Below are 57,083 nucleotides of genomic sequence, written 5' to 3' on the forward strand. Positions count from 1 at the left end.
GAGCAGATCACCGATCCGGAGTACTCGACGCTTGCGTTCCTGAAGGGGTTGAAGCAGGTCGACGGCTGGCAGGACATGCCGCTGACCAAGGCCGCACAGACGGTGCAGGTGTCGGCCTACCCGGACGCGTACGCGCAGTGGGAGAAGCAGGCCACCGACCTCGTCAACCAGCACTGGACCAAGTAAGACCGAGCGTGAAGGCCGGCACCCCGCCGAGGGTGCCGGCCTTCGGTGTTTCCCCGCAACACGAGGCGCGCCGCCCTTTCCGCGCTACGTCACGCTGGGGACAATCGGATGATGGATCACCCCCGTGAGCTCACCGTCGAGGCGCCCCGGGTCTGGGACCGACCGGTCGTCTCCGTACCGGTGTTGATCTGCCTCTCCCTGGTCGGTGGCCAACTTCCGTCGTTCTCGACGGTGGCGAACCTCTACATTCTCGGCACCGGCGGGGGGTTGATCTGGGTCGGTCTGAGCAACCGGGTGCCCCGACGCCCGGCGCCGCGCCGGCTGCCGCCGGCCGCGCTGTGGTGGCTGCTGCCGGTCACCGTCTTCGGGGTCTTCGAGGGGGCGACGTTCGTGCTGTCCGTGGGCGACGACTTTCCCACCTTCTCCCGGCTGGCCGATCCGCTGCTCGAGGACCACCTCGCCCGCTCGGCGGCCTGGTTCGCCTGGCTGGCCGCGTTCTGGGGACTGGTCCGCCGATGATGCGCGCGTTGGCCATCGGCGGCTTCCTGACCGCCGTGCTGCTGTTCGCGGTCGTCGAGTGGGCGGCCCGCCGGGAGGGCTCCCGGGTCCCGTCCCTGGCCGACGTCTGCGCCTTCGTCATGCGGTACGAGGTCGGGCCGGTGCCGGTGGGCCGGATCGGTCTGTTCGGCTTCTGGTGGTGGCTGGGCTGGCACTTTCTGGCCCGCTGAGACATTGCCGGAAACGGGGTTGCCTGTCCGCATCGCGGGAACAGTGGGCACTATCTGGAAAGTGAACGTTAATTTGGGTGCGGAACCAGCGCTTCGCGGCGCTGGTCACGGGGGGCGGTGCCGCACCCGGCGCTACCTCCCTCCAGGGTCAGACCGACCCGGGCTCACGCTGCCAGGCGAGCCGCTCCGGTGATCCCGGACCGCTGCCCGGCGCGCAGCAGGCCGACGACTCCGGTCGCGGCGCGACGGTCGTCGCGTCGTCGACGACGGGGCGTCGGGCGCCCGCAGGGCCGCCGTGCCTCGGTGGTCCGCACCCTGGAAGGACATGCCATGCCGAGCAAGCGCAAGCCGCAGACCGAGACCACCAACGACGAGGCGCGCGAGCAGATGCGTCGCGCGTTGCAGACCTCGATGGACACCCGTCAGTGACGCAGGCCGCCCGGCGGTGACGCCGGCCGGCTGGGGCCCCGCGACGCCGTGACCGGCCCCACCGCCAGCGTCACCGCCGCACCGGTCGCCGCACACCCGCAGCGCCGGTCCGCAGCTCACGCCTACCGGTCCGCCGGGTCCGGCAAGCACCGGTCCGGAGCCCGCGCCCACCGGTCGCCGCGCCCGGTAGCCACCGGAGCCCGCGCTCACCGGCCGTCGCGCCCGGTAACCACCGGAGCCCGCGCTCTCCGGTCGCCGTCGCGCGTGGGGGCGTCGCGCGGGGGGCGACGACGTCTACCGTCACCCGGTGCGCCGCATCCTCGTCGTCGGCAGCTCGGGCGCCGGCAAGAGCACCGTCGCCGGTGAACTGGCCCGGCGACTCGACCTCCCGCTGATCCACCTCGACCGCCACTACTGGCGGCCCGGCTGGGTCGCCTCGACGGCGACCGGTTCCGCGCCGAGGTGGCCGCGCTCGCCGCCCGCCCGGCCTGGGTGATGGACGGCAACTACGCCAGCACCCTCGACCTCCGACTGCCCCGCGCCGACCTGCTGGTGCTCTGCGACCCGCACCGGCTGCGGTGCCTCGCCCGGGTGGCGCGTCGCCGCTGGGCCCACCGCGCTGAGCCCCGACCCGACCTGCCCGAGGGCTGCCCGGAGCGCGTCGACCTCGACCTCCTGCGCTACGTCTGGCGCTACCCGCGTCGTTCCCGCCCCCGGGTGTTCGCGGCCGTCGCCGCGTACGCCCCGAACCTGCCGGTGCGTCGGCTGCGCGGCCGGCGGGACGTGGCCCGCTTCCTGGCCGGGATGAGTAAGCGGTCCTAGCGGGTTGCGTACCTTACCGACCGCGTGCCAGGATCGGCGGCGATGAGCACGACCGCCGCCCCCGCCACCGCCGCCACGCCCCGGCGGATCGCCGCGCTCGCCCTGCCCGCGCTGGTGGTGCTGGCCGCCGAGCCGCTCTACGTGCTCGTCGACACCGCGGTGGTCGGCCATCTCGGGCGGGTGCCGCTCGCCGCGCTCGCCGTCGGCGGCACGGTCATGACGCTCACCGCCTGGATCGGCACCGTCGTCGCGTACGGCACCACGGGGCGGTCGGCCCGCCGCTTCGGTGCGGGGGACCGGGCCGCCGCGGTGGCCGAGGGCGTCCAGGCGTCCTGGCTCGCGCTGACCGCCGGCGTGCTGGTGGCGGTCGCCATCGGCATCGGCGGGGGCGCGCTGGCGCGTACCCTCGTGGGCGGTCCCGGCGAGGTGGCCGACGCCGCCGCCGGCTGGCTGCGGGTCGCGGCGCTCGGCGCTCCCGGCCTGCTGCTCGCCGCCGCCGGCAACGGCTGGCTGCGCGGCATCCAGGACACCCGCCGGCCGCTGCTGTTCGTGCTCGCCCCCAACCTGCTCTCCGCGCTGCTCTGCCCGCTGCTGGTCTACCCGGCCGGGCTCGGCCTGGTCGGCTCCGCGGTGGCGAACGCGGTGGCGCAGACGCTCTCCGGCGCGCTCTTCGCGGCGGCGCTGGTGCGCGAGCGGGTCTCCCTGCGGCCCCGGCCCCGCACCATCGGGCAGCAGTTGGTGCTCAGCCGCGACCTGCTGGTCCGGGGCGTCGCCTTCCAGGCGAGTTTCCTGTCGGCGACCGCGGTCGCGGCCCGCTTCGGCGCCGCCGCGGTCGGCGCGCACCAGATCGCCGTACAACTGTGGTTCTTCACCGCCCTGGTGCTGGACGCCCTGGCGATCGCCGCGCAGGCCCTGGTCGGCGCCGCGCTCGGGGCCGGCGACGCGGCCGGCGCGCGGTTCCTCGCCCGCCGCGTCGCCCTGCTCGGCGGCGTGTGCGGCGTGGCGTTCGCGGTGCTCATCGCCGCCGGCGCCGGCGGCGTGCCGTCGTTGTTCAGCTCCGATCCGCAGGTACGCGAGCAGGCCATGGTGGCCTGGCCGTGGCTGGTCGCGCTCCAGCCGATCGGTGGCGTGGTGTTCGCGCTCGACGGGGTGCTGATCGGCGCCGGCGACGTGCGCTACCTGCGCAACCTCACCATCGTGGCCGCGCTGGGCGGGTTCCTGCCGGCGATCTGGCTGGCCTACGGCCTCGACCTCGGGCTGGGCGGGATCTGGGCCGGCCTGACGCTGTTCGTGGTGCTCCGGCTGATCGCGCTGCTGTTGCGACTGCGTTCCGGCGCCTGGGCGGTGGTCGGCGCGGTCCGCTGACCGCCGCGAGGCGGGCGGGCGCCGGCCGGGCCGACATCAGCAGGTGTCCGGGAGGTCGAGGGTCTTGTCCGGGTCGAAGACCGCGTCCGGATCCGGGTCGACGGGACCGCCGAACGAGGGCTTGCCGAGCGCGAGCAGGCCCTTGTCCCAGGCCGCGCAGTCGATGTTGGAGGCGTACGAGTCGGACTTCTCGATCCAGAGCCCGAGCGAGCCGCGGCGCACGTCGTCCGGGTGGGGCACGCTCCACACCACGGTGTCGTGCACCACCACGACCCCGTCGCCCGGCTCGGTGCTCGCGGTGGGGAACGCGTACGCCCAGACGAAGTTCGTGGTGACCGCCAAAATCCGGATGCCGTGCGGATCCTTGGTGGCCCGGTAGCTGATCCGGCCCTTGACCCGGGGTTGGTCGGCGGTGAGCCGGGCCCCGGGGGTCAGCCGGGTGGCGTAGCTGCCCACCTCGCCGGAGGGCACGTCGCGGCGCAGGTCGGCCCGGGCGTCCGGCGCGAACTGGCGGACCAGCCGCTCCGGGTCCTTCGCGGTGAAGAACGCGCGGTCCAGCCGGGCGGTCACCAGCGCCCTGCGCACCTTGGCCAGCGTGTCGGCCACCTGCTTCTCGGTGAACGGGCCGGTCCGCTTGGCCCGGGGCAGCGTGATCCCGGCCGCGCCCTGCGGGAAGCCGGCGGCCGGGGTGCCGTCGAACGGCCCGGCGGCCGGTGGCGGCGACGCCGAGGTGACGGCCTGCTCGCCGCCGGGCGGGCTGATCGTCGGATGGGCCACCGGGGCCGCCTGCCAGCGTCGGTAGCCCTGGTAACCGACCGTGGTGACCACCCCGGCGCAGGCCAGCAGCAGCACCGCGACCGCGCCGCCGAGCAGCTTGCCCGAGTGCCGGGCCAGGCCGATGCGCCAGCGGGCGAGGCGGGTGGGCTCGGCCTCCGGGGCGGCCTGGCGGAGCCACTCGGGAACCCGCCCCAGGGCATCCGCGGACAACGGGTCGGCGGCATGGGGCTCGGGGGTGGCGCGGTGATCGGTCATCGGACTTCCGGCGGCGATGGGGACGAGGGCGCATGATCTTGGCATCCCGCTGACCGGGGCGGTATCCCCCGCGGGGCCGGTCGCCGCCGTCTGGCAGGCTTGGCGGGCGTGAGCACAGACGGTCTGATCGTGGTCGACAAGCCCGGCGGCATGACGTCGCACGACGTGGTGGCCCGCATCCGGCGGCTGGCCCGGACCCGCCGGGTCGGGCACGGCGGCACGCTGGACCCGATGGCCACCGGGGTGCTCGTGATCGGGGTGGGGCGGGCCACCCGGCTGCTCACCTACGTGATCGGCGCGGGCAAGAGCTACGCCGCGACGATCCGGCTCGGTCAGGCCACGGTCACCGACGACGCCGAGGGGGACGTGATCGCCACCACCGCCACGGCGGGGGTGACCGACGACGCGGTCCGGGCCGCGCTGGCGGCGCTGACCGGCGAGATCGACCAGGTGCCGAGCGCGGTGAGCGCCATCAAGATCAACGGTGAGCGGGCGTACAAGCGGGTCCGCGACGGGGAGAGCGTGGACCTGCCCGCCCGCCGGGTCACCGTCTCCCGCCTCGACGTGCTGGCCATCCGCCGGGACACCCCGGACGTGGTGGACGTGGACGTGGACGTGACCTGCTCGTCCGGGACGTACATCCGGGCCGTCGCCCGGGACGCGGGCCTGGCGCTCGGGGTCGGCGGCCACCTCACCGCGCTGCGTCGGACCGCGGTCGGCGGCTTCGCGCTGGCCGAGGCGGCCACCCTGGCGCAGCTCGAACAGCGCGCGCCGGAGGTGGTGAACCTGCCGCTGGACGCCGCCGCCGCGCGGTTCTTCCCGCGCCGGGACGCCACCGCCGAGGAGACCCGCACGCTGTCCCACGGCGGGCCGCTGGCCGCGGCCGGGATCGCCGGTCCGTACGCGGTCTTCGATCCGACGGGCGGGCTGATCGCTATCGTCAGCGAACGGGACGGGCGGGCCCGCGCGGAGATCGTGCTGGCCCCGGCCTGACGGCGCGCGGGCGGACAGGGGAGGAACGGCATGCAGCGGTGGCGTGGGTACGAGGCGGCACCCGGCGGCTGGGGGCGCTCGGTGGTCACCATCGGCGTCTTCGACGGGGTGCACCAGGGGCACCAGGCCACCATCGGCCACGCCGTGGCGCGCGCCCGGGAACTGGGTGTCAAGTCGGTGGTGGTGACGTTCGACCCGCACCCGGCCGAGGTGGTCCGCCCCGGGTCGCACCCGGCGGTGCTCACCGAGCCGGCCCGCAAGGCGGAGCTGATCGAGGCGCTCGGCGTGGACGTGCTCTGCGTGGTGCCGTTCACCGCCGAGTTCTCCCGGCTGCCGGCCGAGGCGTTCGTGCACGACATCCTCACCGAGCACCTGCACGCCGCGCTGGTCGTGGTCGGCGACAACTTCCGGTTCGGGCACCGGGCGGCCGGTGACGTGGCGTTGCTGGGGCGGCTGGGCCGCACGTTCGGCTTCGGCGTGGAGGGCGCCCCGCTGGTCGCCGAGGCGGGCACCGTCTTCTCGTCCACGTACATCCGCTCCTGCGTCGACGCCGGTGACGTGCGCGCGGCGGCGGCGGCGCTGGGCCGCCCGCACCGGATCGAGGGCGTGGTGGTCCGCGGCGACCAGCGCGGACGTGAGCTGGGTTACCCCACCGCCAACCTGCTGACCCACCGGTACGCGGCGGTGCCCGCCGACGGGGTGTACGCGGCCCGGCTGGTGCGTCGCGGCGGCGACCCGCTCGTGGCGGCGGTGTCGATCGGCACGAACCCGACGTTCTCCGGCCGGGAGCGCCGGGTGGAGGCGTACGCCCTGGACTTCTCCGGTGACCTGTACGGCGAGCGGCTGGCGCTGGACTTCGTGGCGCACCTGCGCGAGCAACGGACGTACGACGCGATCGAGCCCCTTGTCGCGCAGATCGCCGAGGACGTGGAGCGCACCCGACGGACGGTGTCCTGACCCGCGGGGGGAGACCTTGACCGGCCGGGCCGGTCCGGGGCTGGTAGGCTGACGGAGACGTCGGCTGACCGACGGGAGCCTCGCGTGCCTGCACGACGCCGCGGGCGCGAGGAATCCGGTCCGTCGCACCGGTCGCCACGACCGCTCCGACAGACCTCATCGAACCACCCACGAAACAGGGAGAACATGGCGCTCGACCAGGAAGCCAAGGCCAAGATCCGCCAGGAGTACGCGACCGCCGAGGGCGACACCGGTTCGCCGGAGGTGCAGGTCGCGGTCCTGACCAAGCGGATCGCGGAGCTGACCGAGCACCTGAAGGTGCACAAGCACGACCACCACAGCCGCCGTGGGCTGCTGCTGCTGGTCGGCCGGCGCCGTCGGCTGCTCAACTACGTCCAGAAGAAGGACATCAACCGCTACCGGTCGCTCATCGAGCGGCTCGGCCTGCGCCGATGACGTGACGGGGGAGTGGCCACTCGGCCGCTCCCCCGCTCCGGTACCACCAGAAAGAACCCCGGCCGCGCGACGACCCGAGAGGGAGCCGGTCAGCACCGGTCTCCGGTAGTGGCCCCCGGGAATCCCGGCATCATGCCGGCCCACCCGGGCGCTTCGATCGAAGACCGGCCGCCTGAGCAGTTCCCGTGTCGTCGGCCGACGACGCGAAGGAGCACCACAGCACATGACCGAGACCAACCTCGGCACCGAATCCCGCACCGCCGTGATCGACAACGGGTCCTTCGGCACCCGTGAGATCACCTTCTCCACCGGCCGGCTGGCCCGGCAGGCCGCCGGCTCCGTCGTCGCCCAGCTCGGCGAGACGGTCGTCCTCTCCGCCACCACCGCCGGCAAGCAGCCACGCGAGTCGTTCGACTTCTTCCCGCTGACCGTCGACGTCGAGGAGCGGATGTACGCCGCGGGCCGCATCCCCGGCTCGTTCTTCCGCCGCGAGGGCCGGCCCAGCGAGGACGCCATCCTCACCTGCCGGCTGATCGACCGGCCGCTGCGCCCCTCGTTCGTCAAGGGCCTGCGCAACGAGGTCCAGGTCGTCGAGACCGTGCTGGCGCTCGACCCGCAGCACCCGTACGACGTGGTGGCCATCAACGCCGCCTCGATGTCGACCAAGCTCTCCGGCCTGCCGTTCTCCGGCCCGATCGGGGCGACCCGGGTCGCGCACGTGGACGGCCAGTGGGTCGCCTTCCCGACCCTGGAGGAGCTGGCCCGGGCCACCTTCGACATGGTCGTGGCCGGTCGCACCCTGGCCGACGGCGAGGTCGCGATCATGATGGTCGAGGCCGAGGCCACCCCGAACGCGGTGGCCCTGATCTCCGACGGCGCCACCGCGCCGACCGAGGAGATCGTGGCCAGCGGCCTGGAGGCCGCCAAGCCGGCCATCCGCGAGCTGTGCCGGGCGCAGAGCGAGCTGGCCGAGGTGGCCGCCAAGCCGGTCAGCGAGTTCCCGGTGTTCCTGGACTACCAGGACGACGCGTACGACGCGGTGGCCGACGTGGCCCGCGCCGACGTCACCGAGGCGCTCAAGATCGCCGGCAAGGCCGACCGCGAGGAGGCCCTGGACCGCATCAAGGCCAAGGTCGCCGAGGAGCTGTCCGGCCGCTTCGAGGGCCGCGAGAAGGAGCTGTCCGCCGCGTTCCGCTCGCTGACCAAGTCCGAGGTCCGCAACCGGGTGCTGCGCGAGCAGGTCCGCATCGACGGCCGCGGCCCGCGCGACATCCGGCCGCTGAGCGCCGAGGTCGGCGTGCTGCCGCGGGTGCACGGCTCGGCGCTGTTCGAGCGCGGCGAGACCCAGATCCTGGGCGTCACCACGCTGAACATGCTCCGCATGGAGCAGATGGTGGACACGCTGTCCCCGGAGAACCGCAAGCGCTACATGCACAACTACAACTTCCCGCCGTACTCCACCGGGGAGACCGGCCGGGTCGGCTCGCCGAAGCGGCGCGAGATCGGCCACGGCGCGCTGGCCGAGCGGGCGCTGATCCCGGTGCTGCCGTCGCGCGAGGAGTTCCCGTACGCCATCCGGCAGGTCTCCGAGGCGCTCGGCTCCAACGGCTCCACCTCGATGGGTTCGGTCTGCGCCTCGACGCTGGGCCTGCTCTCGGCCGGTGTGCCGCTGAAGGCCCCGGTCGCCGGCATCGCCATGGGCCTCATCTCCGACGAGGTCGACGGCAAGACCCAGTACGTGACGCTGACCGACATCCTCGGCGCCGAGGACGCGTTCGGCGACATGGACTTCAAGGTCGCCGGCACGCGTGACTTCGTCACCGCGCTCCAGCTCGACACCAAGCTCGACGGCATCCCGTCGGACGTGCTGGCCGCCGCGCTCCAGCAGGCGCACGAGGCCCGGCAGACCATTCTCGACGTGATGCAGCGGGCCATCGAGACGCCGGCCGAGATGTCCGACTACGCGCCGCGGGTCACCACCGTCAAGATCCCGGTCGACAAGATCGGCATGGTGATCGGCCCGAAGGGCCAGACCATCAACGCGATCCAGGACGAGACCGGCGCCGAGATCTCCATCGAGGACGACGGCACGATCTACGTCGGCGCGACCAACGGCCCGTCGGCCCAGGCCGCGGTGGACCGGATCAACGGCATCGCCAACCCGACCCTGCCGAAGGTGGGGGAGCGGTTCCTCGGCACCGTGGTGAAGACGGCCGCGTTCGGCGCGTTCATCTCGCTCCTGCCGGGCCGCGACGGCCTGCTGCACATCTCCAAGGTGGGCGACGGCAAGCGCGTCGACAAGGTGGAGGACTTCCTCAACGTCGGCGACAAGGTCGAGGTCGAGATCGCCGACATCGACGCCCGCGGCAAGATCTACCTGGACAAGATCCGTCCGGAGGGCGCGGAGGCGCCGGCCGCCGGCGAGGCCGCCGGTGGCGAGCGTCCGGCCGGCCGGGACCGCGGTGGCGACCGTGGCCCGCGCGACCGCGGCGACCGGGGCGGCGACCGCGGTGGCGAGCGTCGCTCGGAGGGTGGCGGTGAGGGCGGCGACCGCCCGCGTCGCCGCACCCGGCACAGCTGATCGACCGACCGGCCCGGGTGACGTCCACGTCGCCCGGGCCGGCCCACGGCTCCAGGTCGCACGGCGGGCTGGAGCCGTCGTTCGTCCCACCCCCACCCCTCGTGGCACGGAGAGCAGGTCTGTCGTGAGTTCGTCCACCCCGGCGGCACGGGCGGTCACCCGCACCCTCAGCGACGACCCGCTCGGCGGCACCGTCCGGCGCACCGTGCTCCCCAGCGGCCTGCGGGTGCTCACCGAGGCGATCCCGGCGATGCGCAGCGTCTCGTTCGGCATCTGGGTGGCGGTCGGCTCCCGGGACGAGACCGGGTCGCAGGCCGGCGCCGCGCACTTCCTGGAACACCTGCTCTTCAAGGGCACCAAGAAGCGCAGCGCGTTGGAGATCTCGTCCGAGATCGAGGCGGTGGGCGGCGAGACCAACGCGTTCACCACGAAGGAATACACCTGCTACTACGCGCGGGTGCTGGACGAGGACCTGCCGCTGGCCATCGACGTGATGTGCGACGCGGTCGCCGACTCGGTGCTGGCCGCCGCCGACGTGGAGACCGAACGCGGCGTCATCCTCGAAGAGATCGCCATGCACGACGACGAGCCCGGCGACGAGGTGCACGACCTGTTCGCCCGCGCCGTCTACGGCGACCACCCGCTCGGCCGGCTCATCTCCGGCACCGAGGAGACGGTCACGCCGATGACCCGGCGGCAGATCCAGAACTTCTACCGCAGCCGGTACACCGCGCCGCAGATCGTCATCGCCGCCGCCGGCAACCTCGACCACGCCGCCGTGGTCAAGCTGGTCCGGCAGGCGCTGCGGGGCACCCCGCTGGACACCGACCCGGCCGCGCCGGCGCCGCACCGCGCGACCACCCCGGCGGTACGCGTGAAGCCGGCCACCACCCTCGTCGAGCCGAAGGAGACCGAGCAGGCGCACGTGCTGCTCGGCTGCCCCGCCATCGACCGCACCGACGAGCGGCGCTTCGCGCTGGGCGTGCTCAACAACGTGCTCGGCGGCGGCATGTCCAGCCGGCTGTTCCAGGAGATCCGGGAGCAGCGCGGCCTCGCGTACTCGGTCTACTCCTACGCCAGCCAGTACGCCGACAGCGGCGTGTTCGCCGTCTACGCCGGCTGCGCGCCCGGCAAGGTGGACGAGGTGCTGGCCCTGACCCGCGCCGAGCTGGCCCGGGTGGCCGCCGAGGGGGTCACCGAGGCCGAGCTGGTCCGGGGCAAGGGGATGAGCAAGGGCTCGTTCGTGCTCGGACTGGAGGACACCGGCTCCCGGATGAGCCGTCTGGCCAAGGGCGAGCTGCTCTACGGCAACCTGATGCCGGTGGACGAACTGTTGGCCCGGGTGGACGCGGTGACGCTGGCGGACGTGAACGACCTCGCCGCCGAGCTGCTCGGCCGGCCGATGTCGCTGGCCGTGGTGGGCCCGTTCGACTCCGGCGCGTTCCCGGTCGACAGCTGACCGGTCCGGCGGGTGGGGCGCGTCCCGATTGGGATAGGTTGTGCCCCGTGACTGACGTGCGGGAGAAGGGCCCGGCCGAGGCGGCGCGGGTCGGTGTGCTGGGTGCCCGGGGCCGGATGGGCCTGGAGGTCTGCAAGGCGGTCGACGCCGCCGCCGACCTGGAGCTGGTGGCCGCCGTCGACCAGGGCGACGACCTCGCCGCGGTGGCCGACGCCGGGGCCGGCGTCGTCGTCGACTTCACCACCCCCGACGCGGTCATGGAGAACCTCCGCTGGTGCGTCGAACGCGGCGTCCACGCGGTGGTGGGCACCACCGGCTTCACCGGGCAGCGACTCGCCCAGGTGCGGGAGTGGCTGGCCGACCGGCCCTCGGTGGGCGTGGTGATCGCGCCCAACTTCGGCATCGGCGCGGTGCTGATGATGCAGTTCGCGGCGCGCGCCGCCCGGCACTTCGAGTCGGTCGAGATCGTGGAGCAGCACCACCCGCGCAAACTGGACGCGCCGAGCGGCACCGCCACCCACACCGCGCGGCTGATCGCGGCGGCCCGGGCCGAGGCCGGTCTCGGTCCCGCGCCGGACGCCACCCGCGACGAGGTGGCCGGCGCCCGGGGCGCCGACATCGACGGGGTACGCGTGCACGCGGTGCGCGCCACCGGCCTGGTCGCCCACCAGGAGGTGCTGTTCGGCACCACCGGTGAGACGCTCACCATCCGGCACGACTCGTACGACCGGGCCTCGTTCATGCCCGGCGTGCTGCTGGCGGTGCGCGAGGTGGGTCGCCGGCCGGGCCTGACCGTCGGCCTGGACGCCCTGCTCGACTGATTCCTCGTCGCGCCGGCCGGTCCCGTCGGCTGCCCCACCGTCCGAAGGCGTGCCGGTGTGCGGCCCCTGCGGTGTGCGGTTGTGCGGCCTACGACGTGCGCGCGTGCAGTCCGACGTGCGGCTGTGCCGGTGTGCCCTGCGGCGTGCCGGTGTGCCGGTGTGCGGCTGCGCAACGGCGATCAAGCGGCGCGGTCGTCGGCGGGTGCAGGCTGGGCGCATGACCTCGACGGACGGACTCACCGGCCTCCTCGACGTGCTCCAGGTCGCGCTCGACGATCCGGAGGTCGCCCCCGTCGACCTGGCCGCGCGGGCCCACCTGTCCCGGTTCCACTTCGACCGGCTGGTCACCGCGGCCACCGGCGAACCGCCGGGCGTGCTGCGCCGGCGACTGCTCCTGGAACGGGCGGCCCACCGGCTCGTCACCAGCGACCGGACCGTCCTCGACATCGCGGTCGAGGCCGGGTACGGGTCGCACGAGGCGTTCACCCGCGCCTTCCGTCGGTCGTACGGCTTCGCCCCGACCGCGGTCCGGCGGCGCCGGCCGCTGACCTTCCGCGAGCTGGAGCTGCCCTGCCCCAGCGGCGTCCACTTCCAACCGCCCGGTGGCCTGCGGCTGCCGGCCGCACGTCAGGAGACCCCGATGAACGTGCTCCAACATCTGGTCGACCACCACGTCCAGACGCTCACCGCGATCATCGACCGCGCCGCCGGTCTCGACGACCAGGTCCTCGACCGGCCCGTCACCGTGTCCGTGGAGACCATCGACGAGCAGCCGACGCTCCGCTCGCTGGTCAACGCCATGGTCACGCAGGAGGAGCACTGGCTCTCGGCGCTGCGCGGCGGGGAGTGGCCCGACGAGAGCGACCGGTCGATGACCGGCCTGGCCGCCCGGCACGCGGTCGCCGGCCGCGACTGGCGGGCCTTCGTGGCCCGGACGCTTGCCGACGGCACCCTGGCGGACACGTTCGTCGACACCACCTGTACGCCCCCGACCACGCACACGTTGGGCGGCACCATCGGCCACGTGATCACCTTCGCCGCCGTGCGTCGGACCCTGGCGATCGGCGCCCTGCACAGCGCCGGGGTCACCGACCTCGGCGCCGGCGACCCGCGTCCGTACCTCGACCGCGTCGCCCGCGCCGCCGCCGACTGACGTGAAGGAGGGGCCCCCGGTTAACGCATTCCGCATAACAGGGGGCCCCTCCTAACGCCTTCCGAGGCGGTGGGGTGCCGGCGGACCGACCGGACCGCCGTGACCTCGGCGAAATCGATGGTCGGTGGGCGGAGCCGAGCCCTAGGCTGGCCACCATGATCGACTCTGGAGAGCGTGACCGCCTCGACCGCCGGGTGACCCTGCGGCCGGTGGACGACGACAACTGGCGGCCGGTGGCCGACGTGGCCCCGCGCGACGACCAGCGTGCCTTCGTCGCCGCGCTGGCCGCCCGCTACCTGCTGCTCTCCACGCACTCGGACGTCTGGAACTCGCTCGCCGTCTACGCCGACGACACAGTGGTGGGGCACGTGATGTGGGGCGTGGACGACGACGGCTCCCGCTGGATCGGCGGCATGGTCATCGACGCCGCCGAGCAGGGCCGGGGGCTGGGCCGCGCCACCGTACGCACGCTGGCCGGTTGGCTGGCCGAGGCGGGCCGGCCGATCCGACTGAGCTACCACCCGGACAACACCGTGGCCGCCGCCCTCTACACCTCCCTGGGCTTCCACCCCACCGGCGCCGTGGAGGACGACGAACTGGTGGCCGAACTCCACCCCGCCTGATCCTTTCCACCCGCCCAACGCGCCGTCCTGCTCACCGAGTTCCTGCCGAACCCGTCGTTGATCAAGGAGTTTGCGTCGTGGGCCGACGCCCAGCCCGACGCAAACTCCTTGATCAACGACGAAGTAGGCGGCGGTCTGGATCGAGAATGCCGCCAACTACATGATCAACGCCTGGGGGCGGCGGGGGAGAGGGTGGGGGACGGGGTGCGGGGGGTGGGGATGTGGGCGGGGTGCAGGGTGGGGGGCAGGTTTGTCAGGGTGGGGTGGCCGGTGTGGGTGACGGTGGCCGTCACCGGGGTGCCGGCGATGCGCAGGTTGGTCGCGGTGAGCGCGCCCAGCTCCGGGCCGGCCAGCGGGCGCAGGTCGACCCGGCCGTTCGGCACGTCGGGGTAGACGCCGAGACCGGCCTGGAGCAGCAGCACGGCCGACGCCGCCGACCAGGCCTGCGGGCGGCACGCCGCCGGGTAGGGCACGGGCCGGCCGAGCGCCGCCCGGTCGTCGCCGCCGTACAGCTCGGGCAGGCGGTAGTCGAACGCCTCGGCGGCGGCGAGCAGGCCGTCGGCCAGGCGTAGCGCCGCGTCCCGGTGCCCGTCGCGGGCCAGCCCCGCGAGCACGATCGCGGTGTCGTGCGCCCAGATCGAACCGCAGTGGTACGACAGTGGGCTGAACCCGGCGTCGTCGGTGGACATGGTGCGCAGCCCGAAGCCGCCGGCCATCGCCTCGGTGGAGAGCAGCGCCGCCACCTGGGCCGATTCGGCGTCCGACAGCAGCCCGGTGCCGAGCAGGTGGCCGATGTTGCTGGTCAGCGCGTCAACCGGGCGCTTGTCCCGGTCCAGGGCCAGCGCGGGTTGCGGGCCGTGGCGGCCGTCCACCCAGAACGTGGACCGGAACCGGCCGGCGAGCCGGTCGGCGTAGCCGCGCCAGCGGTCGGCGTCCGGACGACCGAACGCGTCCAGCAGGTCCGCCCCGTCGGTGGCCGCCCGGTACGCGTACCCCTGCACCTCGGCCAGCACGATCGGCGGCGCGGCCAGCCGGCCGTCGCGGAAGCGCACCGCGTCGCCGGAGTCCTTCCAGCCCTGGTTGGCCAGGCCGTGACCGGTGGTGTCGATGTACTCGACGAAGCCGTCGCCGTCGGCGTCGGCGTGCACGCCGAGCCAGCGCAGCGCCGCCTCCAGGTGCGGCAGCAGCGGCTCGATCTGGTCGGCGGGCAGGCCCCAGCGCCAGGCGTCGTGCAGCAGGCTGACCCAGAGCATGGTCGCGTCGACGGTGCCGTAGTACGCGGGCGGCAGCCGCAGCCCCTCGTTCGGGGCGAACTCGTGCCGGCGCAGCTCGTGCAGGATCTTGCCGGGCTGCTCGCCGGTGGCCGGGTCGACCCGGGTGCCCTGCCGACGGGCCAGCACCCGCAGCGTGCCGGCGGCCAGCTCGGTGCCGAGCGGCAGCATCATCCGGGCGGCCCAGAGGCTGTCCCGGCCGAACAGGGTGAGGAACCAGGGCACGCCGGCGCCGAGGAAGACGTCCTCCGGGTGGGCCGGCTCGGCCAGGCGCAGCGCGTGCAGGTCGGCCAGGGACCGGTCGAGCAGCCGGAGCAGTCGGCGGTCGTCGGCGGCGACCCGGGGTTCGGCCCAGCCGGGGCCGGCCGGCGCGGCGGTCACCACGGCCCGCGGGTCGGTGACGGCGAGCCGCCAGCGCAGCGTGACCGAGTCACCCGGGTCGACGGCGACCGCCCAGCTCAGGCGCGGTGCGACGGCGCGCTCGCCGGTGGCGTCCACGGTGGCGCCCGCGCCGGTCACGGTCACGGTGAGGCCGTCGGCGGCCCACCGCACCCGGCCCGACTCGCCGGCACTGGCCGCCAGCGGCTGGCCGGTGTGGCCGGTCTTGACCTGCTCGATCGGGGCGAGATCGCAGGCCAGGTCCACGGTGACGGTGGTGCGGACCGGCTCGGCGGCGGTGGACGACACCACGATCTCCTCGGTGAGCCCGGCCGGGCCGGCCCGTCGGGTGCGCTCGACCCGGACGGTCGGGTCGGGGGTGGGGTCGCCGAGCCAGCGGGCCAGGGCGACGAAGCGGGCGCCGTGCGGGCCGGCGGAGCCGTTCGCGATCGGCTCCGGCGCCCGGTCGTCGAGGCGCAGCTCGGCGCGGGAGAGCACCCGGGAGTCGGCGTGGAAGACGCCCTGGACGCCGTGCGGCCGGAGCTGACCGGCCGCGTCGCCGAGCGCGCTCGTGGGGGCGTGCACCACCCCGACCAGGTCGTGCAGCAGTGGTTGGAGGTGGCGTTCGGTCACGGGGTAACTCCTGGTGCTGATCGGTGGCGCGGATGTCTTGACAACTGGCTGCGGCCGGGTGCAGAGTGCGAAACATTCCAGAAACTTTGAACGATCTAATCCTGCCGCATCGGCATTGGATCGTTCAAGGCGGCGAGAGGGATTTCGTGGGAGAAAAGGTAACCATCGCGACCGTGGCCCGGCATGCCCAGGTCAGCCGGCAGACCGTCTCCAACGTGCTCAACGCCCCGCACATCGTCCGTGAGGACACCCGTCGCCGGGTGCGGGAGGCCATCGCCGCGCTCGGCTACCGGGCCAACCAGGCCGCCCGCCAGATGCGGACCGGGCGGTCCCGGCTCATCGCCGTCCGCATCGAGCCCACCCGGGACGGCATCAACGGCTCCGTGCTCGACCGCTTCCTGCACGGCCTCACCGAGACCGCCGACGCCACCGGCTACCGGGTCATGCTCTACACCGCCCGCCACGATGACGACGAGATCGCCACCTACGACGACCTGCTCGGCGCGTACGAACTGGACGCGTTCGTGCTCACCGGCACCAAGCACCGCGACCCGCGTACCGCGTGGCTGGCCGAGCGGAAGGTGCCGTTCGTGACGTTCGGCCGGCCCTGGGACACGCCGGAGGCGCACCCCTGGGTCGACGTGGACGGCGCCGCCGGCACCGCCCAGGCCACCCGGCACCTGCTCGCCGCCGGCCACCGTCGGATCGCGTTCCTCGGCTGGCCCGCCGGCTCCGGCGTCGGCGACGACAGGCGCGCCGGCTGGCGTACCACGATGGCGGAGGTCGGCCTCGACGGCGCCGCACCGGACCGCGCCACCGAGGACGGCATCGCCGAGGGGGAGCGCGAGGCCCGCGCGCTGCTCGCCCTCGACGCGCCGCCGACGGCGCTGGTCTGCGCCAGCGACTCGCTGGCCCTCGGCGCGTGGCAGGCCACCCGCGACGCCGGGACCGACGTGGCGGTCGTCGGCTTCGACGACACCCCGGTGGCCGCCGCGGTCGGGCTGAGCAGCGTCAGTCAGCCGCTCGGCGAGGCCGCCGCCCGCTGTGTCGAGCTGCTCACCGGGCTGCTCGACGGGCAACAACGCGACCCCCAACTGCTGCTCGACCCCTCGCTGGTGCTCCGGCACTCGGCGTGATCCCATCCCCCACCAGGAGAAACAGATGACACCACGGATGCTCACCCGGGCCGCGGTGGCCGGCGTCGCCGCCGTCGCCCTGCTCGGCTCCGCCGCCTGCGGCAGCGGCTTCGACGACTCGGCCACCGACACCAAGCAGTCCAGCGGCCCGGCCAGCCTGCAGATCCTGATCGGCTCCTCCGGCGACGCCGAGACCAAGGCCGTGAAGGACGCCGCCGCCGCGTGGGCCGGCTCCTCCGGCAACTCCGCCACCGTCACCCCGGCGCAGGACCTCACCCAGCAGCTCGGCCAGGCGCTTGCCGGCGGCACCCCGCCGGACGTCTTCTACGTCGACGCGGCCCGCTTCGCCGACTTCGCCAGCGTCGGCGCGCTGGAGCCGTACGGGGACAAGGTCGCCAACTCCGACGACTTCTACGAGAGCCTGCGCACCGCGTTCACCTACGACGGCAAGCTCTACTGCGCGCCGAAGGACTTCTCCACGCTGGCGCTCCAGATCAACACCGACCTGTGGGCCAAGGCCGGCCTGACCGACGCCGACGTGCCGACCACCTGGGACCAGCTCACCGCCGTCAGCCAGAAGATCAAGGCCAAGGGCCAGGTCGCGCTCGCGCTCGGCGACACCCGGGACCGCATCGGCGCGTTCATGGTGCAGAACGGCGGCTGGCTGATGAGCAAGGACGGCAAGCAGCCGACTGCGGACACCCCGGAGAACCTCCAGGCCCTCCAGTACGTCAAGTCGCTGCTCACAGGCGGCTACGCGAAGTTCCCGAAGCAGCTCGACTCCGGCTGGTCCGGCGAGGCGTTCGGCAAGGGCAAGGCCGTGATGACCATCGAGGGCAACTGGATCAAGGGCGCCCTGCAGAACGATTTCCCGAACGTGAAGTACAAGGTGGTGCCGCTGCCGGCCGGCCCGAAGGGGCAGGGCACGCTCTCCTTCACCCAGTGCTGGGGCATCGCGGCCAAGTCGAAGTACAAGGAGCAGGCGATCAAGTTCGTCGAGGCGATGACCGCCGGCGAGCAGCAGATCGGCTTCGCGAAGGCGTTCGGCGTGATGCCGTCCCGCCAGTCGGTCCGCGACCAGTACACCGGCGCGTTCCCGGCGGACAAGCCGTTCATCGACGGCGTCGAGTACGCCCAGGGCCCGGTGAACGCGCCGAAGATGGACAGCGTGCTGCGGGACCTGGAGGCCGGCCTCCAGGGCCTGACCACCGGTGACCCGAAGACGATCCTCGCCAACTTCGACAAGAACGCCAAGGCGGCGCTCGGCGGCTGAGGTGTGCGGCGGGACCCCGGTCGACGGGGTCCCGCCGACGCCTCCCCGACGGAAAGGAGGGGGAGTGGCAACGGACACGCTCGCCGCGCCGGGCACCGCGTCGGCCGGCCCGCCGCGTCGCCGTACGGGCGGCATCCGCAGTAACGAGAACCTCGCCGGCTGGCTCTTCGTCGCGCCGGTGATCGTGATCCTCGGGCTCTTCCTGCTGCTGCCGATCCTGATGGCGCTCTGGGTGAGCCTCACCGACTGGAACGGTCAGGGCAGCCCGTTCACCGGCGACGTGCCGTTCGTCGGCGGCGACAACTACAGCCGGCTGTTCACCGACGACGGGCTCGCCCGCCGCGACTTCATGACCGCCATCCGCAACAACATCTACTACGTGGCGATCGTGGTGCCGGTGCAGACCGCGCTCGCGCTCGGTCTCGCCCTGGTGGTCAACAACCGGCTGCTGAAGGGGAAGGGCTTCTTCCGCAGCGCGTTCTACTTCCCGTCCGTGACCAGTTCGGTCGCGGTCAGCGTGGTCTTCCTGTTCCTGTTCGCCAACTCCGGCGCGGTCAACCGGCTGCTCGGCCTGCTCGGGGTCGACGGGCCGGAGTGGTTCGCCGACGGTCGGGGCGTCCTGCACCTGGTCCTCGGCGCGTTCGGGCTGGACACCCCGCCGGCCGCGCTCACCTCCGGCGGCCCGTTCGGGCTGAGCTGGTGGGAGTGGCTCTCCGGGCCCAGCGTGGCCATGATGTCGATCATCTGCCTGGTCATCTGGACCACCTCGGGCACGTTCATGCTGATGTACCTGGCCGCGTTGCAGAACGTCCCGGTGGCGCTGGACGAGGCCGGCATGCTCGACGGGGCGTCCCGCTGGCAGCGCTTCCGGTACGTCACGCTGCCGCTGCTCAAGCCCACCACGTTCCTCGTGGTCACGCTGGGACTGATCGGCTCCTGGCAGGTCTTCGACCAGGTGTACGTGATGAGCCAGGGTGACCCGGCCAAGACCACGCTCACCCCGGCGTACCTGTCGTACCGGACCGCGTTCCGCGACTTCGACTACGGCTCCGGCGCGGCCATCTCGTTCGTGCTGTTCCTGATCATCATCCTGCTCACCCTGTTCCAGCGCCGGCTGATGGCCGACCGGGACGGCAACCGGCGCGGCCGGTGGTGGCGGCGACGCGTACCGGAGGGGTCCTGACATGGCCGTGCTGACCGACCGGCCGGCGCCGGTCGCGCGCCGTCGCGACCGCGAGCCGCGCGCTCGGGCCAACCGCTTCCTCGGGTACGCCGTCCTGATCTTCTTCGGACTGGTCTTCCTCTACCCGTTCGTGATCCAGCTCGGCAACTCGTTCAAGACCGAGCCGGACGCGGCGGCCAACCCGCTGTCACCGATCCCGGACCCGCTCACGCTGGCCGGCTTCGAACGGATCTTCTCCGGCACCAACTTCCCGCTCTGGCTCGGCAACTCGCTGCTGGTCACGCTGCTGGTCACGCTCGGCCGGGTGTTCTTCGACTCGCTCGCCGGCTACGCGCTGGCCCGGCTGCGCTTCCGGGGCCGGGCCGGGCTGTTCGCCGCCGTCATCGCGGTGATGGCGGTGCCGGGCGTGGTGCTGCTGATCCCGAAGTTCCTGGTGCTCAAGCAGATCGGCCTGTACGACAGTTACGCCGGCCTGATCGTGCCGCTGCTCGCCGACGCGGCCGGCGTGTTCATCATGAAACAGTTCTTCGAGTCGATCCCGGTCAGCGTGGAGGAGGCGGCCCGCATCGACGGCGCCGGTGTCTTCCGCACGTTCTGGTCGGTGGTGCTGCCGATGGCCCGACCGGCGCTGATCACGCTGACCATCCTGTCGTTCCAGGGCTCCTGGAACGAGTTCCCGCACAGCCTCGTCTCGGTGCAGGACCCGGGCCTGTTCACGCTGCCCCGTGGCCTGGCCGACCTGGTCGGCGGCTCGCTCGGCAAGGGCAACCAGTATCCGCTGAAGCTCGGCGCGGCGCTGCTGGCCACCATCCCGGTGGCGGTGCTCTTCGTGATCTTCCAGCGGTACTTCGTGCGCGGCGCCAACGAGGGCGCCGACAAGGGCTGACCGGCGGCCGGCGGTCCCGCCCCGTGCCGGGACCGCCGGTGCCACCCGTGGAGGGCAGACCGGCGGCCGGCCGGAAACTCATCGCGGCGTCGGCGCCGCTTCCGCCGGGACGGCCACGTGCAGCCGGAGCTGCGGCACCAGCATGTCGTCCACGTCCAGCGCCCGGGTCGCGCCGTCCGGCTCCCAGCCGGTCGAGCCGAGGAACGCACGGGTCGCCGCGTCCGCGTCGAACGCCCACGCCACCGCTCGGGTGAGCCCGTCCGCGCGCCAGTGCTCGACGGTGGCGGCGAGCAGCCGGCTGCCGTGCCCGCGCCGCCCCCACCGCGGCTCGACCAGCAGGTCGGTCACCGCGGCCACGCCCGAGTCGAACGCGTCGGCCGGCTCGCCCGGGGCGAGCGCCTCGGCGTCGGCCGGACCGGAGGCGGCGAACCCCACCAGATACGATTGCGCGGCCTGTTCGACGGCGACCAGCACCCGGTGCGCGCCCGAGGGCGGCTCCTGCACCGCCGCGCCCCACCGCCGGGCGAGGTACGCCTCGTCCAGGTTGTCGAGCACGTGCCGGGGCAGGATCCGGCGGTACGCGACCCGCCAGGTCGCGAGCTGGATGCGTGCGATCTCGGCGACGTCCTCGGGACGCGCGGGGCGGACGTAGCCTTCAGCCATGGCACGTGAGCCTACGCAGGGCGAGGAGGAGGACGGTGGCGCAGGGTGCCGGGCGGACGACCACGCAGGTCGCGGCCGTGGTGGCGCTCGCCGCGGCGGTCACCGGGTTCCTCTCCGTGGCGGCGGTGCGGCACGGCTTCTTCGACCTGAGGGTCTACCACGGCGCGCTCACCTACTGGGCGCGTGACGGCGGCGAGATCTACGACTTCCTCAAGGCCGGCACCCAGTACGGCTTCACCTACCCGCCGTTCGCGGCGCTCGTCATGCTGCCCATGGCGTACCTGCCGTGGGGCGCGGCGATCGTGGTGAGCGTGGCGGCGACGGTGGTGGTCAGCGCCGTGGTGATCTGGTGGCTGCTGGACCCGGTCGCCCGGCGGGCCGGCTGGACCCGCTGGTTCACGCTCGCGGTCGCGCTCTGCCTGGCCGCCGCGTACGAGCCGATGCGCGAGACGGTCAATTTCGGTCAGGTCAACATGCTGCTGCTGTTCCTGGTGGCGGTGGACCTGCTCCGGCTGCTGCCGGCCGGCAGCCGCTGGGCCGGCGTGGGCATCGGCCTGGCCACCGCGATCAAGCTGACCCCCGGCATCTTCATCGTCTACCTACTGGTCACCGGCCGCTGGCGGGCCGTCGCGACCGCGGTCGGCTCGGCCGCCGTCGCTACGCTCGTCGCCGCCGGCCTCTTCCCGGACGCGTCCCGCGAGTTCTGGACCGAGGCGCTGTGGAACACCGACCGGGTCGGTGAGTTGGCGTTCGTCTCCAACCAGTCGCTGCGCGGCGTGGTCGCCCGGCTCGACCCGGAGCATCCGAGCACCGTCGCCTGGCTGCTGCTCGTACTCGGGACGCTGGTGATCTGGGGTTGGCGGTGCCGGCGGGCGGTGGCCGTCGGCGACGAGGCCACCGGCCTGGCCCTGACCGGTGCGGTGATGTGCCTGGTCAGCCCCGTGACCTGGGTGCACCACCTGGTCTGGCTGCTGCCGGGGCTGATCCTGCTGGTCGACAACGGCATGGCGGCGCCCGCCCGCGGCCGGCGGCGCCGTCTGCTGCTGGCCGCCGCGCTGATCGGGTACGCGCTGCTGTGCAGCCGCATCGTCTGGTCCTGGGAGAAGGACTTCACCGGTGTGGACGGCTTCCTCGGCAGCAACACCTACGTGTGGCTCAGCCTGGCGCTGCTGCTCGGCCTGCCGATCCGCCGCTGGGCGGTCCCGGCCGGCGGCGCCGGGCCGGCGGGCGACGCCGGGCCGGCGGGGTCAGCGGTCGAGCCGGGCGGTGTACCGCAGCTCGCGGAGCAGGACCGGGTCGCGCCCACCGGGCAACGGCACCGGGTAGGCGGACTCCTCGCCGTCCGGTGAGTGCCCGGCCCGCTCGTAGAAGCGGCGGGCCCGGGCGTTGTCGGCGAGCACCCAGAGCCGGTACTCGGTCCAGCCCCGCCCGGCCAGCCCGGCCCGGGCGGCGGCGAGCAGCGCCGCACCGGTGCCGGAACCCCAGTGCGCCGGCTCCAGGTAGAGGGCCAGCAACTCGCCGTACGCCGGGTCGAGGTCGCCGCGGTCCTGGTTGTTCCGGTACGGCCCGAACGTGGTGAAGCCGGTGACCTGACCGTCGGCCTCGGCGACCAGCGTGGTGAACGGGTGCTCCGGGTCGGCGGTGCCGAGGTCGCGGCGGCGCTGCGCCCAGGCGGCCGGGTTCAGCCGGCGCAGCACCTCGGCGGGCATGATGCCGGCGTAACCGGCCTGCCAGCCGTGGATGTGCACCCGGGCGATCGCCTCGGCGTCGTCCGGCTCCTCCGGTCGAATGGTGGGCACCGTCCAGTTGTATGCCCCGGCGGACGGCCGGTCCAGCCGCCGCTCCGTCCGCGTCGTACCGGTGGATTAGGGTCGCGACGATGGCCGCACCGGAATCGCTCTCGCTCGCCCAGGCCCGCCGGATCGCGTTGGCCGCCCAGGGCTTCGCCGACCCGCCGCCCGCCGGCGTGCCCACCCGCCGGCACCTGCGCCGGGTGCTCGACCGGGTCGGGCTGATCCAGATGGATTCGGTGAACGTCCTGCAACGCGCGCACTACCTGCCGCTCTACAGCCGGCTCGGGCCCTACCCGACCGCGCTGCTCGACACCGCCGCCTACCGCCGCCCCCGCGAGCTGTTCGAATACTGGGCGCACGAGGCGTCGCTGGTCCCGGTGGGGCTGCACCCGGCGCTGCGCTGGCGGATGGCCAAGGCGCGCGACGAGGCGTGGGGCTGGATGCGCCGGATCGCGCAGGAGCAACCCGAGCTGGTCGCGTGGGTCCGCGACGAGGTGGCCGCCCGGGGGCCGCTCACCGCCGCCGAGATCGAGCACGACGCGCCCCGGGAGACCGGCAACTGGGGGTGGAACTGGTCGACCGTCAAGCGGGCGCTGGAGTTCCTGTTCTGGGCCGGCGAGGTCACCGCCGCCGACCGCACGAACTCGTTCGCCCGCCGCTACGACCTGCCCGAGCGGGTGCTGCCGGCGGCCGTGCTCGACGCGCCCACCCCGACCGTCGCCGAGGCGCACCGGGCCCTGGTGGCGCTCGCGGCCCGGTCGTTGGGCGTCGCCGCCGAGCCGGAGCTGCGGGACTACTTCCGCCTGCCGGTCGCCGGGGCCCGGCAGGCGATCGCCGAGCTGGTCGAGGCGGGCGAGCTGACCCCGGTCACCGTCCAGGGGTGGCGGCAGCCGGCCTTCCTGCACGCCGACGCCCGGTTGCCCCGCTGGGTGCGGGGAAACACGCTGGTCAGCCCGTTCGACCCGCTGGTCTGGGAGCGGGCGCGCACGGAGCGGCTCTTCGGCTTCACCTACCGCATCGAGATCTACGTGCCGGCGCCCCAGCGGGTGTACGGCTACTACGTGCTGCCGTTCCGGCAGGGCGAGCGGTTCACCGCCCGGGTCGACCTCAAGGCCGACCGGAAGGCGGGCGTCCTGCTGGTGCCGGCGGCCTGGCTGGAGCCGGGCGCCGACCCGGGGGAGACGGCCGTGGCGCTCGCCGCCGAGCTGTACCGGCTGGCCGGCTGGCTCGGCCTGGACGCGGTCGCCCCGCCGGCCGCCGGTGACCTGGCCGCGCCGTTGGCCGCCGCGCTGGTGGGCGTGGCCGGTGTACGGTGACCTCGTGACGAGCGTCGACCGGCCCGCTACCGCACCGCACCCGGACGCGGAGGCACCCGCACACGCGCACGCCGAACCGCACCGGCACGCCGAGCCTCACGGCCTCGCCGAGCCCTCCGGTCCTGCCGGGCCCTCCGGTCCTGCCGAGCCTTACGGTCATCCCGGGCCGGTGGCGTGGCCGGTCGGGGTGGCCTACCAGCCGGTCGAGCCGGACCGCTTCACCCGGCTGGTGTTGCGCCTGCACGCCCGCGCCCCGCGTTGGGCGGTGCCGCTGGCCGCGCTGGCCTGCGTCGGCCTCGGCATGACGTACGCGTTGATCAGCGACCCCACCCGGAGCGATCCGGACGCCCGGCCGACCTGCCTGCTCAAGCTCACCACCGGGCTGGACTGCCCCGGCTGCGGCGGCACCCGCGCGCTCTGGTTCGTGCTGCACGGCGACCTGCCGGCCGCCGCCCGGCACCACTTCCTCTTCGTCTTCGCGCTGCCGTTCCTGGCCTGGCTCTTCGTCGCCTGGGCCGGCAACCGGGCGTTCGGCTGGCGACTGCCCGAGCCGCGGTTCAGCCCGAAGGTGCTCGGCGGTTTCCTGGCCGCCTGGGCGGTCTTCTCGGTGGTCCGCAACCTGCCCTGGGCGCCGTTCCCCTCGCTCTACGTCTGACGGCCTGCTGGCGCGCTGGTGGGCCGGCCCGGGCGGCCGGACGATCTGTCACCGGTGCCCTTCGCGCTGGGTGCGGTGAACCTGGCCGCCGGGACGACCAGGCCGGGAGAGCTGCCGGAGGGCAAGGGCTGGTCGGCCGCGTGCCCGATTTCCGCGCCGGACGACGGGCAACTACAGTCCTCGGCATGCCGGAGATGGTGCAGCCCCAGGTCAAGCTGATCGCGTGGACCCAGTTCCAGGCGCCGGACGAGGTGCCGTGGTCGACCGACGCCGACGGCGGGCAGGCGCTCGCCGAGTTCGCCGGCCGGGCCTGCTACCAGAGCTGGAAGAAGCCGAACCCGGTCACCGCGACGAACGCCGGCTACCTGGCCCACATCCTGGAGGTGGGTCACCTGTCCGTGCTGGAGCACGGCTCGGTGAGCTTCTACTTCAGCGGCGTCTCCCGGTCGTTCACGCACGAGCTGATCCGGCACCGGCACTTCTCCTACTCGCAGCTCTCCCAGCGCTACGTGCCCGAGCGGGACGCCGCGATGGTCGAGCCGGCGGTGATCGCCGAGGACCCGGAGCTGCACAAGAAGTTCGTCGAGGCGTCCGAGGCGGCGGTGCGCGCGTACACCGATCTGCTGGAGGGGCTGGAGGCCCGCTTCACCGACGAGCTCAACCCGACGTTGCGCCGCAAGCAGGCCCGGCAGGCGGCCCGGGCCGTGCTGCCGAACGCGACCGAGACCCGGATCGTGGTGACCGGGAACTACCGGGCGTGGCGGCACTTCGTGAAGATGCGCGCCACCGAGCACGCCGACGTCGAGATCCGCGAGCTGGCGATCGAGTGCCTGCGGCAGCTCCAGGGCGTCGCGCCGAACGTCTTCGCCGACTTCGTGATCACCACGCTGCCGGACGGCACCGAGGTGGCGGCCTCGCCGCACGCGGAGTGAGTCGTCTCCCTTCGCCGCCGGGGCACCGGTGGTCGTCCGCTAGGTTGTGAACATGACGCACGACCACTCCGCCGCCCTGGACCGCGGCGCGTCGCGCCCGTTCGGGCGGGTGATCACGGCCATGGTGACGCCGTTCACCCCCGACGGCGCGCTCGACCTCGACGGCGCCGCCCGGCTGGCCGGGCACCTCGTCGACGAGCAGGGCAACGACGCGCTGGTGCTCAACGGCACCACCGGTGAGTCGCCGACCACCACCGACGCGGAGAAGGAGACGCTGATCCGCGCCGTGGTCGAGGCGGTCGGCGACCGGGCCCGGATCGTCGCCGGGGTGGGCACCAACGACACCCGGCACACCGTCGAGCTGGCCGCGCAGGCCGAGAAGGCCGGCGCGCACGGCCTGCTCGTGGTCACGCCGTACTACAACAAGCCGCCGCAGGCCGGGCTGCTGCACCACTTCACCACCGTCGCGGACGCCACCGGGCTGCCGGTGATGCTCTACGACATCCCGCACCGCTCCGGCGTCGCGATCGCCACCGACACGCTGGTCAAGCTCGCCGAGCACGGCCGGATCGTCGCGGTCAAGGACGCCAAGGGTGACCTGATCGCGACCTCGGAGGTGCTGGCCCGCAGCGACCTCGCGTTCTACAGCGGCGAGGACGCGTTGACCCTGCCCGCCCTGGCGGTCGGCGCGGTCGGCGTGGTCGGCACGTCCACGCACTTCACCGGCGCGGCGACGAAGCAGATGATCGAGGCGTTCGAGGCGGGCGACCACGCCGGCGCGCTCGCTCTGCACCGGCGGCTGCTGCCGCTCTACACCGGTATCTTCCGCACCCAGGGCACGATCCTGGTCAAGGCCGGCCTCACGGCCCTGGGCCTGCCGGCCGGCCCGGTGCGACCGCCGCTGGTGGAGGCCACCGGCGACGAACTGGCCCAGCTGCGTGCCGACTGCGCCGCGGCGGGCCTGCCCCTGCCCGCATGATTCAACGACACGACGGACGCCGCCCGCGGCGTCGCAGAATGAGGTGACGCGTGACCGAGGCGCACATCGAGGGTGAGCTGCCCCCGCCGCTGCCGGAAGGCGGCCTGCGGATCATCCCGCTCGGCGGACTCGGCGCCATCGGCCGGAACATGACCGTCTTCGAGTACGACGGCAAGCTGCTGATCGTCGACTGCGGGGTGCTCTTCCCCGACGTCGAGCAGCCGGGCGTGGATCTGATCCTGCCCGACTTCGGTCCGATCCTGGACCGGCTGGCCGACGTGCAGGCGATCGTGCTCACCCACGGCCACGAGGACCACATCGGCGCGGTGCCGTACCTGCTCGCCCACAAGCCGGACATTCCGCTGGTCGGCTCCCAGTTCACGCTGGCGCTGGTCGAGGCGAAGCTGGCCGAGCGGCGGATCCAGCCGTACACGCTGACCGTGCGGGAGGGCGGCCGGGAGCGGCTGGGCCCGTTCGAGTGCGAGTTCTTCGCGGTGAACCACTCGATCCCGGACGCGCTGGCGGTGGCCATCCGCACCCCGGCCGGCCTGGTGCTGCACACCGGCGACTTCAAGATGGACCAGCTCCCGCTGGACGGGCGGATCACCGACCTGGCCGGCTTCGCCCGGCTCGGCGCCGAGGGCGTCGACCTGCTGCTCTCCGACTCGACCAACGCGGAGATCCCCGGCTTCGTCACGCCGGAGCGGGAGATCGGGCCGGTGCTCGACTCGATCTTCGCGAAGGCCAAGGGGCGGATCATCGTCGCCTCGTTCGCCTCGCACGTGCACCGGGTGCAGCAGGTCTTCGACTCGGCGGCCGAGCACGGCCGCAAGGTGGCGCTGATCGGCCGGTCCATGGTCCGCAACATGGGCATCGCCCGGGACCTGGGCCTGCTCAACATCCCGGCCGGTCTGGTGGTCAACATCGAGGAGGCCACCAACCTGCCGCCCGAGCAGATCGTGCTGATGTCCACCGGCTCGCAGGGCGAGCCGATGAGCGCGCTGGGCCGGATGGCCAGCGGCGACCACCGGCACATCACCATCGCGCCGGGTGACACCGTGGTGCTGGCCTCGTCGCTGGTGCCCGGCAACGAGACCTCGGTCTACCGGGTGATCAACCGGCTGGCCCGGGCCGGCGCCGTGGTGGTGCACAAGGACGTGGCCAAGGTGCACGTCTCCGGGCACGCCCCGGCCGGCGAGCTGCTCTACCTGCTCAACGTGGTGCGGCCGAGCAACCTGATGCCGGTGCACGGCGAGTGGCGGCACCTGCGCGCGCACGCCCGGCTCGGCATCGAGTCCGGTGTCGCGCCGGACCGGGTGGTGCTCTGCGAGGACGGCGACGTGGTCGACCTGGTCGAGGGCCGGGCCAGCCTGGTCGGGCGGGTGAAGAGCCGGTACGTCTACGTCGACGGCCTCGCCGTGGGCGACGTCAGCGAGTCGCTGCTGACCGAGCGCCGGATCCTCGGCGACGGCGGCTTCATCGCCACCACCGTGGTCGTCGACTCGGTCACCGGCAAGGTGGTCGCCGGGCCGACCGTCTCGGCGAAGGGCTTCTCCGAGGACCCGGCCGCGTTCAACCCGGTGGTGCCGCTGGTCACCGAGGCGCTGAACCGGGCCGCCGCGGACGGCATCACCGACCCGCACCAGCTCCAGCAGATCGTCCGCCGGACGGTGGGCCGCTGGGTCAACGACGCGTACCGCCGACGCCCGATGATCGTCCCGACCGTGGTCGAGGTCTGACCCGACGGTTCCACGCGCCGGTCCACCGTCCGTGGTGGGCCGGCGCGGTCGCGTTCCGGGTACGCCCGGACACGCTGCGTCGAAACCGGGTGCCGGTCCTCAACCGATCGGCGTCCGGCTCCGTACCCCCGGTCGGTCGGCGTGCCCCCGCGCCGGCCGGGAGGAGCGTGGCGGATGGACCGCAGACGGATGACAGCCATCGGCGTACTGGTGGCGGCGGCCGGCCTGACGGCGGCGGTGACGCTGCCGTCGTTCGCCGGTGAGGAACCCCGGCGGGCGGCCCCGGCCGCCGACGGCATCGCCCCGGAGGTTCTGGACGCGCTGGGCCGCGACCTCTCGCTCACCCGTGACCAGGCGGTCCGCCGGCTGAGGACCGAACGCTGGGCGGCCGGCACGGTCAGCAGGCTGCGCACCGAACTCGGCGCCGGCTACGGCGGGAGCTGGCTCGGCGACGACGGCGCCACGCTCACCGTGGCGGTGACCGACGCGGCCGGGGCGGCGCGGGTCACCGCGGCCGGCGCGGTGCCGAAGCGGGTGCAGCGGGGCGTCGCCGAGCTGGACGCGGTGAAGACCCGGCTGGACGCGGCCGGCGCGGACGCCAGCCCGGACATCGCCGGCTGGTACGTCGACGTGGCCAGCAACTCCGTGGTGGTGGTCGCCCGGCCCGGCGCGGAGTCCGCCGGCCGCCGGTTCGCCGCCGCCGGCGGGACCGCCGGCCCGGTCCGGGTGCGGACCGCCGACGAGGCCCCGCGCCCGCTGTTCGACGTGCGGGGCGGCGACGCGTTCCTCATCAACAACGCCGGCCGCTGCTCGGTCGGCTTCTCCGTGCTCGGCGGCTTCGTCACCGCCGGGCACTGCGGCCGGCCGGGGGACCGCACCACCGGCAGCAACCGGGTCGCCCAGGGCACGTTCGCGGCCTCGTCGTTCCCCGGCGACGACTGGGCCGTGGTCGAGACCAACGGCGACTGGACGCCGCAGGGCGTGGTGAACGACTTCAACGGCGGCACGGTGCCGGTGAACGGCTCCACCGAGGCCCCGGTCGGCGCGTCGATCTGCCGGTCCGGCTCCACCACCGGCACCCGCTGCGGCGTGGTGCAGGCCAAGAACGCCACCGTCAACTATCCGGAGGGGACGGTCACCGGGCTGACCCGGACCGACGTCTGCGCCGAGCCGGGCGACTCCGGCGGCGCGTGGCTCTCCGGTGACCAGGCGCAGGGGGTCACCTCCGGTGGCTCCGGCGACTGCACCCGGGGCGGCGTGACGTTCTTCCAGCCGGTCAACGAGATCCTCCAGCGCAACAACCTGACGCTGGTCACCGCCGGCGACCAGCCGGCGCCCGCGGAGCCGCCGGCCGGTGGCGACCAGACCGCCCCGCCGGCCGCCACGCCGCCCGCCGAGCCGCCGGCCGGCGACACCGGGTGCACCGGCCAGGTGAGCCGCACCGGCCGGATCGCCGCCGGGCGCGCGCAGGTGCAGCCGGACGGTCGCTTCTTCCGGGTGGCCGGCGGCACGCAGGAGGCCTGCGTCGTCGCGCCGGACGGCGCCCGGGTGGTGCTGGAGCTGCAACGCTTCACCGGCGGCGCGTTCCGCACCGTGGCCCGCACGACCACCGCCGACGGCGCGGCCACGCTGACCGCCGACACCCCGGCCGGCGCCTACCGCTACCGCGTGGTCGGGCTGTCCGGTGCCGGCGACTACACGGTGGCGTTCTCCGCCCGCTGACCGCCGCCCCCGAGACCGCGGCCTCCGACCGCCACCGCCCGGTGGTCGGGGGCCGCGCCGCGTCGGCGTCCGACGCGGCGCGGGGCGTGGGCGGCTCAGCCCAGGGCGGCGACCGCGTCGGCGTACGCGGTGCCGGTGCGGACGGCGGCGGCCACCAGCACGGCCAGTTGGGTCGGCGCGACGCCGCAGGACAGGTCCGTGGTGACACCGGCGGCCAACACCAGCGTCCCGTCGCCGGGCTCGTGCACGTAGGCGGCGGGCAGCAGGCGGTCGTGGTTCCAGGCGTTGCAGAACGCGTATGCCTCGGCGCGTCGGTCGGCCGGCAGCGTGCGTGCCGCCACCACCCGGGCGTGCAGCACCTCGCCGAGCACGCGGAACTGGATCGTCGCCTCGCCCCACCGGCCGACGAGTGTGCCGTCCGGCTCCACCGTGACCGCCTCGCGGCGCGCCGCCAGCGCGGCGGTGAGCAGCGCGGCGTCCAGCGGGGCCGGCTCCTCCGGACCGGGCGGGCCCGGCTCGGCCGGGTCGGCCTCCGGCTCCTCGTCGAACTCGCTCTCCGCCGCCAGCGACACCGGCCCGGCGAGCGGCCGTTCGGCCAGCCAGGAGGCGATCCGGCCGGACTGGTGCCCGGTGCCGTTGCGGGCGTCGAAGCTGCCGGCCAGCGCGGTGGCCAGCGCCTGGAGCTGCGCGCCGAGCGTGGCCACGTCCACCTCGGCCGCCGGCCGGGAGCCGTGCCCGGGACGGTGGATCCGCCGCCCGCCGAGACCGGCCTCCGTGGCCAGCCCGCAGAGCAGCGCGCCGGCCGCCGCGAACTCCATCGCGGACAGGTCGTCGGCCGGCCGGTCCAGCCGGGGCAACTGCTCGGTCAGCAGCTCCAGGCCGCGGTGCGGGTACCCGCCCAGCGCGCAGAACCGCAGGTGCGTGGCGAGCAGCGGGAACGCGGCCCGCTCCCGGCGGTGCCGGCGGTACGCGTGCACGTGCGCCCGCGCCGCCCGCTCCACCGCGCCGGTACGCAGCCACGGCAGCAGCCCCGCCGTGAGGGACCGTTCGGGCTGGTCGGTGCAGTCCGGCGTGCCGTCCGCCGCGTCGCGCTCGCCGTGGCGCCGGCCGTGCTGGCCGTGCCGGCCCAGTGCCGCCAGGGCCGCCTCCGGCTCGCCCCAGCCGGTCAGCAGCTCGGCCCGCCGGGCCGGGGCGCAACCCGGACAGCCGCCCACCGGGTCGGCCGCGTCCCCGGCCGTCCACCGCTGGTACGCGCGCCGGGCGGCCGGCTCGTCGCCGAGGTGGTCGGCGAGCCGGCAGCGCAGCTCGGCGACCGGCGGGGCGTCCGGGCCCAGTTCGTCGGCGAGCGCGTCGGTGAGCGACCGGATCTGGTCCAGCCCGACCCGGGGCGTGCCGAGCGCCGCCTCCACCGCCTGTCGCTGGTGCCGGCGCAGCCGGACCAACTCGTCCGGGTGGGCGTCGAGCAGCCCCGGATGCCGGGCCAGCGTGGCCCGCAGGCGGCGGACCGGCTCCACGGTCCGCCACCGCTCGCCCCGGTGCAGGTACGCCTCGACCAGCGCGAACCGCGCCGACAGGGCGGTACGCGGGTCGTCGGCGGCGTCGGCGCGGGTCGCGATCCGGTCCAGCTCGGCGCAGCGTTCCTCGTCGTCCGGCCGGTCCCGGGCGTCGGCGAGCGCGGCGGCCAGCGCCCGGTCGCGAGCCGTGGTCACCGGAGCGTCCCGCCGGGCAGGTCGGCGACGGCGGCGGCGAGCTGGCAGCCGGTGGTGACGCCGCAGTCGATCAGCCGGTCGAGCTGGTGCGGCGTGACGCCGCGTTCCAGGTCGGTGGTGACCTCGCCGCAGACCTGGGCGACGCCGTCGTCGTCGACGTGCACGTACGCCTTGGGCCAGAGCCGGTCGTGGTTCCACGTGTTGCAGAACGCGTGCAGGCCGGGCACCCGTTCGATGCCGAACCGGTGCGCGGCGACGGTGCGCACCTGGAGCAGCTCGCCGGCCGCGCCCCGGCGGTGGAACCAGATCAGGCTGCGTTCCCAGCGGCCGACAAGCGCGCCGTCGGGTTCCTCGGCCACCGCGTACCCCCGGTGGGCCAGCACGGCGGCGATCAGCTCGCCGGTCAGTGGCCGCAGTGCCTGCGGGTGTCCGGTCAGGGGACCGTCCGGACCGTCCTCGATCTCCGGCGACGCCATCGGGCATCCCTTCTGAGGCGAATAACACAAACGACGGCCCGGCCCGCGCTGCGACACGCGCACCCGACCCGGAAAAGCGGCGTTCCGCCGGTTACCGCCGTTACCGTGACTCTATGGCGGGCCGTACCTCTCAGGCGAGCCGGCGGCGCGGCGCGTCGCCGCGCGGAACCACCAACAACCGTGCCCGTCAACCGGCGAAGAAGGCGGCGCGCAAGCCGGTCCGGCGGCGGCCGACCCGCGGGCCGAGCCCGGCCGCGTTCGTCGGCGGCGCGGTCAACGCACTGTGGATGGGGCTGGCGCACTCGGTCGGCTGGGCGTTCCGGGCCGCCGGCCGGCAGGCCGCGTCCACCCGGGAGCTGGACCCGGAGCACCGCCGCGACGGCGCCGGCCTGCTCCTGTTCGGGCTGGCCATCCTCGCTGCGGTGGGCATCTGGGGCGGCGGCGCGGGGCCGGTCGGCCGGCATCTGGCCGACACGGTGCGCCTCTTCTTCGGCGCGATCTCCATCGTGCTGCCGGTGCTGTTGATGATCGGCGCGTGGCGGTTGATGCGGACGCCGGTGGACCCGGAGCATCGCGGTCGTGGCCTGGTCGGCTGGGGTTCGATGCTGCTGGCCACCGCCGCGATGCTGCACATCGGGCAGAACCCGGTGGACGAGGTGCAGCGCGACTACGCCGGCGGCCTGATCGGCGCCGGCCTGGGTGACCTGCTGAAGTCGGCGGTGACCGCCTGGGTGGCCATGCCGTTGCTGTTCCTGCTGCTGGTGTTCGGCCTGCTGGTGGTGACCGCGACGCCGATCAACCGGATTCCGGAGCGGCTCGGGCTGCGCGCCGGCCTGATCCCGTCCGACGACGTCGAGGTGGCGGAACCGGTCGAGGTCGCCGCGCCGCCGAAGCCGGCACGCAAGCGGCCGGCGAAGCGGCTCCCGCCGCCGCTGGACCCACCGGACCCGGACGACGAGCTGGCCGGCGTGGATCTCCAGGAAACCATCGTGCTGCCGCGCAAGATGCCCAAGGTGCCGGCGAACCGCAAGCCGGCCGAGCCGCCGGAGCACTCGCCGCTGCCCACCCGCGCCGAGCAGCTCGCGCTCACCGGCCTGGCCGGCGACTACACGCTGCCGCCGGCCAACATGCTCGGCGCGGGCGCCGCGCCGAAGACCCGGAGCAAGGCCAACGACGAGGTGATCGCGGCGCTGACCGGCGTGTTCGACCAGTTCGGGGTGGACGCCGAGGTCACCGGCTTCACCCGGGGCCCGACCGTGACCCGGTACGAGGTCGAGCTGGGGCCGGGCGTCAAGGTCGAGCGGATCACCCAGCTCTCCCGCAACATCGCGTACGCGGTGAAGTCGCCGGACGTGCGGATCCTCAGCCCGATCCCGGGCAAGAGCGCGGTCGGCGTGGAGATCCCGAACACCGACCCGGAGAACGTGTCGCTCGGCGACGTGCTGCGGTCGCGCAACGCGACAAGCGACCACCACCCGATGGTGGTGGCGCTCGGCAAGGACATCGAGGGCGGCTACGTGGTGGCAAACCTCGCGAAGATGCCTCATATCCTGATCGCCGGTGCCACCGGCGCCGGGAAGAGTTCATGCCTGAATAGTCTGCTGGTGTCTATTTTGACCAGAGCCACGCCGGACGAGGTGCGGCTGCTGCTGATCGACCCGAAGCGCGTCGAGATGACCGGCTACGAGGGCATCCCGCACCTGGTCACGCCGATCGTCACCAACCCGAAGAAGGCGGCCGACTCGCTGGAGTGGGTCGTCCGCGAGATGGACATGCGCTACGACGACCTCGCCGCCAACGGGGTCCGGCACATCGACGACTTCAACCGCAAGGTGCGCAACGGCGAGATCAAGGCCCCGCCGGGGAGCGAGCGGGAGATGCGCCCCTACCCGTACCTGCTGGTGATCGTGGACGAGCTGGCCGACCTGATGATGGTCGCGCCGCGCGACGTGGAGGACTCGGTCGTCCGGATCACCCAGCTCGCCCGGGCCGCCGGCATCCACCTGGTGCTGGCCACCCAGCGTCCCTCGGTGGACGTGGTCACCGGTCTGATCAAGGCGAACGTGCCGTCCCGGTTGGCGTTCGCCACCTCGTCGCTCGCCGACTCCCGGGTCATCCTCGACCAGCCCGGCGCGGAGAAGCTGCTCGGCCGCGGTGACGGCCTGTTCCTGCCGATGGGCGCGTCGAAGCCGGTCCGCATCCAGGGCGCCTGGGTGACCGAGCGCGAGATCGCCGACGTGGTCAAGTTCTGCAAGGACCAGCGCGAGCCGGAGTTCCGCTCCGACGTGCTCGCCCCGGCGCAGGACAGCAAGAAGAAGATCGACGAGGACATCGGCGACGACCTCGACCTGCTGGTGCAGGCCGTCGAGCTGGTGGTCACCTCGCAGTTCGGCTCGACCTCGATGCTCCAGCGCAAGCTGCGGGTCGGTTTCGCCAAGGCGGGCCGGCTGATGGACCTGATGGAGACCCGGGGCGTGGTCGGCCCGTCCGAGGGCTCCAAGGCGCGCGACGTGCTGGTCAAGCCGGACGAGCTGGAGGAGGTCCTGGTCGGCCTGCGGGGCGGCGAGGAGTAGACCCGGTCACGACGAGGGCCCGCCGGAGAACGGCGGGCCCTCGTCGTGCCGGTGGTGCGATCAGGCGTTCAGGAGCGCGGCGGCGATGATGAAGCCGAGGACGGCGCCGGCGACGCTGGCGGCGGCGGCGTACCAGCCGAGGGGCTTGTCGCCGAGCACGGCGCCCACGATGCCGAGGATCACGCCGAGGACCCCGAAGATCAGCGGGGACAGGAAGAGCGCGAGCGCCGCGAAGACGAACGCGATGATGGTGCAGATCCGGGCGGCGTTGCTGCGCGGACGGGCGGTGGCGTGGACGTCGGCCATGGGGTCCTCCGTGAGTGATCTTCTCGATGAGCTGGGGATCACCTACCCCGGCGCGGCGGCTGTCCAAACCGGATGACGCATCGATCAGTGGAACACCTTGAGGCCGACCACGCCGGCGACCACCAGCAGCAGGCAGACGATCCGGGGCAGGTTGGCCGGTTCGCCGAGCGCGACCATGCCGACCAGCGCGGTGCCCACCGCGCCGATGCCGACCCACACCGCGTAGCCGGTGCCGACCGGGATGTCGCGCAGCGCGTACGCCAGGCCGGCCATGCTGCCGACGAGCGTGACGGCGAAGACGGCGGAGGGGACGGGTCGGGTGAAGCCGGCGCTGCGGTCCAGGGCGATCGCCCACGCGGTCTCCAGCAGTCCGGAGAGCACCAGCACGATCCAGGCCATGACGGATCACCTCTGACGGGCGGGCCCGGCGGTCGGCCGGGCGGCGGTCGGTTCACGCGGGGCGTCGTGCCTGACCGGGTACGCCCACCACTCGTCCGGGGCGGCCCGGGGACCGCCACGGCCGACGCTAGCACCGGCGGGGCGGGTCGGGCGGCGTGGTGACGAAGCCCACCATCACTGGAGTTGACGTCAACTTGAGGTTGCACGATGGGTCCATGACGGTGCTCTTCTCCGACGAGGACGTGGCGGCGGTCGTGGACGCCCCGCTCACCGTCGCCGCCATGCGGGACGCGTTGCTGGCCTCGTACGCCGGGCGGCTGATCGCCCCGCCCCGGGCGTCCGCGCCGCTCGGTGGCGGCCGGATGGTGCTCACCGCCGGCCACCTGACCGGGGAGTGGTACGGCTTCCGCTCGTACGACACGTTCGGGCACCCGGAGGGCGGGCAGCTCGTCGTGCTGCACGACGCGCGTACCGGCGCGGTCCGGGCCATCGCGGTCGGCGACGAGCTGGGCTCGCGGCGCACCGGGGGACTGGGCGGCGTGGCGGTGGACGCGCTGGCCCGACCGGACGCCGCCACGCTCGGCGTGGTGGGTTCCGGACGCCAGGCGTGGACCCAGGTCTGGGCCGCCGCGGCGGTCCGGCCGCTGCGCGAGGTGACCGTGCACAGCCGCTCGGCCGCCCGGCGGGAGGCGTTCGCCGCCCGGGTCCGGGCCGAGCTGGGCGTGCCGGCCCGGGCCGTCGGCTCCGCCGCCGCCGCGGTGCGTGACCGCGATCTCGTGGTGCTCGCCACCACCAGCACCACCCCGGTGCTGGCCGCCGCCGATCTGGCCCCGGGCACGCACGTCAACACCGTGGGCTTCAAGCAGGTCGACCGGCACGAGTTCGGCACCGACCTGCTCGACGCCGCCGACCTGCTGGTCACCGACTCGCCGGGGCAGGCCGCCGCGTACGCCCCGCCGATGCTCGCCGCCGTCGAGCCGTACGCCGGGCGGCTGCGTGACCTGGGCGCGGTGCTGGCCGGCGCGGTCCCCGGCCGGACCCGTGCGGAGCAGATCTCGGTCTTCTGCTCCACCGGCCTGGCCGGCACCGAGGTCTTCCTGCTGGACCGCCTGGCCCGCACCCTCCTGCCCACCCGCCCGGCGCGGTGAGACGGGAGCCCTTCTCTACCGCAGGCGTTGGGAAAGGGCCCTTCCTTGCACCTGTACCCTCGGATGGTGTCTGATTCTTTGTCTCCGTCCGATGGGCGGCGGGTTGCGCTGCTGACGCTGGGGTGCGCGCGCAACGAGGTCGACTCGGAGGAGTTGGCCGCCCGGCTGCACGCCGACGGCTGGCAGGTGACCACCGACGGCGAGGGCGCCGACGTGGTGGTGGTGAACACCTGCGGCTTCGTGGAGAAGGCGAAGCAGGACTCGATCCAGACGCTGCTGGCCGCCGCCGACACCGGCGCCAAGGTGGTCGCCGCCGGCTGCATGGCCGAGCGGTACGGCCATGAGCTGGCCGACAGTCTCCCCGAGGCGCAGGCGGTGCTCAGCTTCGACGACTACCCGGACATCGCCGCCCGGCTCGACGCGGTGGTGGCCGGCGAGGCGATCTCCGCGCACACCCCGCGCGACCGGCGCGAGCTGCTGCCGCTGACACCGGTGAAGCGCCGCGAGGCGGCGGTCTCGCTGCCCGGCCACGGCACGCCGACCCGGGTCGCGCCGGAGACCGACGCGCACACCCCGGCGCACCTGCGGCAGGTGCTGCGGCACCGGCTCGACACCGGTCCGGTGGCCTCGCTGAAGCTGGCCAGTGGCTGCGACCGGCGGTGCGCGTTCTGCGCCATTCCGGCGTTCCGTGGCGCGTTCGTCTCGCGTACCCCGGACGAGCTGCTCGCCGAGGCGGAGTGGCTGGCCAAGACCGGCGTACGGGAGCTGGTGCTGGTCAGCGAGAACTCCACCTCCTACGGCAAGGACCTGGGCGACCCGCGGGCGTTGGAGAAGCTGCTGCCGCAGCTCGCCGCCATCGACGGGATCGTGCGGGTCCGGGCGAGTTACCTCCAGCCGGCCGAGACCCGGCCCGGCCTGGTCGAGGTGATCGCCACCACGCCCGGCGTGGCCGCGTACTTCGACCTGTCGTTCCAGCACTCCAGCGAGCCGGTGCTGCGCCGGATGCGCCGGTTCGGCTCCACCGACCGGTTCCTGGAGCTGCTCGCCTCCGCCCGCGCGCTGGCGCCCGAGGCGGGCGCGCGGAGCAACTTCATCGTCGGCTTCCCGGGCGAGACGAAGCAGGACGTGGCCGAGCTGGTCCGGTTCCTGACCGAGGCGCGGCTGGACGCGATCGGCATGTTCGACTACAGCGACGAGGACGGCACCGAGGCCGCCGGGCTGCCCGGCAAGGTCTCCGCCGCCACGGTCAAGCGACGCTACGACAGGCTCAGCGCGCTCGCCGACGAGCTGTGCTCGCAGCGGGCCGAGGAGCGGCTCGGCTCGACGGTGGAGGTGCTGGTCGACTCGGTCGCCGACGGCGTGGTCGAGGGTCGGGCCGCTCACCAGGCGCCCGAGGTCGACGGGTCGACCACGCTCGTCGCGCCGGACGGCGGCGGGGTGGACCTGGCCGCGCTGCGCCCGGGTGACCTGGTCCGGGCCCGGGTGACGGCGACCGAGGGGGTCGACCTGATCGCCGTACCGGATGAGATGATCTCGGCGGCGCCCGGCGCGGCACGGTGACGGCGGGCCCGGACGGAGCGGGGAAGCCACGTGGGGCGATGCCGGACATGACCGGGGCGGAGTCGACGGTGACCGCTCCCGTGCCGCTGCTCAACGCGGCCAATCTGCTGACCGCGGCGCGGCTGGTGCTGGTGCCGGTCTTCGCGGTCACCGTGGTCGCGTCCGGGATGACTCACGCCGGCTGGCGGACGGCGGCCTGCCTGATCTTCGTGGTGGCCTCGGCGACGGACCTGGTCGACGGCTGGATCGCCAGGCGGTTCGAGCTGGTCACCTCGCTGGGCAAGGTCGCCGACCCGATCGCCGACAAGGCGCTCACCGGCGCCGCGTTGGTGCTGCTCTCCGTCTACGACCGGCTGCCCTGGTGGGTGACCGTGGTGATCCTGGTCCGGGAGCTGGGCATCACCGCGTTGCGTTTCTGGGTGATCCGGCACGGGGTGATCGCGGCCAGCCGGGGCGGCAAGATCAAGACCGCGTTGCAGATCCTGGCCATCACCTGGTACCTCTGGCCGATGCCGGCGGCGCTGGCCCCGGTCGGCCCCTGGATCATGGGCGCCGCGGTGGCGGTCACGGTCGCCACCGGCTTCGACTACGTCGCCCAGGCGCTGCGGCTGCGACGGCCCACGCGTTGATCCGGGCAGCCGGCGAGTAAGCCGGCGCGGCGCGGGAAGAAGGGGCGGTCATGGGAGACACCGACGCGCGACACCAGCGGCCCGCCGGCAGTCCGGCGGCTGCCGCGGTGCACCGACTGCGCGAGTGCGGCCAGACGCTGGCCACTGTCGAGTCGCTGACCGGTGGGCTGCTCGCCGCCGCGATCGTGGAGATCGCCGGCGTCAGCGCGATCTACCGGGGCGGTCTGGTGGTCTACGCCACCGAGCTGAAGGCGGTGCTGGCCGGTGTGCCGGAGGACCTGCTGGCGGCGCGTGGGCCGGTCGACCCGGAGGTGGCCGTCGCGCTGGCCGAGGGCGGGCGGCGGCGCTGCGGCGCGGACTGGGGACTGGCCACCACCGGCGTGGCCGGGCCGGAGCCGCAGGACGACAAGCCGGTCGGCCTGGTCTACGTGGCGGTTGCCGGCCCCACCGGCAGCGACGTGCGCCGGCTCGACCTCGACGGCGGCCGGGACCACATCCGCTCGGCCGCGGTGATCGAGGCGCTGCGCCTGCTCGCCGAGCACATCCCGGGCAGCGACGACGCCGGGGTCGCCGACCCGGCGGGCGCCGGCCGGCGGTGAGCCGTCCGACCGCCGACGCGCCCGGCCGCGGGGTCGCCGGCACGGCGTTCCGCACAGGATTGGAGAGGCGGGGTGGGATGTCGTCGTGGCGGTCAACGGGTACGGTTGCGGGAAGGCTCCGGCGGGCGACGCCGGCGCCGGGGCGGACCGCCGTCCCCGGCGCGGCGCGGACCGGCCGGACGAGTGTCCCGTCAGGGGAGGTGCGATGGTCCTGCTACGCCGGGTGATCGGTGACGCACTGCGGGCGCGCCGGCAGGGGCAGCACCGCACCCTCCGCGAGGTCTCGTCCGCGGCCAACGTCAGCCTCGGTTACCTCTCCGAGATCGAACGCGGCCAGAAGGAGCCCTCCAGCGAGCTGCTCGCCGCGATCTGCGACGCGCTCGGCGCCCGCCTGTCCGAGCTGCTGCGCGAGGTGAGCGACACGGTCGCGCTGGCCGAGCAGATGCCCGGCGTGCTGGTGCCGGTGACCGACGAGCCGACGCCGGTGGCCCCGCCCGCCGTGCGCAAGGCCACCAACCGGGGTGTCCGGCAGGTCACCACCGACGGCGCGGTGGCCGTCCAGGTCCGGCAGGACTCGCCGCTCAAGGCGACGCTGCGCAGCACCCGCGTACGCCCCGCCGAGCGGGACGTGGTCTGCGCCGCCTGACCGACCGGTCCGCGCGATGGTCGCCGGTGGCGCCTGCGTCGTACTGTTGATCAGGGTCGTACGGGTGCCGGAGTGGTGTCCGACTGGGACGATGTAGGCGCGACACTACTGAGGGGACGAGGCGGCGATGGCGAACCCGTTCGTCAAGGGTTGGAAGTACCTGATGGCGCTCTTCGGCGCGAAGATCGACGAGCACGCCGATCCGAAGGTGCAGATCCAGCAGGCGGTCGAGGAGGCGCAGCGGCAGCACCAGGCGCTGGTCCAGCAGGCCGCGGCGGTGATCGGCAACCAGCGCCAGTTGGAGATGAAGCTCTCCCGGCAGATGACCGAGGTGGAGCAGCTCCAGGGCAACGCGCGGCAGGCGCTCGCGCTGGCCGACCAGGCCCGGGGCCGGGGCGACGAGACCGAGGCCGGGCGCTACGAGCAGTCCGCCCAGTTGCTCGCCACCCAGCTCGTCTCCGGTGAGCAGGCGCTGGAGGATCTCAAGACGCTGCACGACCAGGCGCTCGGCGCGGCCGCGCAGGCCCGCAAGGCGGTCGAGAACAACTCGATGATCCTCCAGCAGAAGCTCGCCGAGCGCACCAAGCTGCTCAGCCAGCTCGAGCAGGCCAAGATGCAGGAGAGCGTGGCCAAGTCGCTGGAGTCGATGTCGTCGCTCACCGCGCCGGCCAGCACCCCCTCCCTGGACGAGGTGCGGGACCGCATCGAGCGCCGCTACGCGACCGCCATGGGTCGGGCCGAACTGGCCGGCAACTCGGTCGAGGGGCGGATGCTGGAGATCCAGAAGGCGACGCTCGACTCGGCCGGGTCCTCCAGGCTGGAGCAGATCCGGTCGAGCATGGCCGGCGAGCAGCTCGGCGGCCAGCAGCAACGGCCCGCCGTGGGGCAGCCGACCGACCCGGCCGCCGCTGCCCGGCTGGACGAGATCCGGGCCAGCATGAGCCGGGACCGCGGCGCCGGGGAGAGCACCACCGGCTGACGGACGAGGGAGAGCGATGGCGGACGAGCGGACGCGACACTTCCGGCGGCTGGCCAAGCTGCGCCGTTCGGCGCGGCGGTGGAGCGTGCTGGCCGGTGGGCTGGGCGGCGCCGCCGCGGTGCTCACCCCGTACGCCGGCCTGGGGCTGCCGGACGCGGCCTGGGCCGGCGCCGCGGGCAGCGCGATCGCGGTGGCCGCCTGGCGCTGGATCGACCACCGGGCGCTCGCCGCCGTGCCGGCCCCGCCGGCGCTCGACCCGGCCGAGGCCGCCGCCCGCTCCCGGGCCCGGCTGGTCGCCGCCGTCGAGCGGCTGCCCGTCGGCCCCGGCGTCCTCGCCGAGGTACGCCGCGTCCGGTCCCGCCTCGCGCTGCGCGGCACCTCCGCGGCCGAGCCGTGGGCCCGGCTGGACCGCGCCGCGCTCACCCTCGGCGGGCTGGCCGGCCGGCTGACCGGGCTGGCCGAGCCGGCGGTCCGGGAGGCCGCCGAGGCGGACCATTCCCTGCGTGAGCTGGCCGGACGGGTAGCCGGCGTGGAGCGCGCGCTGAAGTTGGCCCCGCGCGGGCCGCTCGCCGAGGTGCACGCCACGCTCGTCGCCCAACTGGAGGAGGGCGTGGCCGCCTACGAGCGGCTGGTGGTGGCCGCCGCCGGCTACGTCGCCGAGGACGCCCGTCCGAACACCGCGCACCCGGCCGCGACCCGCCTGACGGAGGCCACGGACCTGCTGCACGGCGTGGCCTCCGCGCTGGCCGAACTCCGCACCCCGCTGCGCACCCCCTGACCGCCGCGGTCGACCACCGCCGCGAGCGGTTCGACCTCGTCCGTCATCACCGAGGGTAATGGCCGTTCAGAGTAGCTCAGCAAAAGCTGGTATACCTCAGAGGCATAATTATGCCTCTGAGGTATACCAGTCAGAAGTGATGCCTCCTTCGCAGCCCGCAGCCCGCAGCCCGCAGGCGCCGTTCGCGCCCATGGCGGGGGAGGAGGGCGGCGGTCAGCCCGGGGTGGTGATCTGGATCGGGGGGGTCCACGGGGAGGTGCCGACGATGTTCGTCGCGCGCACCCGGTAGTAGTAGGTGACGCCGGGCGGCAGGGCGGTGTTGGTGAAGCCGCGACCGGTGACGCGGAACGTGGTGGGGTCCCGGGTGAAGCCGGCGTCGGTGGCACGTTCGACGAGGAAGCCGGCGCCCGGCCCGACCGGCGTCGACGCCGACCAGCTCAGCGTCACCGTGGTGCTGTCCGGGGCCGGCGCGCCGGCGGTGGCGGAGACCCGGGTGGGCGCGGCCGGCCGGGGCGGCGTGGTCACCGTGGCCACCGTCGACCAGGGGGAGGCCGCGCCGAGGTACGTGGTGCGTACCCGGTAGTAGTACGTGGTGTCCGGGGCGACGACCGGGTCCAGGTGGGCCTCGCCGACGGTGATCGCCGTGGTGCCCGGCCCGCTGGTGAACGTCGGGTTGGTGGCCCGCTGCACGTCCACCCCGGTGGCGAAGGAGTGGTTCGCCCAGCGCAACGCCACCCGCAGCGGGGCGGCCGGCGGAACCGCCGCGGTCAGCCGGGACGGCGCGGTCAGCCGCACCTCCGCCGGCGCGTCGTTCGACCAGGCCGAGCAGCTAGCCGCGTTCTCGGCGCGGATCCGGTAGTGGTAGGTGACGCCGGGGGTGACCGTCGCGTCCGTGTACCGGGTCGCGGTGGCGGCCACGGTGAGCTCGGTGCGGTCGGTCGTGAAGGCGCTGTCGGTGGCGCGTTGCAGCCGATGGCTGGTGGCCGGCGGGCGGCTGCCGTTGCCGGTCCAGGCCAGCGCGATGGCCGGCAGCGCGGTGGCCGAGCCGGGCACCGGCGTGGCGGTCAGGCCGGTGGGCGCCCGGGGCGACACCCGCAGCACCAGCGGCCGGCTCATGCCCTGGTCGCGCAGCCCCGCCGAGCGCGTCTGCCAGCGGTACTCCCAGCCCAGGTTGACCACCTGGTTGACCACCGTCGCGGGCCGGCCGTCGACCGGGCTGAGCGGGCCGGCGTCCAGCCGCGCGCCGGCCGGGCGGCTCGGATCGAGCAGCCGTACGCTGTCGCCGACCGTGAACGGCAGGGCGGGCGCGACCGGGCGCAACGCCACCACCACGTCCTCCCGGGGGTTGACCCGGACGGTGTCCTTCCAGCCCAGCTCGCCCGGATCCGGTGGGCGGAGCGTGCCGTCCCAGCCGACCCGGTTGACCACCTGCACGTCGACGCCCGCCACGTGCACCGGATGGGTCCGGTCCGTGTCGCCGACGATCCGCCAGAGCTGGGTGCCGTCCGTCGGCGCGCCCACCGGCACGGTCGGGTCGGTCACGAACAGCTCCTCGGTGACCGGGTCGGCCGGGCCGAGCGGCAGCACGGCCGGCGCGAGCGGGCCGGCCAGCGGGTGGCCGACCCCGAGTCGCCCCACCGCCCGGCCGTGCCGGGGTTCGAACACCTGCCCGACCGACTTCACCGCCAGCGGCAGCGTGACCGGGCCGGACCCGCCGGCCGGGGTGAACGTGACCGAGGTGGCACGCGCCGGGACCAGCGTCGGGCCGGCGGTGCGGGTGCCGAACGCCGGGTCGTACGCCGGTTGCGGCACGATCGGCGGCGGCTGGCTCTGCGCGTACGCGGCGGGCAGCCGGGCGGCCAGCCGCCGCCTGTCGTAGCGGGGCGCCGGGCTGCCGACCACCCGGATCTGGAGCAGCGTGCGCGTGTTCGGGCCGTAGCCGGGGTGGGTCGGCGGCAGGCCGCCCGCGCCGGTGCGGTCGGCGGCGCCGGTGTGGTGGTCGTAGCGCGGATCGAAGCGGGGCAGCGGGGCCGGGGCGTCGTTGTAGAGGATCAGCGTGCGGCCCGGCGGCACGGTGGAGAAGTCCACCACCACGTCGGCGCGTTCGCCGGGCGCGAGCAGCAGCGTGTGCCCGTCCACGTTGAGCACGGTCGGGTCCTGCCGGTCGTAGCGGTAGCCGACCGGCTGGTTCGTCAGCACCACCGGCGCCGGCAGCAGGCCACCCTCGTTGCCGATCTGGATCAGCTCCGGCCCGGCGGCGGCCGGGTCGGGCACGCCGCCGTCGCGCCCGTCCACCGGCCAGTACGCCGGCCGCCCCGGCCCGCGTACCGCCTCGACCATCGGCACCTCGCCGGCGCGCGGGTCGGCCGCGTCGCCGTCCGGCGTCCACATCGGCCCGTCCGAGGCGGCCCGGTAGAGCTGGAGGTTGAGCGCCCGGTCCGCGCAGGCGTTCAGGATCCGGAACCGGTACGCCTTCGGCTCGACCTCCAGGTACGGGTACGCGACGCCGTTGACCAGCGGCGTGTCCCCGTACGCCGCGGGGACCGCCGAGGGGTGCGGCACGCCCGGGACCAGCGGCGGCTCGTCGGGTTCGGTGACCGGGTCGTGGTGCGGGTTGGGCACCGGGGCGACCCAGGGGCTGGTCCCGCCGTCCGGGTCGTGCGCCCACGGCCCGTAGTCCCACCGCCCGGTCGGGTTCGTGCCGCTGGTCCGGTACGGGTTCTGCCGGGGCTGGTAGACGTGCGGGTGCCAGAGGCTGCCCTTGGCGCCCCAGCGGTCCCGGTCCCAGGTCGGGTCCTGCGCGGCGAGCTGCGCGTCGTCGGGGACGAACGTCTTGTCCTCGACCACCAGCGGGAGCTGGTCGGCGGGGAGCACGCCGTCGGCGACGAGGCGGTCCTCGGCCGGGTCGGTGAGCAGGTAGAGCGCGAGCTGCCCGGCGTAGACGGTGAGCCGGGACAGGCCGAGCGTGTTGTCGTGCAGCCACATCAGCCGGCCGCTCTGGTCGTTCGGGAAGTAGAGCGTGGTGGCGCCCGCGCCGGGCGCCGGCATGTCCGGCACCGGCGTCACCCCCACCCCGACCGGGTACGGGGTGATCTCGCCGGCCGGGGTCACCCACTGCCACGGGTTGCCGGCGCTGATCCAGGCGGTCCGCGCGCCGGCCAGGTGCGGCACGGCCCGGTTCTGCGGGTACGGCGCGGGACCGTCGAGCGGCCCGGTCCCGGCCCCGTCGACCGTCTCGTCGACCGGCAGGAACAGTTCGCCGGCCCGGCCGGTGGGGAGCTGGTTGATGAACTTGATCCGGACCGGCCGGCCGCGCCGGGCCATGATCATCGGTCCGAGGTGCCAGGGCCGGTCGGGCGGGCTCACCGTGTTGTGGCCGGACCCGTCCGTGCCCAGGTTGAGCTGGCGATAGCCACGCAGCCGGGTGGCCGGCAGGTCCCGGTGCAGGCGCTGCGCGTACTCCTGGAGGCCGATCTCGTAGTAGTCGCAGCCCGGCCAGGTGATGGTGTCCGGCACCGCGACCGGCAGTCGGGCGCCGAGCCCGGCGGTGGGCGGCCGGCCCGGCAGCGGCAACGGGTCGACGAACTTGCGCAGGCCGGTGCCGGGGACCGGGCGGCTGTCCGGGTCGAGCGTGGGCAGCGGGCTGCCGGCGGTGTTCGGCACCGGACCGAACAGGCGCGGCACCCCGCCCGGGTCGAGGGGGGCCGGTCCGGTGGGTTCGGCCGGTCCGGCGGGCGTCTCGTCGGCGGCGCGGGCGGTCGGGACGGTGGGCGCGGTCTCCTCGGCGACCGTGGCGGCCCGGTCCGGCCGGCCCGGCCGGAGTCTGCGGAACAGCACCATGGCTCTCCCCGGGATCGGGGCGCGCCGGCCGTCACCCCGGCGTGGCGGGCGTACGCGCTGCTGACGATCGGTGAGCGGTCCACCGCAGCATGCGACGCCGGACGGGCGGGAGGGAAGTACCCAATCGTCCGTATCTCGGGTGATCTTATGCGGTTCGTGGAAGTTGCATGTCACGTCCGCTCCGGCTGGCAGACCGGGCACCAGTAGGTCACCCGCTCGCCCAGCTCCTCCTTGCGGATCGCGGTCCCGCAGCGCCGGCACGGCTGGGCCCGGCGGCCGTAGACGTAACTGGTGCCGCCCCGGCGCAGCACCCCGGTGGTGCTCTGGGTCCAGCGGCCCCGGTTCGCCGCCAGCAGCCGTTGGGCCAGCGCCACGGTGCCGGCCAGGTCGGGCACGTCGCGCACCGGTGTCCACGGCGACACCCCACGCAGGAACAGCACCTCGCACTTGTAGAGGTTGCCCACCCCGGCCAGGTTGCGCTGGTCGAGCAGCGCCTCGCCGATGCTCTGCTCCGGGTGCGCGGCCAGCCGGCGGACCGCCTCGGCCGGGTCCCAGTCCGCACCGAGCAGGTCCGGACCGAGGTGACCGACGAGCGACTCCTCCTCGGCGGTCGGGATCAGCGCCAGCTCGTGCAGGTGGTAGCCGACCGCTACCGCGCCGGCGGAGCGGAGCACCACCCGGATCAGGTGCGCCGGTCGGGCCGACCACCGCTCGCCCGGGGCGTACGCCCGCCACGCGCCGTCCATCCGCAGGTGCGAGTGCAGCGTCCGGTCCTCGCCGGCCGGACCGGCGAGGCGCAGCAGCAGGTGCTTGCCGCGGCTGGCCGACTCGCGCACGGTCCAGCCGGTCAGGTCGGTGGTGGCGAGCTGCGGCACGCGGAAGTCCGACCCGGTGAGACGGGCCCCGGCCAGCGCGCGGTGCAGGACGCGGGCGGTGTTCCAGACGGTGTCACCTTCGGGCACCCCGCCATTGTCGCCCACCGAACGGAATTCACATGTTTCGCTATCTGCACCGATATTCTTTTTTGTGCTGATAGCGGACAGGATCAGGGGGTTCTGAGGAGAATCCCATGGCCCGAGCCCGTCGTACCGTCATCGCCCTGACCGCTCTGCTCACCGCCACCGCCGGCCTGCCCGCCGCCGCGTCCGCCGCGCCGGCCCGCGCCACCGGAGGAGAACGCTGGTCCGCCGACCTCGCCGTCGCCGGTGGCGACGACGTCAACGTCACCTGGCGCGCCGGCCGCCTGCGGCTGGCCGACCCCCGCCCCGCCGCCCGGACCCGCCCCGCCGCCGCGTCCGGCCCGGTCGCCGAGGGCATCCTGCTCGCCGCGCCGCGCGCGCTGGACCGGCCCGCCACCCGGGTACGCGCCCGGCTCGCCGCCCGCACCGGCGACGGCGGCACGGCGACGGCCGAGGTACGCGGCTGGCGGGCCGGCGGCTGGACCGAGTGGCGCGACGCCACCGAGGCCGTCTTCGACCAGCCGGTCACCCGGGTCCAGGCGCGCGTCGTGCTGACCGCGCCGGGCGCCGCCGCCGAGGCCACCGTGACCGACCTGACGCTCGCCGCCGACCAGGCCACCACCGCCGCGACCCAGCCCACCGCCGGGCGCACCTACCGGGTGTACGCGACCCGGATCGGCCTGGTCGGCGGCGTCACCGCCAACGGGCACGTCGTCGGCGCACGCGACCACTTCGCCGCGCTGCCCACCCGGCGCGGCCTCTCCCCCCGGGGCACCGGCGACTACACGGTCAAGGTCTGCACCACCAGCGGCAGCCGGTGCGAGTACGCCCCGGTCTGGGACGTCGGCCCGTGGAACACCCGGGACGACTGGTGGAACCCGCCGACCGTCCGGGAGAACTGGCGCGACCTGCCGCAGGGCCGGCCCGAGGCACAGGCCGCCTACGAGGACGGCTACCACGGCGGGCGGGACCAGTTCGGGCGGGTCGTGCGCAACCCGGCCGGGCTGGACCTGGCCGACGGCACGTTCTGGGACGGGTTGCGGCTCACCGACAACGCATGGGTGAACGTGACCCTGCTCTGGACCGGGGGCGGGGCGCGGGCGGTGGTCGGCTCCGGGCCGCTGACCCTGCGCACCGGGGCGGGCACCTCGTACGCGAGCCGGGGCCTCGCCGCCACCCACGCGCAGGTGCCGGTGCAGTGCTACCTGACCGGCGAGCGCGTCGCCGGCACCTACCGCACCACGACCCGGTGGTACCGCCTGGTCGGCGGCACCTACGTCAGCCACGCGTACCTGTCCTCGATCTCCGGCCCCCCCGTCCCCCGCTGCTGACCCACCCCCCGCCCCGGGGATCTTGCAGTTGCGGCCCGTCCGGCGCGGCTTTCGGCCGTTTTGTCGGGGCCCGAACCGCAAGATCGCCGAGGTCAGGGGGTGGTGACGGTGACCAGGTCGCCGGGGGAGAGGGCGAGGACGTCGGCGGCGCGGCCGGTGTGCACGGCCACGGCCACCAGGCCGGCCGAGTCGACGTAGGCGACCAGTCCGCCGGGAGCGGCGTCGCCGAACGTGCGGCCGTGCACGGCCTCGCGCCCGTTCACCAGCACCCGGGACGGCAGGCCGTCGAGCAGCGGGCCCGGCGCGGCGAGCTGGACGTTGCCGAAGTGGTCGACGGTGAGCACCTCGGCGTCGAACCCGGCGTCCGCCGCCCGGACGACCGGCTCCGGCAGCCGGACCAGGGTGGCCGGGTCGACGGCCGGCCCGGCCCCGCCCGGCGGCGCGCCGAGCGCCAGCCGGGCGGCCACCGGCACGAACACGTCCCGCCCGTGGAAGGTGCGGGACACGGCGGGCGCGAGCCACGCCGGGTTGGTCAGCTCCACCGCGGCGGTCACCCCGCCGAGCGCCTCCGCCGCGGGCAGGAGCAGGCCGTTGTCCGGCCCGACCAGCAGCCCGCCGGGCGTGGCCAGCGCGATGCCGCGCCGCTCGGTGCCGACCCCCGGGTCGACCACCCCGACGTGCACCCCGACCGGCAGGTACGGCACGGTCTGCGCCAGCACCGCAGCGCCCCGGCGAACGTCGCCCGGCGGCACCAGGTGCGTCACGTCGATCAGCCGGGCGGTCGGCGCGAGCCGCGCGAGCACCCCGTGGCAGGCCGCGACGAAACCGTCCGCCAACCCGTAGTCGGTGGTCAGCGAGACGCACGGCCGGCGCGTCACCGGTGGGCCGTCCGGATGACTCGCCATCGGCTCCTCCTCGTCGTCTCCGGCCACCCTAGCGAGACGTCGCCCCGCCCTCCCGCCGTGGCCGTGCGGCGTCGGCCGGTCCGGGCGGGAGCCGGCCGTGCCGCCGGCCGGTCCGGGCGGTGCCGGTCGATCAGGGCCGGGCCAGCCGTGCGGTGCCGGTCGGTTGGGGCTGAGCCAGCCGTGCGGCGTCGTCCGGTCCGGGCGGGAGCCGGCCGTGCCGCCGGCCGGTCCGTGCGGTGCCGGTCGATCAGGGCCGGGCCAGCCGTGCGGTGCCGGTCGGTTGGGGCTGAGCCAGCCGGAGTGGTGCCGGCCGGTTCCGGGCGGATCAGCCGCGCAGGCGCAGGCCCCGGGGGGTGGCCCGGAACCCGGCCGCGGTCAGCGCGTCGCGCAGCGGGGAGGAGTGCACCGCCTCGCCGTCGGCGCGCTCCACCGAGATCGCGCCGAGCGCGCCGGAGTGCACCGCGTCCGCGAGCGCCTTGCCGGCCGCCCCGAGCGCGTCGGTGTCGTCGGTGAACGAGAGGATCGTCCGCCCGCCCCGCTCCACATAGAGCACCAGGTCACCGCCGACCAGCACCACCAGCGCGCCCGCCTTGCGCCCGGCCCGGTGACCGGTGGCGGGTGCCGCCCCGTCGCCCGAGTCGACGACGCGGTCCGGCCAGGGCAGCGCCGCGCCGTACGGGTTCGCCGGATCGGTGGCCGCCAGCACCACGGTCGGGCCGCCGCCCCGGTCCCGGCTGTCGTCGGCCAGCGCGCGGATCCGGTCGACCGCGCCGGGCACCGCGAACTGGGCCGCGCCCAGGCCCTCGACGAAGTAGCCGCGTCGGGCCGCCCCGCGCTCCTCCAACGCCGACAGCACCGGGTAGACCGCCGCAAAACCACCTGTCACCTGCTCCGCCACCACCGCGCCCCGGGTCACCACCCCGTGCCGTTCCAGCAGCAGGTCGGCCAGGGCGGCGGCCCGACGGGTCGGGTCCAGGTCGCGTTCCGGCAGCCGGGACCAGCGGCCGGCCATGGTCGGCGGGCCGCCCCGGCTGGGCAGCGCCACCCGACCGGGCCGGCGGTAGCGGGTGCGCGGCGCCGCCGGCCGGGACCGGTGTGCCCCACCCGCGCCCAGCGCGGCCCGCAGCGGCGCGAGCGTGTCGTTGGTCAGGTGGCCGGCCCAGACCAGGTCCCACACCACTGCCGACAACGCGGCGTCGTCGGTGGCGCCGACCCGATCGGAGAGCGACCGGAAGAACAGCGCCTGCCCGTCGCCGAGCGCGTCGAGCACGGCCTCGTGCAGCGGGGTGAGCGTCAACGCCTCGTCCGGTGGCGGCAGCAGCAGCGGCGCGACGTCGGCGTACGCCAGCGTCACCCACCCGTCGCCGCCGGAGATCGCGCCGGCGCCGGCCCAGACCACCTCGCCGCCGGCGCACAGCTCGTCGAGCTGGGCCGGCGAGTAGTCGGCGACCCGGGCCGGCAACACCAGACGCTCCAGCGCGGACGCCGGCACGGTGGTGCCCTGCACCTGCTCCACGGCGGCGGCGACCGCCTCGACGCCCCGGGCCGACGAGCCGACCTGCTGCCAGCGGGGCAGGAACGCGGCCAGCGCCCGGGGCGGCACCGGCTCGATCTCCCGGCGCAGCGCCGCCAGGGAACGGCGGCGCAGCAGGCGCAGCACCTCCGCGTCGCACCACTGGGTGCCGACGCTGTCCGGGGCGAACTCGCCGGAGACCACCCGACCGGTCGCCGAGAGCCGGCGCAGCGCCTGCTCGACCACGAACACCCCGAGCCCGAACCGGGCGGCGCAGGTGGCCGCCGCGAACGGGCCGTGGGTGCGCGCGTACCGGGCGACCAGGTCACCGAGCGGATCGGCCACGGGCGCGAGGTGGGCCTCGGCCACCCCCACCGGCAGGGCCACCCCGAGCGCGTCGCGCAGCCGGGCGGCGTCCTCGACGATCACCCAGCGGTCCTCGCCGGCGACCCGGACCCGCAGCACCCGGCGGGCCGCCGCCAGCTCCACCGGCCACGCCTCCGGCACCCCGCGCTCGGCCAGCTCGGCCGGGCTCAGGTCGCCGACCACCCGGAGCAGCTCGACCACGTCCTCGGCGTCGCGGGGCCGCCGCTGCTCGGTGCGCCACCGCAACTGCCGCTCGGTCTCGGCGAGCACCGCCGGGTCGAGCAGCTCCCGCAGGTCGACCCGGCCGAGCAGCTCGCCCAGCAGCCCGGAGTCGAGCGCCAACGCGGCGGCCCGCCGCTCGGCCAGCGGCGCGTCGCCCTCGTAGAGGAACGCCCCGACGTACCCGAACAGCAGCGACCTGGCGAACGGGGACGGGCGTTCGGACTCCACCTCGACCAGGCGCACCTTGCGGGCGGCCAGGTCGCGCATCAGCCCGCCGAGGGCCGGCTGGTCGAAGACGTCCTGGAGGCACTCCCGGGCGGCCTCCAGGGTGACCGGGAAGTCGGCGTACTCGCGGGCCACGTCGAGCAGTTGCGCGGCGCGCTGACGTTGCGCCCAGAGCGGCTGCCGGCGGCGCGGGTCGCGGCGGGGCAGCAGCAACGAGCGGGCCGCGCACTCACGGAACCGGGCGGCGAACAGCGCCGACGTGCCGACCGACTCCTCGACGAGCTGGGCGATCTCGTCCGGCTCGAAGACCACCACGTCCGCGCCGGGCGGCTCCTCGGCGGTGTCCGGCAGTCGCACCACGATGCCGTCGTCGGAGGGCATGACCTGGGCGTCCACACCGTAGCGTTCGGCCAGCCGGCGGCCGATGGCGAGCGCCCACGGGCCGTTGACCCGGGCGCCGAGCACCGAGTGCACGGCGAGCCGCCAGTCGCCCAGCTCGTCGCGGAAGCGCTCGACCACCACCGTCCGGTCGTCGGGCAGCGACCGGGTGGCCGCCTTCTGCTCGCGGAGGTACGTCATCAGGTTGCCGGCGGCCCAGTCGTCCAGCCCGCCGGCGCGCAGCGCCGCCACCGCGTCGGCGTCGGACTGTCGCAGCAGCGCACGGACCCGGGCGCCGATCGCACGGCCCAGCTCGACCGGCCGGCCGAGCTGGTCGCCCTTCCAGAACGGCATCCGCGCGGCCTGCCCCGGCGCGGGGGAGACCAGCACCCGGTCGGGGGTGATCTCCTCGATGCGCCAGGACGACGAGCCGAGCAGGAACACGTCGCCGACGCGCGACTCGTAGACCATCTCCTCGTCCAGCTCGCCGACCCGCGCGGCCCGCTCGGCCCCGGCCAGGAAGACGCCGAACAGCCCCCGGTCGGGAATGGTGCCGCCGCTGGTCACCGCGAGCCGCTGGGCGCCGGGCCGGCCGGTCAGCACGTCGGTGGCGCGGTCCCAGACCAGCCGGGGACGCAGCTCGGCGAAGGCGGTGGACGGGTAGCGGCCGGAAAGCATGTCGAGCACCGCGTGCAGCGCCGAGTCGGGCAGCTCGGCGAAGGGCGCCGCGCGCCGCACCAGCACGGCCAGGTCGCCGAGCGGCCACGGCTCCAACGCCACCATCGCGACGATCTGCTGGGCCAGCACGTCGAGCGGGTTGCGCGGGTAGTGCAGCTCCTCGATCGCGCCCTCGCCCATCCGCTCGGCGACCACCGTGCAGGAGAGCAGGTCGCCGCGGTGCTTGGGGAAGACCACGCCCCGGGAGACGGCGCCGACCTGGTGCCCGGCCCGGCCCACCCGTTGCAGCCCGGCCGCGACGCTCGGCGGCGCCTCGATCTGCACCACCAGGTCGACCGCGCCCATGTCGATGCCCAGCTCCAGGCTGGAGGTGGCCACCACGGCGGGAAGCTGACCGGACTTGAGCGCCTCCTCGATGTGCTTGCGCTCCTCCCGGGAGACGCTGCCGTGGTGCGCCCGCGCGATCACCGACGGCGCCCCGGCCGCGGCCCCGGACTGCGCCATCACCTCGGCCGGCTGCCGGGGCGCGCGCACCGGCCCGGCCCGGTCGCCGGCCGGCGGGCCGTCGACGCCGGGCAGCAGATCGGATACGCGCACCGGCTCCCCGCCCCGGGCCACGCGGCTGCCCTGCGGGGCGGACGCCGCCTCCGCCTCCTCGGCGGCCAGCTCGTTGAGGCGGGCACAGAGGCGCTCCGCCCCCCGCCGCGAGTTGGTGAACACGATCGTGGACCGGTGCGCGCGGATCAACGCGAGCACCCGCTCCTCGACGGCCGGCCAGATCGAGGGCCGGCGCGGGCCGAGCCCGCCCAGCTCGTCCTCCGGGGGCTCCTGCTCGTCGAGGCGGGTCATGTCCTCCACCGGCACCTGGACGCTGACCTCGATGGTCTTGTCGGCCGGCGGCTGCACCACGTCGACCGGGCGGGCGCCGCCGAGGAAGCGGGCGCAGACGTCGATCGGGCGCACCGTGGCGGACAGCCCGATGCGTTGGGCGGGCCGCTCCAGCAGCGCGTCGAGGCGTTCCAGGGAGAGCGCCAGGTGGGCGCCGCGCTTGGTGCCGGCCACCGCGTGCACCTCGTCGACGATCACCGTGTCCACCCCGCGCAGCGAGTCGCGGGCGGCGGAGGTGAGCAGCAGGAACAGCGACTCGGGCGTGGTGATGAGGACGTCCGGCGGGGTGCGGGCGAAGGCCCGCCGCTCGTCGGCCGGGGTGTCGCCGGTGCGCATGCCGACGGTGATGTCGGGCGGGGCGAGCGCGAGCCGGGTGGCGGCCTGCCGGATGCCGATGAGCGGGGTGCGCAGGTTGCGCTCCACGTCGACGGCGAGCGCCTTGAGCGGGCTGACGTAGAGCACCCGGCACCGCCGCCGGGGGTCGGCCGGCGGAGGCTCCTTGCCCAACCGGTCGAGCGACCAGAGGAACGCCGCGAGCGTCTTGCCGGAGCCGGTCGGGGCGACCACGAGCGCGTGGTGACCGGCGGCGATCGAGCGCCAGGCGCCCGCCTGGGCCGGCGTGGGCGCGGCGAACGCCGCGGTGAACCACTCCCGGGTCGCCGCGCCGAACTCCGCCAGCACCCCGTCGGCCGGGGCCACCTCGTCCGCCACGGCACCATCCTGCCCCGCCGGTACGACATCCGGCCCGTCGCCGGGGTGGTTCCGTACCGGGCGGACAATTGACGCGACGAATAGGGGATTTGTTCCGTTAAGTCTCACTTAACTGCTTGCTTGCGGCATGCAACATAAAGTAACTTCACTCGCAACGTGGCGTGGGTGGAGGCGTGAATGACCGTTGAGGAGCGAGGCTCTCGACCCGGCACCGACGTGCTCATCCGCAAGGTCGACAGCCGGCTCGCCTCGCTCCGCGCCGGTCTGCACGGCCCGGAGCTGAAGCTGGCCGAGGAGTTGGCCGAGCGCCTGCGTCAGCTGGTCGTCGCCACCGCCCGGTCCAGCGCCGCCGACCGCGCGCTGGTCCGCGCCGCGGTGCACTACTTCGTGCTGCGCCGGGAGAGTCGCGACACCCGGCTCCCGGTCCGCTCCCTCGCCGCCGCCCAGCGCGTGGTGGACCGGGCCGCCCGCCAGCTCAACCACCCGACCCAGCCCGGCGACCCCCGCCGAAACCCGGCCCGCTTCCCCTGACGGGTTTCGGGGAAAACGGCGCGGCGGGTGGGGAAGTGGCGTGTGATCGGTCGTACCCGCAGCGTGCCCCCGCGCTGTACCTCGACCGGGAGTACGCGTGCTCGTCCTGCTGATCCTGCACCTGGTGGCGGCGCTGCTCGCCCCGCTGCTGGTCCGCAGGTGGGGCCCGCGCGCCTGCCTGCTGCTGGCGCTCGCCCCGGCGGCCACGGCCGGCTGGGCGGTGGCGCACACCGGCGCGGTACGCCACGGCGGCGCGGTGGTCGAGACGTACCCCTGGATCTCGCAGCTCCGGTTCGACCTGGCCCTGCGGGTCACCACGCTGTCCTGGCTGATGCTGCTGCTGGTCGGCGGCGTCGGCGCGCTGGTGCTCGTCTACTCCGCCGGCTACTTCCCACCCGGCTCGGTGGGGTTGGCCCGGTTCGCCGCCGTGCTGGTCGCGTTCGCCGGCGCGATGCTCGGCCTCGTCGTCGCCGACGACCTGCTGCTGCTCTACGTCTTCTGGGAGCTGACCACCGTCTTCTCCTACCTGCTGATCGGGCACAGCGCCGAACGCCGGGCCAGCCGGTGGGCCGCCGCCCAGGCGCTCACCGTCACCACGCTGGGCGGGCTGGCCATGCTGGTCGGCTTCCTGCTGCTCGGCCACCACGCCGGGAGCTACCGCTGGTCGGCCGTGGCCGCCGCGCCGCTGCCCGGCGGCGGGTACCTGGCCACCGCCGTGCTGCTGATCCTGACCGGCGCGCTGGCCAAGTCCGCGGTGTTCCCGTTCAACGCCTGGCTGCCGGTGGCGATGGCCGCCCCGACCCCGGTCAGCGCGTACCTGCACGCGGCGGCGATGGTGAAGGCCGGCATCTTCCTGATCGGGCTGCTCGGCCCGGCGCTCGCCCCGGCCGGGCCGTGGCGGCCGGTCACCGTGGTCGCCGGGCTGGTCACGCTGGTCGGCGGCGGCTGGGCGGCGCTGCGGCAGTGCGACCTGAAACTGCTGCTGGCGTACGGCACGGTCAGTCAGCTCGGCCTGCTGGCGGTGGCGTTCGGGGCGGGCACCCCGGCCGCGGCGCTGGCCGGCGTCGCCCTGCTGGCCGCGCACGCGCTGTTCAAGGCCGCGCTCTTCCTCGTCGTCGGGCTCCTCGACCACGCCACGGGCAGCCGGGATCTGCGGGACCTGTCCGGCGTGGGCCGGGCCGCGCCGCTGCTGGCCACCGTCGCCGCGCTGGCCGCCGCGTCGATGGCCGGCGTCCCGCCGCTGCTCGGCTTCGTGGCCAAGGAAGGCGTGCTCGCCGCGTTCACCGACCGGCCGTGGGTGCTGGTGGTGCTGGTCGCCGGCAGCGCGTTGACGGCGGGCTACAGCATCCGCTTCCTGTGGGGCGCGTTCGGCACCCGACCCGGGGTCCGGGACACCGTGCTGGACCGACCGCCGGTGGCGATGGTCGTGCCCCCGGCGCTGCTGGCCGTGGCCGGGCTCGCCGCCGGCCTGACCGCCGGCTGGGTGGGCGGCCTGCTCCAGCCGTACGCCGAGCTGTTCGGCCCGGTCGAGGAGCATCTGGCGCTCTGGCACGGGCCCACCGTGGCGCTCGGCCTCTCCGCGCTGGTGCTGGCCGGCGGCGCGCTGCTGCACCTGGCCCGCGGCCCGCTCGCCCCCGCGCTGGCCCGGCTGCGGTCGCCGGTGGGCGGCAACCAGGGGTACGAGTGGATGATCCACCGGTTCGACCGGCTCGCCATCGAGGTCACCGGCGTCACCCAGCGCGGTTCGCTGCCGCAGTACCTCGGCACCGTGCTGCTCGTCCTGGTGTTCGTGCCGGGCGGGGCGATGGTGGCCACCGCGCCGTGGCGGGTCGGGCTGGCGCCCTGGGACAATCCGACCCAACTGGTGGTGTGCGTGGTGATCGCGGTCGCGGCGGTGCTCGCGGTGGGCGCGCGCCGCCGGCTCACCGCCATGCTGCTGGTCGGCGTGACCGGCTACGGCACCGCGATGATGTTCGTCCTCTACGGCGCGCCGGACCTGGCGCTCACCCAGTTCCTGGTGGAGACCGCCACCATCGCCGTCTTCGTGCTGGTGCTGCGCCGGCTGCCGGAACGCTTCTCGGCCCGACCGCTGCGCCGCAGTCGGTGGCTGCGGCGGGCAATCGGCGTCGCCGCCGGCCTGGTGATGGCCGGCCTGGCGCTGACCGCGGCCGGTGCCCGCCGGGCGCCGTCGATCTCCGCGGCGTTCCCCGACCTCGCGGTCGCGCAGGGGTATGGCCGCAACGTCGTCAACGTGACGCTCGTGGACATCCGGGCCTGGGACACCATGGGCGAGATCTCGGTGCTGGTGGTGACCGCGACCGGGGTGGCCAGCCTGATCTTCGAGCGCTCCCGCACCGGGCCGCGCCCGCGCCGCCCCCGCCCGGCGGTGCCGCGCCCCGGCCGTACGGTCTGGCTGCGCGGCGGGCAGACGCTGCACGAGCGGCGGCGCTCGATCGTGTTCGAGGTGGTCACCCGGCTGATCTTCCACACCGTGCTGCTCTTCTCGCTGTTCCTGCTCTTCTCCGGGCACAACGCGCCGGGCGGTGGGTTCTCCGGCGGGCTGGTCGCCG

General features: G+C 74.6%; 47 protein-coding genes and 1 pseudogene (1 of these 48 running past the window's edge). 36 read left to right on the plus strand and 12 right to left on the minus strand.

All coding sequences use genetic code 11. The annotated features are described in order from the left end of the window. The 6 genes and pseudogenes from ACIA6B_RS22190 to ACIA6B_RS22215 all read left to right on the plus strand — a co-directional run. Positions 1–186: pseudogene (locus tag ACIA6B_RS22190) on the plus strand (hypothetical protein); the annotation flags it as partial. Positions 187–297: 111 nt separating this feature from the next. Further along, entirely contained in the window at positions 298–705 is a 408-nt protein-coding gene (locus tag ACIA6B_RS22195) for a hypothetical protein (protein WP_396775910.1), read from the plus strand. Beyond that, a complete protein-coding gene (locus tag ACIA6B_RS22200) occupies positions 705–914 on the plus strand; it encodes a DUF6186 family protein (protein WP_281936265.1) in 210 nt (69 codons plus the stop codon). Before ACIA6B_RS22195 ends, ACIA6B_RS22200 begins: the two co-directional genes overlap by 1 nt. A gap of 736 nt (positions 915–1,650) precedes the next feature. Then, positions 1,651–1,839, plus strand: a complete 189-nt coding sequence (locus tag ACIA6B_RS22205; protein ID WP_396775912.1) for a hypothetical protein — start codon at positions 1,651–1,653, stop codon at positions 1,837–1,839. Beyond that, a complete protein-coding gene (locus tag ACIA6B_RS22210) occupies positions 1,806–2,165 on the plus strand; it encodes an adenylate kinase (RefSeq protein WP_396775914.1) in 360 nt (119 codons plus the stop codon). Before ACIA6B_RS22205 ends, ACIA6B_RS22210 begins: the two co-directional genes overlap by 34 nt. Before the next feature lie 42 nt (positions 2,166–2,207). Continuing rightward, entirely contained in the window at positions 2,208–3,530 is a 1,323-nt protein-coding gene (locus ACIA6B_RS22215; RefSeq protein ID WP_396775916.1) for an MATE family efflux transporter, read from the plus strand. Between the two features lie 36 nt (positions 3,531–3,566). Here ACIA6B_RS22215 and ACIA6B_RS22220 read toward each other — a convergent pair whose 3' ends face one another. After that, positions 3,567–4,562 (minus strand): hypothetical protein, encoded by a 996-nt coding sequence (locus tag ACIA6B_RS22220; protein ID WP_396775918.1) that lies wholly within the window; start codon positions 4,560–4,562, stop codon positions 3,567–3,569. 108 nt (positions 4,563–4,670) lie between these two features. Between ACIA6B_RS22220 and truB the strand changes: the two genes are divergently transcribed. The 8 genes from truB to ACIA6B_RS22260 all read left to right on the plus strand — a co-directional run bounded on the left by truB (position 4,671) and on the right by ACIA6B_RS22260 (position 13,605). Further along, positions 4,671–5,555: a tRNA pseudouridine(55) synthase TruB gene (truB, locus tag ACIA6B_RS22225; protein ID WP_396775919.1), complete on the plus strand. Its 885-nt coding sequence runs from the start codon at positions 4,671–4,673 to the stop codon at positions 5,553–5,555. Between the two features lie 30 nt (positions 5,556–5,585). Then, positions 5,586–6,512, plus strand: a complete 927-nt coding sequence (locus tag ACIA6B_RS22230) for a bifunctional riboflavin kinase/FAD synthetase (RefSeq protein WP_396775921.1) — start codon at positions 5,586–5,588, stop codon at positions 6,510–6,512. A 186-nt stretch (positions 6,513–6,698) separates the two neighbouring features. Continuing rightward, positions 6,699–6,968, plus strand: a complete 270-nt coding sequence (rpsO, locus tag ACIA6B_RS22235; protein WP_013284678.1) for a 30S ribosomal protein S15 — start codon at positions 6,699–6,701, stop codon at positions 6,966–6,968. Between the two features lie 223 nt (positions 6,969–7,191). Then, positions 7,192–9,549 (plus strand): polyribonucleotide nucleotidyltransferase, encoded by a 2,358-nt coding sequence (locus tag ACIA6B_RS22240; RefSeq protein WP_396775923.1) that lies wholly within the window; start codon positions 7,192–7,194, stop codon positions 9,547–9,549. 124 nt (positions 9,550–9,673) lie between these two features. Then, complete coding sequence (locus ACIA6B_RS22245) at positions 9,674–11,008, plus strand: M16 family metallopeptidase (protein WP_396775925.1); 1,335 nt, start codon at positions 9,674–9,676, stop codon at positions 11,006–11,008. A 47-nt stretch (positions 11,009–11,055) separates the two neighbouring features. Further along, positions 11,056–11,829 carry a 4-hydroxy-tetrahydrodipicolinate reductase gene (dapB, locus tag ACIA6B_RS22250; protein ID WP_396775927.1) on the plus strand — a complete coding sequence of 258 codons (774 nt, stop codon included), beginning with the start codon at positions 11,056–11,058 and terminating at the stop codon, positions 11,827–11,829. A gap of 217 nt (positions 11,830–12,046) precedes the next feature. After that, positions 12,047–12,982 (plus strand): helix-turn-helix domain-containing protein, encoded by a 936-nt coding sequence (locus ACIA6B_RS22255; RefSeq protein WP_396775928.1) that lies wholly within the window; start codon positions 12,047–12,049, stop codon positions 12,980–12,982. Positions 12,983–13,137: 155 nt separating this feature from the next. After that, a complete protein-coding gene (locus ACIA6B_RS22260; RefSeq protein ID WP_396775930.1) occupies positions 13,138–13,605 on the plus strand; it encodes a GNAT family N-acetyltransferase in 468 nt (155 codons plus the stop codon). A gap of 164 nt (positions 13,606–13,769) precedes the next feature. Here the strand turns inward: ACIA6B_RS22260 and ACIA6B_RS22265 are convergent, their stop codons facing one another. Beyond that, complete coding sequence (locus tag ACIA6B_RS22265) at positions 13,770–15,887, minus strand: glycogen debranching N-terminal domain-containing protein (protein ID WP_396775932.1); 2,118 nt, start codon at positions 15,885–15,887, stop codon at positions 13,770–13,772. A 146-nt stretch (positions 15,888–16,033) separates the two neighbouring features. Here ACIA6B_RS22265 and ACIA6B_RS22270 point away from each other — a divergent pair, with 146 nt between their 5' ends. From ACIA6B_RS22270 to ACIA6B_RS22285, 4 genes are all read left to right on the plus strand, one after another. Continuing rightward, positions 16,034–17,023, plus strand: a complete 990-nt coding sequence (locus ACIA6B_RS22270; RefSeq protein WP_396775934.1) for a LacI family DNA-binding transcriptional regulator — start codon at positions 16,034–16,036, stop codon at positions 17,021–17,023. A gap of 25 nt (positions 17,024–17,048) precedes the next feature. After that, entirely contained in the window at positions 17,049–18,296 is a 1,248-nt protein-coding gene (locus tag ACIA6B_RS22275) for an extracellular solute-binding protein (RefSeq protein WP_396775936.1), read from the plus strand. Positions 18,297–18,360: 64 nt separating this feature from the next. Continuing rightward, positions 18,361–19,479: a carbohydrate ABC transporter permease gene (locus ACIA6B_RS22280; RefSeq protein ID WP_281935521.1), complete on the plus strand. Its 1,119-nt coding sequence runs from the start codon at positions 18,361–18,363 to the stop codon at positions 19,477–19,479. A gap of 1 nt (position 19,480) precedes the next feature. After that, entirely contained in the window at positions 19,481–20,365 is an 885-nt protein-coding gene (locus ACIA6B_RS22285) for a carbohydrate ABC transporter permease (RefSeq protein WP_396775937.1), read from the plus strand. 78 nt (positions 20,366–20,443) lie between these two features. Here ACIA6B_RS22285 and ACIA6B_RS22290 read toward each other — a convergent pair whose 3' ends face one another. Then, positions 20,444–21,028 (minus strand): GNAT family N-acetyltransferase, encoded by a 585-nt coding sequence (locus ACIA6B_RS22290; protein WP_396775939.1) that lies wholly within the window; start codon positions 21,026–21,028, stop codon positions 20,444–20,446. A gap of 35 nt (positions 21,029–21,063) precedes the next feature. Here ACIA6B_RS22290 and ACIA6B_RS22295 point away from each other — a divergent pair, with 35 nt between their 5' ends. Continuing rightward, entirely contained in the window at positions 21,064–22,377 is a 1,314-nt protein-coding gene (locus ACIA6B_RS22295; RefSeq protein WP_396775941.1) for a glycosyltransferase family 87 protein, read from the plus strand. Here the strand turns inward: ACIA6B_RS22295 and ACIA6B_RS22300 are convergent. Beyond that, positions 22,276–22,827: a GNAT family N-acetyltransferase gene (locus ACIA6B_RS22300; protein WP_396775943.1), complete on the minus strand. Its 552-nt coding sequence runs from the start codon at positions 22,825–22,827 to the stop codon at positions 22,276–22,278. The two genes, ACIA6B_RS22295 and ACIA6B_RS22300, sit on opposite strands and share 102 nt — an antisense overlap. An 80-nt stretch (positions 22,828–22,907) precedes the next feature. Between ACIA6B_RS22300 and ACIA6B_RS22305 the strand changes: the two genes are divergently transcribed. From ACIA6B_RS22305 to ACIA6B_RS22330, 6 genes are all read left to right on the plus strand, one after another. Further along, positions 22,908–24,137, plus strand: a complete 1,230-nt coding sequence (locus ACIA6B_RS22305) for a winged helix-turn-helix domain-containing protein (RefSeq protein ID WP_396775945.1) — start codon at positions 22,908–22,910, stop codon at positions 24,135–24,137. Continuing rightward, a complete protein-coding gene (locus ACIA6B_RS22310; RefSeq protein WP_396775947.1) occupies positions 24,127–24,792 on the plus strand; it encodes a DUF2752 domain-containing protein in 666 nt (221 codons plus the stop codon). The genes ACIA6B_RS22305 and ACIA6B_RS22310 overlap by 11 nt, the downstream gene beginning before the upstream one ends. Positions 24,793–24,986: 194 nt before the next feature. Further along, a complete protein-coding gene (gene thyX / locus ACIA6B_RS22315) occupies positions 24,987–25,724 on the plus strand; it encodes an FAD-dependent thymidylate synthase (RefSeq protein ID WP_396776236.1) in 738 nt (245 codons plus the stop codon). Positions 25,725–25,776: 52 nt separating this feature from the next. Then, positions 25,777–26,703: a 4-hydroxy-tetrahydrodipicolinate synthase gene (dapA, locus tag ACIA6B_RS22320; protein WP_396775948.1), complete on the plus strand. Its 927-nt coding sequence runs from the start codon at positions 25,777–25,779 to the stop codon at positions 26,701–26,703. A gap of 50 nt (positions 26,704–26,753) precedes the next feature. Beyond that, positions 26,754–28,442 (plus strand): ribonuclease J, encoded by a 1,689-nt coding sequence (locus ACIA6B_RS22325; protein ID WP_396775950.1) that lies wholly within the window; start codon positions 26,754–26,756, stop codon positions 28,440–28,442. A gap of 174 nt (positions 28,443–28,616) precedes the next feature. After that, positions 28,617–30,164: a S1 family peptidase gene (locus ACIA6B_RS22330; RefSeq protein WP_396775952.1), complete on the plus strand. Its 1,548-nt coding sequence runs from the start codon at positions 28,617–28,619 to the stop codon at positions 30,162–30,164. 95 nt (positions 30,165–30,259) lie between these two features. On the opposite strand, the gene ACIA6B_RS22335 is transcribed toward ACIA6B_RS22330, so the two are convergent. Then, positions 30,260–31,873 carry a YbjN domain-containing protein gene (locus ACIA6B_RS22335; RefSeq protein WP_396775953.1) on the minus strand — a complete coding sequence of 538 codons (1,614 nt, stop codon included), beginning with the start codon at positions 31,871–31,873 and terminating at the stop codon, positions 30,260–30,262. Continuing rightward, on the minus strand, positions 31,870–32,349 hold the full coding sequence (locus ACIA6B_RS22340) for a YbjN domain-containing protein (protein ID WP_396775955.1): 480 nt from the start codon (positions 32,347–32,349) through the stop codon (positions 31,870–31,872). The genes ACIA6B_RS22335 and ACIA6B_RS22340 overlap by 4 nt, the downstream gene beginning before the upstream one ends. Positions 32,350–32,462: 113 nt before the next feature. Between ACIA6B_RS22340 and ACIA6B_RS22345 the strand changes: the two genes are divergently transcribed. Then, positions 32,463–34,922 (plus strand): DNA translocase FtsK, encoded by a 2,460-nt coding sequence (locus tag ACIA6B_RS22345; protein WP_396775957.1) that lies wholly within the window; start codon positions 32,463–32,465, stop codon positions 34,920–34,922. A gap of 60 nt (positions 34,923–34,982) precedes the next feature. Here ACIA6B_RS22345 and ACIA6B_RS22350 read toward each other — a convergent pair whose 3' ends face one another. After that, positions 34,983–35,228 (minus strand): hypothetical protein, encoded by a 246-nt coding sequence (locus tag ACIA6B_RS22350; RefSeq protein ID WP_107156049.1) that lies wholly within the window; start codon positions 35,226–35,228, stop codon positions 34,983–34,985. An 84-nt stretch (positions 35,229–35,312) separates the two neighbouring features. Next, positions 35,313–35,627: a DMT family transporter gene (locus ACIA6B_RS22355; protein WP_396775958.1), complete on the minus strand. Its 315-nt coding sequence runs from the start codon at positions 35,625–35,627 to the stop codon at positions 35,313–35,315. A gap of 215 nt (positions 35,628–35,842) precedes the next feature. Here ACIA6B_RS22355 and ACIA6B_RS22360 point away from each other — a divergent pair, with 215 nt between their 5' ends. The 7 genes from ACIA6B_RS22360 to ACIA6B_RS22390 all read left to right on the plus strand — a co-directional run bounded on the left by ACIA6B_RS22360 (position 35,843) and on the right by ACIA6B_RS22390 (position 41,966). Continuing rightward, entirely contained in the window at positions 35,843–36,775 is a 933-nt protein-coding gene (locus ACIA6B_RS22360; RefSeq protein WP_396775960.1) for an ornithine cyclodeaminase family protein, read from the plus strand. 63 nt (positions 36,776–36,838) lie between these two features. Further along, on the plus strand, positions 36,839–38,335 hold the full coding sequence (gene rimO, locus ACIA6B_RS22365) for a 30S ribosomal protein S12 methylthiotransferase RimO (RefSeq protein WP_396775962.1): 1,497 nt from the start codon (positions 36,839–36,841) through the stop codon (positions 38,333–38,335). 47 nt (positions 38,336–38,382) lie between these two features. Continuing rightward, positions 38,383–38,964: a CDP-diacylglycerol--glycerol-3-phosphate 3-phosphatidyltransferase gene (pgsA, locus tag ACIA6B_RS22370; protein ID WP_396776238.1), complete on the plus strand. Its 582-nt coding sequence runs from the start codon at positions 38,383–38,385 to the stop codon at positions 38,962–38,964. A 50-nt stretch (positions 38,965–39,014) separates the two neighbouring features. Continuing rightward, a complete protein-coding gene (locus ACIA6B_RS22375) occupies positions 39,015–39,563 on the plus strand; it encodes a CinA family protein (protein ID WP_396775964.1) in 549 nt (182 codons plus the stop codon). Positions 39,564–39,768: 205 nt separating this feature from the next. Continuing rightward, positions 39,769–40,209 carry a helix-turn-helix domain-containing protein gene (locus tag ACIA6B_RS22380; protein ID WP_107156055.1) on the plus strand — a complete coding sequence of 147 codons (441 nt, stop codon included), beginning with the start codon at positions 39,769–39,771 and terminating at the stop codon, positions 40,207–40,209. Positions 40,210–40,336: 127 nt separating this feature from the next. Then, positions 40,337–41,188 carry a PspA/IM30 family protein gene (locus ACIA6B_RS22385; RefSeq protein ID WP_396775966.1) on the plus strand — a complete coding sequence of 284 codons (852 nt, stop codon included), beginning with the start codon at positions 40,337–40,339 and terminating at the stop codon, positions 41,186–41,188. A gap of 16 nt (positions 41,189–41,204) precedes the next feature. After that, the gene (locus ACIA6B_RS22390) at positions 41,205–41,966 is read left to right on the plus strand and encodes a hypothetical protein (protein ID WP_396775968.1); all 762 of its coding nucleotides are present in this window, start codon (positions 41,205–41,207) and stop codon (positions 41,964–41,966) included. 213 nt (positions 41,967–42,179) lie between these two features. On the opposite strand, the gene ACIA6B_RS22395 is transcribed toward ACIA6B_RS22390, so the two are convergent. Then, positions 42,180–45,806, minus strand: coding sequence for a fibronectin type III domain-containing protein (locus ACIA6B_RS22395; RefSeq protein ID WP_396775970.1), 3,627 nt, complete (start codon positions 45,804–45,806; stop codon positions 42,180–42,182). 170 nt (positions 45,807–45,976) lie between these two features. Continuing rightward, positions 45,977–46,768, minus strand: coding sequence for a DNA-formamidopyrimidine glycosylase family protein (locus ACIA6B_RS22400; protein ID WP_396775971.1), 792 nt, complete (start codon positions 46,766–46,768; stop codon positions 45,977–45,979). A gap of 107 nt (positions 46,769–46,875) precedes the next feature. Here ACIA6B_RS22400 and ACIA6B_RS22405 point away from each other — a divergent pair, with 107 nt between their 5' ends. Further along, on the plus strand, positions 46,876–48,096 hold the full coding sequence (locus tag ACIA6B_RS22405; protein WP_396775973.1) for a hypothetical protein: 1,221 nt from the start codon (positions 46,876–46,878) through the stop codon (positions 48,094–48,096). A 92-nt stretch (positions 48,097–48,188) separates the two neighbouring features. On the opposite strand, the gene ACIA6B_RS22410 is transcribed toward ACIA6B_RS22405, so the two are convergent. Together ACIA6B_RS22410 and ACIA6B_RS22415 are read right to left on the minus strand one after the other, a co-directional pair. Continuing rightward, positions 48,189–49,001, minus strand: coding sequence for an S-adenosyl-l-methionine hydroxide adenosyltransferase family protein (locus tag ACIA6B_RS22410; protein WP_396775974.1), 813 nt, complete (start codon positions 48,999–49,001; stop codon positions 48,189–48,191). Positions 49,002–49,326: 325 nt separating this feature from the next. Further along, the gene (locus ACIA6B_RS22415; protein WP_396775976.1) at positions 49,327–53,982 is read right to left on the minus strand and encodes an ATP-dependent helicase; all 4,656 of its coding nucleotides are present in this window, start codon (positions 53,980–53,982) and stop codon (positions 49,327–49,329) included. A 177-nt stretch (positions 53,983–54,159) separates the two neighbouring features. Between ACIA6B_RS22415 and ACIA6B_RS22420 the strand changes: the two genes are divergently transcribed. Further along, a complete protein-coding gene (locus ACIA6B_RS22420) occupies positions 54,160–54,513 on the plus strand; it encodes a hypothetical protein (protein WP_396775978.1) in 354 nt (117 codons plus the stop codon). Between the two features lie 97 nt (positions 54,514–54,610). Further along, a protein-coding gene (locus ACIA6B_RS22425; protein ID WP_396775980.1) for a Na+/H+ antiporter subunit A crosses the window boundary here: on the plus strand, positions 54,611–57,083 show its 5' portion. Its footprint extends 359 nt past the window's final position; only the first 2,473 of its 2,832 coding nucleotides appear in the window; it begins with the start codon at positions 54,611–54,613; its stop codon lies beyond the right edge, outside the window.

It is taken from the genome of Micromonospora sp. NPDC051141 (genome assembly GCF_044455765.1).
Lineage (GTDB): Bacteria > Actinomycetota > Actinomycetes > Mycobacteriales > Micromonosporaceae > Micromonospora.

Coding starts and splice junctions, on each gene's coding strand:
- pgsA (WP_396776238.1), top strand. CDS start 38,383: ATGACCGGGGCGGAGTCGACGGTGACCGCTCCCGTGCCGCTGCTCAAC.
- rpsO (WP_013284678.1), top strand. CDS start 6,699: ATGGCGCTCGACCAGGAAGCCAAGGCCAAGATCCGCCAGGAGTACGCG.
- ACIA6B_RS22375 (WP_396775964.1), top strand. CDS start 39,015: ATGGGAGACACCGACGCGCGACACCAGCGGCCCGCCGGCAGTCCGGCG.
- dapA (WP_396775948.1), top strand. CDS start 25,777: ATGACGCACGACCACTCCGCCGCCCTGGACCGCGGCGCGTCGCGCCCG.
- ACIA6B_RS22360 (WP_396775960.1), top strand. CDS start 35,843: ATGACGGTGCTCTTCTCCGACGAGGACGTGGCGGCGGTCGTGGACGCC.
- ACIA6B_RS22330 (WP_396775952.1), top strand. CDS start 28,617: ATGGACCGCAGACGGATGACAGCCATCGGCGTACTGGTGGCGGCGGCC.
- ACIA6B_RS22390 (WP_396775968.1), top strand. CDS start 41,205: ATGGCGGACGAGCGGACGCGACACTTCCGGCGGCTGGCCAAGCTGCGC.
- ACIA6B_RS22275 (WP_396775936.1), top strand. CDS start 17,049: ATGACACCACGGATGCTCACCCGGGCCGCGGTGGCCGGCGTCGCCGCC.
- ACIA6B_RS22215 (WP_396775916.1), top strand. CDS start 2,208: ATGAGCACGACCGCCGCCCCCGCCACCGCCGCCACGCCCCGGCGGATC.
- rimO (WP_396775962.1), top strand. CDS start 36,839: ATGGTGTCTGATTCTTTGTCTCCGTCCGATGGGCGGCGGGTTGCGCTG.
- ACIA6B_RS22420 (WP_396775978.1), top strand. CDS start 54,160: ATGACCGTTGAGGAGCGAGGCTCTCGACCCGGCACCGACGTGCTCATC.
- ACIA6B_RS22355 (WP_396775958.1), bottom strand. CDS start 35,627: ATGGCCTGGATCGTGCTGGTGCTCTCCGGACTGCTGGAGACCGCGTGG.
- ACIA6B_RS22220 (WP_396775918.1), bottom strand. CDS start 4,562: ATGACCGATCACCGCGCCACCCCCGAGCCCCATGCCGCCGACCCGTTG.
- ACIA6B_RS22410 (WP_396775974.1), bottom strand. CDS start 49,001: ATGGCGAGTCATCCGGACGGCCCACCGGTGACGCGCCGGCCGTGCGTC.
- ACIA6B_RS22230 (WP_396775921.1), top strand. CDS start 5,586: ATGCAGCGGTGGCGTGGGTACGAGGCGGCACCCGGCGGCTGGGGGCGC.
- ACIA6B_RS22345 (WP_396775957.1), top strand. CDS start 32,463: ATGGCGGGCCGTACCTCTCAGGCGAGCCGGCGGCGCGGCGCGTCGCCG.
- ACIA6B_RS22200 (WP_281936265.1), top strand. CDS start 705: ATGCGCGCGTTGGCCATCGGCGGCTTCCTGACCGCCGTGCTGCTGTTC.
- ACIA6B_RS22395 (WP_396775970.1), bottom strand. CDS start 45,806: ATGGTGCTGTTCCGCAGACTCCGGCCGGGCCGGCCGGACCGGGCCGCC.
- ACIA6B_RS22285 (WP_396775937.1), top strand. CDS start 19,481: ATGGCCGTGCTGACCGACCGGCCGGCGCCGGTCGCGCGCCGTCGCGAC.
- ACIA6B_RS22340 (WP_396775955.1), bottom strand. CDS start 32,349: ATGGCGTCGCCGGAGATCGAGGACGGTCCGGACGGTCCCCTGACCGGA.
- ACIA6B_RS22350 (WP_107156049.1), bottom strand. CDS start 35,228: ATGGCCGACGTCCACGCCACCGCCCGTCCGCGCAGCAACGCCGCCCGG.
- ACIA6B_RS22305 (WP_396775945.1), top strand. CDS start 22,908: ATGGCCGCACCGGAATCGCTCTCGCTCGCCCAGGCCCGCCGGATCGCG.
- ACIA6B_RS22195 (WP_396775910.1), top strand. CDS start 298: ATGGATCACCCCCGTGAGCTCACCGTCGAGGCGCCCCGGGTCTGGGAC.
- ACIA6B_RS22290 (WP_396775939.1), bottom strand. CDS start 21,028: ATGGCTGAAGGCTACGTCCGCCCCGCGCGTCCCGAGGACGTCGCCGAG.
- thyX (WP_396776236.1), top strand. CDS start 24,987: ATGGTGCAGCCCCAGGTCAAGCTGATCGCGTGGACCCAGTTCCAGGCG.
- ACIA6B_RS22380 (WP_107156055.1), top strand. CDS start 39,769: ATGGTCCTGCTACGCCGGGTGATCGGTGACGCACTGCGGGCGCGCCGG.
- ACIA6B_RS22240 (WP_396775923.1), top strand. CDS start 7,192: ATGACCGAGACCAACCTCGGCACCGAATCCCGCACCGCCGTGATCGAC.
- ACIA6B_RS22385 (WP_396775966.1), top strand. CDS start 40,337: ATGGCGAACCCGTTCGTCAAGGGTTGGAAGTACCTGATGGCGCTCTTC.
- ACIA6B_RS22255 (WP_396775928.1), top strand. CDS start 12,047: ATGACCTCGACGGACGGACTCACCGGCCTCCTCGACGTGCTCCAGGTC.
- ACIA6B_RS22260 (WP_396775930.1), top strand. CDS start 13,138: ATGATCGACTCTGGAGAGCGTGACCGCCTCGACCGCCGGGTGACCCTG.
- ACIA6B_RS22405 (WP_396775973.1), top strand. CDS start 46,876: ATGGCCCGAGCCCGTCGTACCGTCATCGCCCTGACCGCTCTGCTCACC.